The following is a 57,671-nucleotide window of genomic DNA, read 5'->3' on the forward strand; positions in this document are numbered from 1 at the left end:
TAATAGGCTGGGTAGATAGCTAGTACAAAAGATACTAAAACCAATAAAACATAGTCTTTTGAAATCAAGCCTAAGATCTGAAGAATCGTCGCTCCCAATACTTTTCTGATACTGATTTCTTTGGTTCGCTGGGCGATGGTGAATGAGGAAAGTCCAAACAATCCCAAGCACGAAATCAGGATTGCTAAACCACAGGCAAGCCCTAATACATTTCGGATTTTCAAGTCCTCCTCATAAAATCTCCCGATCTCATCATCCAAAAACTTAAAAGTCTGATTTTCGGACGCTATCACTTCCTTGTATACTTTTTCCAAGCCAAGTTTTGCTTCAGCCAGATTTATATTGTCTTGGAGCTTCACATTGATAGATCTAAAAACTTCAGGCTGGTATACCATTAAAATTGGCCTGATTTCCTCTCTCAAAGTTCGGGAATGGTAGTTTTTCACAACCCCGACAATTGTCTTTTCTTCTCCGGAAAACTTCATTTTTTGACCCACTAATTCTTCTGGTCTGTTAACAAAAACCTGCTTCATGAATACTTCATTAACAAGTACTTCATCCTCTCGGTTTTGGCTGGTTCTACCCGCCAAAAGTTCAAGTCCATTCACCTCCACGAAGGCTGAATCCATGTTTTTGATCTGAACAAAAAAGTCTAATTCTGCGGTATCCAGTTGATATTGAGCATCTGAAGTCCACAAACTGGTAGAAGAAACCAGATCCCCACTGAGACTCGCCCTTTTCACATAACTCAATTGATTTAACCGATCCCTCAAAAGTTCAAACTTATCCGAGTCTCCTCTATATGGAAGGGAGGAGTAAAGGATGGCCTTACTGTTAAATCCTAAGGGTTGGCTTGAGACATATTTCAGTTGATAGGAAATAACTGAAACAAGAATGATAAATGAGATGGAACTGGCAAACTGTAGGACAGTCAGGTTTTTTCGAAGGAAAACTCCCAATGAGAATTTATTGGATTGCTTCACCTCTCCTTTTAAAGCCCGTTGTGGTTGGTAGCTTACTAAAATAAGCGCAGGATAGATTCCGGAAAAAACTGTGAGGATAAAAGTAAAGCCAAAGGTGAATAGAACATTCTCCGTTGTCAAAAAGTCAAATACTATCCCTTTTGGCAAATAAGAATCAAAAGAAGCTATCAAAACCTCAACCAAAAGAAAAGATAGGATCGTGGCACTCAATACAATCAGATAGGTTTCTGTCAGAAATTGAAAAATCAGTTGGGATTTATTTCCACCCAAGGTTTTCCTGATCCCAACTTCCTTCGCCCGACCGATGGCTTGTGCTGTTTCTAGATTGACAAAATTCAGGCAAGCCAGAATCAAAATAATTATCCCAATTACCAAGAGCCCATTTAAGAAGGTCTTTGAAACAGAATTGTCGTCATAGGTTTGTCCAAAATGGACCGCACTCAATGGTTCTGCTTTGAAGGTTGTTTCAGCATCTTCTTGATCACTCAGGTTTTTGGAAACGATCTCAGCTAGGCCTTTATTGATACTGCTTTCCTCTATGCCATCAACAGTTCTAATATAAAGCTGGCTACTGGAATTGACATTATCCCAATTTTCAAAAGCATACCGATTCTTATTGGCAGAGACTGAAATCGTAGAAAATGAAATGAAGTCAGTAAAAATAAAATCAGTATTCTCAGTATAATCCTTCACTACTCCACTTACTTCAGTAAACATGGTATCTGTTTCGGTATAAAGAATTTCTTTTCCCAAGACCTCGTTCATTTCCAAGCCTGGAAAGTATTTCCTAGCGGAAGATTCTGTCAAAACAACTTTGTAAGGTTCCTGAAGGGAGGTAGTTGGATCTCCAGCAATCCATTCTCTTTTAAAAATCTCGAAAAAACCCGGAGTCGCCAGAATCACATTATTGGTTCTCCCAAAATCCTTTTCAGGGGACTGAACCACTACTTTTGCCTGATAAGTCGTGTAAAATCTTGCTTTTGCATCAACCCCAGAAATTTCTTGGTCAACCACCTCTCCCAAAGGGACAGGAGTTCCTGAGTTAGGATAAACTTCACCTCCACCAAAATCCGTCACAGTTGTCACTCGGTAGATATTTTCGGCTTTAGGGTGAAAATTATCAAAACTGTAAGAATACCAGAGTATGTTAAAAATCAACAGACAAATTGAAACGCCAATTGATAGACCCAAAACATGGATCAGGCTTCTCGTTTTGTTTTTGAAGATATTTCTAAAGGCGATTTTAAAGTAGTTTTTCAACATGGTTTTGTCTTTTATCCCTACTGAAGGAGGCTAAGGTTTTAGAAAATAGTAATCTTTTCATTCATCCTTCAGAACCTTTGCAGGATTCGTCTGTGAAGCATTGAAAGCATGCAACCCGACGATGGTCAAACAAACGATCAAAATAAATAAACCAGAGATGACAAAAAGGCCATAAGGCATATTAATCTTGAATGCATAAATACTGAGAAATTGATTGGCAAAGAACCATGCGATCCCAGAGGCAATTGCAAAAGCTATCCCGATCAATAAAACATATTCCCTGCTGATCAATACAAGCACTTGCGTGATAGTTGCACCTAAGACTTTTCGGATTCCGATTTCTTTAGTGCGCTGAGCAATAGTAAATGAAGACAGTCCGAAGAGCCCCAAACAAGAGATCAGAATAGCCAAAAAGGAAGAAAAACCCATCACATTTCTAAGCTTCTGATCATCTTCGTAAAACTTGGCAATTACTTCATCCAGGAACTTGAACTCAGAAGATTCCAATGGATACATTTCCTTATATAATTGATCCATTTTTTCTTTTGCCATCCTGATATCTGACCCCTTCTCTAGTTTCACACTGATCAATGAAGAATATTCCGGTTCGTAAACCATCAAAAGGGGCTTGATTTCTGATCTTAAACTCAGCGAATGAAAATCATTGGTCACTCCTTGAATAACCCGTGTGATACCATCATAGTAAAAACTTTGCCCAACAGCTTCTTCAGGATTAGCAAAACCATATTTTTTCACAAAAGCATTATTGACCAGCACTTGATCTGCTGTGTTGGAAATATTCTTCCCAGCAATGATTTTCACACCATTAACCGCCACAAAAGCAGAATCAATCAGTTTATTCTGAACCTCTAGGTTTTGAGTTGTGGAATCCACTGCAAGCTCCACCTCAACTGAAGAATAGCTATTGGATGACACTAAATCATCAGTGAAGGACACTCCTCTCACAAAAGACTCCTGACTTAATCGCTCTTTAAAAGTTTCAACTCGATTTAATTCATCTCTAAAGGGAGTAGAAACATACATCACGGCTTCCTTATCGAAACCCATTTCCTGTTGACTCATAAAGCGAAGCTGGCTATTCACCACCAAGACCATAATCACAAAAGCGATGGAACAAGTAAACTGGATTACAGTAAGATTTTTTCTCAAGAAAATTCCAAAAGAAAACTTACCAGTTTGGGTACGCTCTCCTTTTAAAGCTCGCTGCGGATCGTATTTCCCCAAAATCAAAGCAGGATAAATTCCAGCCAGGAAAGTCAATAAAATTGAGAATGCAAGTAAAAAACCCAGATTCACCCAGGAGAAATAATTGACCTGGAAACCTTCTGGCAAATAATCCTTTGACAATACTTTGAGGATTTCTACCAAACCAAAAGAGATGACAGTGGCCACTAGTACGATCACAAAGGTTTCCGAAAGGAACTGATTGGTCAATTGTGCTCTGTTTCCTCCCAAAGTCTTTCTGATCCCTACTTCTTTGGCTCGATTGATAGCATGCGCAGTTTCCAGATTGATGAAATTCAAGCAAGCCAAAACCAAAATAATTGCTCCCAAAATCATGAGTCCATTAAGAATCAATCGATTTGCTGGCTGGTTTAAATACAAGGCATCAGTAAAATGAACTTCAGAAATAGGTTGCATGGCATGGGTCCTTTCATCATCACCTTCCATTTCGATGTATTTAGAAACCATTGCAGGAAACTCACTTTCTAAGCTGGATGGATCAACATTCTCGGGAATTTTGACAAAAAGCTGCGAATTGGAAGTCACTGCATCCCAACTATCGATGTTGAATCTGGACTTATTTTTCATCGTCTCAATGGAACTCATAGAGACAAAGCTTCCGAACTCCAAGTCTGAGTTTTCTGGATATGTTTTTACAATTCCGGTAACGACTGCCGAAATGCTATCCTGATTGAAATAAACGATTTCTTGCCCGATGATCTCTTCCGGAGATAGGTCGGGGAAATAACTCTTTGCCGTTTCTTCTGACAACACCGTGGAATTAGGTTTGACCAGCGCCTGATCCTCCGATCCAATCACCCATTCTCTAGGGAATACTTTGAAAAAATCCTCAGAAGCCAGTAAAACTCCTTTTTGCCTGCCCAGATTGGTATCTCTTGATGGAATCCCGATTATAGTTTCACTCAGCGTATAGATGTGAGTGCTTTCTTCAATTCCTGAAATCTCTTCTTCAATTTGCTCACCCAAAGGAAATGGCACTCCAGGATTGGGGTAGATATTTCCTCTATAAATAGACTGTGTGGTCACTCTGAAAATCCTATCTCCATCTGGATGAAACTTATCAAAGCTATGCGCATGAAACACCACATTGAAAATCAAAAAACAGATAGAAATTCCTATTGAAAGACCCAAAACATGAATGGCTGTCCTAAACTTATTTCGAAGGATATTTCTCCAAGCTATTTTAAAGTAATTTTTTAACATGTTTCTCTGATTTGCCCCTTTGTCTTTTCTTTTTTTTCTAATTGGAAACTACTCGTCTTTCAACGTTTTCACTGGATTCATCTGTGTTGCCTTGAAAGCTTGAGCAGATACAATCATCAGGGTAAACACAATCCCTCCAATTGCCAAAAGCACGAAATTCATATAGGAAGGCCATTCTTTGATGGCAAATTGGGCCAACCAGCTTTGCATTAAATACAAACTCAGCGGTAAAGCGATCAGCACTCCTGCAACAGTAATCATAAGAAACTCCCGATTAAACATCCAGGAAATACTCAAACTGGAAGCGCCCAATACTTTTCTGATTCCGATTTCTTTGGTGCGACCGGCAATGCTCAAAGCTGCCATTGCAAACAATCCCATTGCTGCGATCAAAATGGCTATCCCGGCAGCTAAAAACACCATTTTACCCAAACGTTCATCCGCTTTGTATTGCTCCTCAACAGTTTGATCCAAGAAACTAAAACTGAATGCCTCCAATGGAAAAATACGCTCCCATTCACCTTCTAGCATCGATCTGAAAGCTTCGAAATCATTTCCTGTTCCTTTTACAAGCACTTTGGGATTAGTAGATGAACTGATGCTGAGCATATTGATCCCACTGAAGAAAGTAGCAGGATTTTTAACTAGCAGCACTGGTTCAATTTCTTTGTATAGTGAATTGTGATGAAAATCTTTCACAACGCCTACAATCTGATGTGGATCGAATTGAGTATTTGGCATCATTTCACCCAAAGGATCATTCCAGTCCATAGCTTTTGCAAAAGCCTCATTGATGATGAAAGCACTGCTGTCAGCTCCAGGATCTGGATTAAATGCTCTTCCTTCTACCATTTCCAATCCAAGGGTATTGATATAATCTCCTCCGACAAAATTTACTCTAAAATCGAACTGATCCCCATTCTCCAATGCAAAACCTGCGTCCCAAAATGCCTCATCTCCATAAGTAGAAACAGTAATACCCGCAGTTTGGACTTCGGATCTTCCAATTAAGGCTTGACGATATAATTCTGCCTGCTGGAAACCCAGTTGAATGGAGCTGACAAAACTTTTGGTAGGAACATACGGTACGTCAACCAAGACCACCATTTCCTGATCAAATCCCAAGTCATAATTCCGGATCGCATTCATCTGATTCACCATGATCAAAGTCGATGCGATAAGCAGGAATGAAATGAAAAACTGAAAAGCAACCAATCCTTTTCTAAGTGCTTGTTTTCCAAAATGCATGGAAAGGTTTCCTTTTAGCACTTTGATCGGTCTCAAGTTAGACATGAAAAATGCAGGGTAAGCACCTGCCATTGCAGTAATCAGCACAACCAATCCAAATAAAATCAAGATTTGAACTGGACCATAAACTAGCGTCAGTTCTTTCTCAAAGAGATTGTTAAAAGTAGGCACCAATAGCTCTGCCAATACCAACCCCAATACTAAAGCAGTCACAGTTGTCAGAAATGCTTCCGTCAAAAACTGAAATACCAATTGGCTAAAATCTGCCCCCATGGTTTTTCTTACCCCAACTTCTTTTGCCCTGGTAGTGGATCTTCCGATCGCCATCGTGGTGAAATTGATACAGGCTATCAAGAGAATGAGAAATGCAATCCCTGCCAATATCCACAACAACTTAGGGCGTGTAGTTTCAGCCATTCCGGAATTGGTATCATCCGTCAAATGAATTTCAGACATAGGCTGAAGGGTGAAATAGTAGGTCCCTTCTTCATAATCTTCTCCCAAAACCTTTTTCATCATGGCATCCACACCAGCTTCGATGGAGGCCTTGGAGCTTGCAGAATTCAGTTTTACATAGGCCTCACCATAGACATTGAACCAGTTATTTTGATTTTGCTCGGCAATGTTGAAATCCAGGTTTTGATCATTCATCAAGATCTCAAACTGAATACTGGAATTGGCTGGGACATTTTCAAGAAGACCAGTAACTCGGTACTCCTCATAGTTATCACCCATTTTCAAGCGGATTGATTTACCAATTGGATTGGCTTCACCAAAATATTTCTTGGCCACTTCTTCAGTGACCACAATCCCGAATTTGTCATTCAGCACTTGATTTTTATTTCCTTCGATCAAATCAAAATCGAAGATTTCCAGAAAGTCTGGACTCACCATCAACAATCTTTGGTTTTGAGTAGTTGACTCATCCAAATAGGCCTGGGCCGAGCTGGAAATCATCCGGGTTATGTTTTCAATCTGAGGAAACTCATTTTCAAAAGTTGGCGCCGTGATAATCGGTGTTGAAAAAGAAGAAAACTCCTCTCCCTCGTTGACCTCATGCCTTTTCAACCTAAAAATCCGTTCGCTGTCCTCATGAAAATCATCAAAGCTCGCCTCGAACTGAACAAAGAAAAATATCAAAATACTGACCCCGAGACCTAGCGTAAGCCCGATCAGGTTTATCCCCGTATGCAACTTGTTTTTCAGGAGATTGCGAAGAGCGATTTTAAAATAATTCTTAAACATTGTATTAATGGTTTATTTTTTTGAATCAGATTTTAAATCTCAAACTGGATTTCTTATTCATTTTTAATGGCATCTACTGGATTTGCCAATGCAGTTTTTAAAGACTGAATCGATACGGTAGAATATGCCAAAATCACAGAGATAGCAGCAGAAATAAGGAAGAACCAAATAGAAATCGGAACTTTAAAAGCAAACTGATCCAGCCATTCCTGCATGAGATAATAGCCCAAAGGCAAAGCAATCAGCAAGGAAACTCCAACGAGTATCAAAAATTCGGAAGTAAGCTTATTCACAATCGTCATAGCTGAGGCTCCAAGTACCCTTCGGATTCCAATCTCTTTTCTTCTGGATTCTGCGGTGAAAATCGACAATCCCAATAGCCCTAAGCAGGAAATCATCAATGTCAGGAAAGCAAATGATCCCAATAGTGTACTGGTTTGTGCCTGCTGTTTGTATTGCATGGCGATGTCATCATCGAGAAAATTGTAATCAAACGGCAATCCTTCATTGACAGCTTTCCAAGTGCCTTTTAACTGATCCAGAAGTTCTGGATTAATACCTTGGTCTGCTTTGATTAAGACATGTCTGGTTCCATCAAATGCTGCATTTTTCGCAGGTAAAAAGACTGTAGGCTGAATAGAATACCTCAAATCGCGCGTGTGATAGTCTTGGACCACACCCACAATATTTCCATTGTAGTTGGAGTATAGCTCGCCATTTTCTTCGGTAAAAACTCTCAAATCAGCTCCTAAAACATTGTCCAGATCTTTTTCCATCCATTCCACAGCAGCCTCATTGATGATCATGGCCACATTGTTCAGGTCAGGAAACCTTCCTCGCATTAATTTGGAAATGCCTCGATCTGCACTTTCATCAATGAACTCCCTACCTACCAATACCGGAACACCCAAAGTTTCAAAGAAACCTTCGTCCACATATTGCACATTGATTCCTTTTCTCACTCCTTCCTTGATTCCCGGATAATCTGCAGATGGATTCCAACCAGTATCCACTCCCGGTCTATCACTTGAAAAATGAACTGCCCCTACTCCCGGAATAGCTGAAAGCTCTTGTTTCAAAACATCTGCTTTTTCCTTTGCCAGCTCCCCCATTTTTACAGAAACTAATCCATCCGGATCAAATCCCATAGAGGCATTGGTCATAAACTGATGCTGGTAGAATGCGACTGAAGCACAGAAAACAAGAAGCGTGGATAATACAAATTGGAATACAACCAGAGATTTTCTCAAGACTGATTTCCCTTTGCTCAAAGGAGACTGTTTCAGGATCATTTCTGGCTTCAAACCAGAAAGGTAAAATGCTGGGAAAATACCTGCCAAAACCGATGAACTGATCCAAATTCCAATTAAAAGAAGTTGTAACTGACTATCTCCAATCAGGTCAATCTGGATTTTCAAGGAAATACTTGACTCGATCAGAGGGACAAAGACATAAACCAGAATGAGCCCCAAAATCATGGAAATAGCATTGATCAAAAAGGACTCAGCCAAAAACTGAGCAATCAATTGCGTTCTATGAGCACCATTCACCTTTCGAATTCCGATTTCCTTCATTCGTTTGATTGCTCGTGCAGTGGCAAGGTTGATAAAGTTGATGCAAGCCAAAACCAAGACGAAAATGCCAATGGAAAGGAAAATCCAAAGCGTCTGCTCAGACATTGTCGGAGTCAATTCCCCTTGAAAACCGGATTGGGTATGAACTTCAGTAATAGGCTGTAAAAAATGAACATAAGACTTCGCCTCCTCAGGATTTCTATAGTTCGGATTGATTTCAGGAATCTTTGCACTGATCGAAGAAGGATCCTGCTGTTGGTTTACCTTGACATAGGTATAAGTCTGAGGCCACCAAAAACTTCCAAAATCAGCCGTTAAAGGAAAGTCATTGAATGCTTTAAAGGAATTCATACTAGAAACAAGATCGAATTCCAAGTGAGTATTAGAAGGCATTTTCTTCAAAACTCCTCTTACTTCGAATGAAAAATCTCCGGTTGAGATCAAAACCTTTCCAATCGGATCCGCATCTCCAAAGTATTTTGTTGCTAGTTCTTCTGTGATTACCACCTGATAAGGATTTTCAAAAACTCCTTTCCAACTTCCTTTGCTCAGTTCAAATCCAAAAATTCTGTCGAAACCTTCGTCTGCAAAAATAAAGTGGTCTTCACGGAAGCGTTCGTCAGGAGCAATCCCATCTGGAGCATATAAATAAGAACTGATTTGAGTCAGGCTGACCACTTCATCAAGTTTTCCCTCAAATTCCTTTCGCAGCATTGGCGCCACGGCACCGCCTACCCAAGCCCAGGAATTAGTTTTTTGAACTTCTTGCACCACTCGAAAAACCTGCTCTGAATCAGGGTGAAAAGTATCATAGGATTTTTCGTGCTTGACAAAAGCCAATAAGATCAGGCAACAAGCCAAACCAACAGATAAGCCTAGCACATTGATTAGGGAAAATGATTTTTGCCTAACCAAATTTCTCCAGGCGATTTTAAAGTAGTTTTTTAACATAGAATTAAACCTTTAGCGTAAAGTCTTTCTTGTTTTCTTATTGGAAGAGCTTTTTCAATAGAAATTGAGTAGCTGCATGCCAAATCCTATTTCAGACTATTCTAGTTAATTCTACTTTTATGCCATGAAAAAACCTCCAAAACAGCTTGTAATGGAGGTTCTTGGAAATAATCTTAAAATAATGCGGACAAATTTGTTCGCTTGCGGACTATCTAATTGTATCGCATTAGATGAAATTTATTAGTTGAAAAACTCAAGGTTAATACTTCCCCCAGAGCTTTCCATATTCAAAACTGATCCTCCGCCATTTAATTTCCCTACGATCAGATCACGCTTGATCTCTCCACTGAAGTTTGGAAGCTTGGTATTGACTCTTCCACCTCTCAGATTTAAATCCAATCCCAATCCCTCTGGAATTCTAGCAGTAATGCTTCCACCGGAAGATCTGAAATTCAAATCCTGATCAACTCTCAATAAACTTGCACGGATAGATCCACCACTAGTACTGGCATTGATTCCTCCAGAAATATCATCAACGCTAACGCTTCCACCAGAAGTTCTCACACTTAGCATTCCTGTCATTCCATTGATTTTCACTGCTCCACCACTGGTTTCCACATCTACATCACCCATGAATTCTTCTAGAGAAAATGACCCCCCAGAACTACGGGTACTTACTTTACCTCCTGATTCTGCTATTCTGATACTGCCTCCTGAGGTGGCTACAGTTTGACTTCCCTGAACACCATAAATTGAAATTGAGCCTCCACTGGACTTAAACTCGGAAGAGATTTCTGTAGGTGCCATGATCTTAAAAGAAAGCTGTAAACGTTCCCCTCTCTTCCAGTTTGAATTGTTATTACTTTTTACTTTGACAGAAACCGTATTTCCACTTTGATCAATGGTGATATTATAATTCTCCAGTAATCTTTCCACTTCTGCATTGCCTGGGTTCATTTCTTCCCCATTCAATTTTACATACATTTCTACCTCTATTTCATTTCCATTTCCACCAGCGACAGAAACACTCGCTCCTGAGGTTTCCACATCCAGCATGGCATTAGAAGAGACTTGAAATTGCTTCTTCAAGTAAGGTTCCGCAGCAAATGACTCCAATGAAAAAATCATTAGGGTCAATAAAAATGCTGCTTTCAGATTCATTCCTATTTTCATGGTTTTTGATTAAAATTATTGATTGACACGTTTTCAAAGGATTACTCCTACTCTAATTAATTCTAATTTGATGCCAATCAAAATCCACTAAATCAAGCTCTAAAGCCATTTTTTGAAGAAACAGCTGGATTTTATTCGAACAGCATTGTCCGATTTTGGGCAAAATTATTTTCCAGTTTTCAGTGATCAGTACACAATAATCAGAAGCATAAAACCCATTTTACCATTTTAACTATTATTTAGCCTATTCATTTTTCAAACTCTCAATCGGGTTGATAACAGCTGCACGGTAGGCCTGCGAAAATATGATCCCAATACTGATCAAAAGGATTACAGCTACTCCAATTCCAATAGGTACCACTCCGATACTGACTCTGGATGCAAAAAACTCCAACCAGAAATTATTGATGAAATAAGCAGTAGGAACTGCCAGAAGAATAGCTACTCCGAGCAACTTCAAAAAGCCTTTGGAAAGCAAGAAGATAATCTGAGAAATACTTGAACCCAAGGTTTTTCGGATTCCAATCTCTTTGATTCTGGTTTGAGCCGTGTAAGTGGCCATACCCAACAATCCCAAACAGGAAACAAAGATTGCCAAGAAGGAAATCAAACCAATGACGGCCATCACATCTCCCAAAACCTGATGAATAAACAGAAGTTCCTGATCCAGATATTTGTATGAGAACTTAGAATCCGGATTTACTTCTTTCCAGGTTGACTCCAAAGAAGCGATTGTTTGGGCTTGATTCGCACCCGAAACTTTCACCAATGCAAATCCCAAGGCATCATTTCTATTTCTTAAAACCAAGCTTTGCATAGGCCTATCAGGAGATAGAAATTGGAAATCTTTTACGACACCGGCAATCTGAACATTTTTAAAATCTCCTCCATCTTCTAATGCCAATTGCTTCCCCACAGCTTCCTCACTGCTCCCCAGATTAAAACTATTGACAGCAGATTCATTGATTAAGATGAGATTATCACTTCCTTCTACAGGCAGATTTTTCCCGGAAACTAGCTCTAGATCCAAAACATCCACAACTCCACTGTTAACATCAAAAAAGTTGGTTTCCAAGCTATCCAATGGATAATCAGGATTGATCACTTCAGTGCCAAAATTCCATCCTCCAGCTGGGATAAGAGAAGATCCACCTACTGAAGAAACAGCTGGATTGGAATTCAATGCCTGCGCAAACCTTGCATAATTTTCAGGTTTGTAAAGTTTCACAGTCACCACATTTTCCTTATCAAATCCATAATCAAAATTCAAAATATGTTTTGCCTGGGATTGAATCAAAACCACAGAAATGATGAAAATAAGTGAGATGGAAAACTGAATCACTAGCAAAACATTTCTCAAACCCATGCTTTTGAAAAGTCGAACGCCGCTCAGTTTATTGAAAAGGTTGACTGGATTTAGTTTTGCAACATAAGTAGCTGGAAGCACTCCTGCTACTATCCCAACCAAAATGCTAAAGCCAATAAATACCAAAATCCCTGGTATACTTTGCTTTAAGGATATTTTGAGATATTGATTAAAAGTCAAACCGTCCATCCCGCTTTCCAGAATCTGAAGCATCAAAAAGGCAAAGAATAAAGAGCAAAGAGAAATGACTACCGCCTCCGTTATAAACTGGGCAAAAATCTGTCTTTTATTAGCTCCCGAAACTTTCCTGATTCCTACCTCTTTCACGCGGGTCAAAGCCCGGGCAACAGACATGTTGGTGTAATTCAAACATGCAGAAAACATCACGATCAGACACAGAATCGACAAAATCAACAAGACAACTTTTGGAATTGACACATGCGTCGTATTACCAATAAAACCAATTGGAGTAATCTCACTTAGAGCTACAGCCTTAAAAGAATGTTTGTTATCATACTTATCCCCATAAATTTCTTCCGAGATATTATCCAGATTTGCCTGTAAATCCTCTTTGCCATTCCCTTCTTTTAAAAGCACATAAGTATAATTTGACCAGACATTTTCCCAGTTATTTTCTGAGAATCTGAGCGCTCCTTCTGGAAGAGATTTCATCGTACTGAGAGAAGCAAATAATTTGAAAGGAAGATGGGTTTTTCCTGGTGTTGGATTCAAAACCCCTGTAATGGTAAAATACCCAAAATCAGTTTCTGTATTCCCTTCCTCAATATCCAAAGCCCGCATATCTTTATCATGGAAAGCAACCGTTTTACCTAGAGCTGATTCATCTTTGAAAAGGATTTCTGCCATATCGGATGAAATCACAAGTGAGTAAGGTTCTTCCAATGCTGTATTTGGATCTCCTTCCTTGAATGAAAAATCCAGAATTTTGAAAATGTTGGCATCAGCGAAATATCCTCCACCCGTTGCAAATTTCTCATCATAAATCACATCTCCTCCAATTTCACTATTCAGGGCAGCCGCTTCTTCAATGATAGGATAGTCACTTTTCAGTTTCTCTGCCAAAGGCAAAGCCGAACTGGCTGTTTCGCCATTGTTCTGCTGATATCTAGTAGTGTGAACCCGATAAATCCTATCCTTTTTACTGTGATAGGTATCGTAACTGTATTGATCCATCAGGATCATAATGATGAGGAGACAGACGGACATGCTGACAGCTAGTCCAAGGATATTGATGAAACTAAAGGACATGTTCCTTTTTAGGTTTCTCCAGGCGAGGATGATGTAATTTCTAAGCATATACTTTTAGATGAAAATGTGTGGAAAAAAGTTACAGACTCAAGTCCCTCCTTTTTCCACCTATTCAATCCCGTATTTTTATGCCATTTTGAAAAAATCTTTAAATCACTGTTTTTAAGCTATTTATTTAAAAATCCCTGCTCTTTTCCGAACAGCTATGTTCGGAATTGGGCAAGATTCTAGCTAAAAAAATCTTGTTCTTTATTCTGTATTTCTGTGGGGTGAAAAAATTAAATACAGACTAATTTTCCACCTTTAGATCAAACCCCAATCAACCGCTTTTTTGATCATTCCAACAGAGTTTTTTACATCCATCTTCACAAACAAATTTCGCTTGTGAGTAGCCACTGTATTGGTGCTTACGAATAGTGCATCTGCGATTTCCTGTGTGGTAAATTCTTGCGCGATTAATTTCACCACTTCAATTTCTCGCTTGGTGATTTTCGGAATTTCTCCTTCTCTGGGTTTTGGGTTATCATGGAGACTTTCAATCATTTTCTCGGTCAAATGTGCACTCAGAACTTTCTTTCCTTCAAAGGCATCTTTGATTCCTTGAATGAGATATTCTTTGGATGCATTTTTAAGCAAATAACCTGTAGCTCCTACTTTAAACAAAGAGGTTATAATACTTCCTTCGTCGTTGGTTGTCAGCATGATGACTCTGACATCCGGATGTGATTTATTTACATGCATGGTAGTTTCCAAGCCATCCATAACGGGCATTTGCAAATCGAGCAAAAGAACATCCACTGGTTCATTTTTCAGGAATTCCAGCACCTCTAATCCATTGTTTGCAGTTCCAACCACCTCTATGGATTTGTCTTTTGCAAAAATAGCCTTCAATCCATCCAACATGATTTGATGGTCATCAGCCAATAGAACTTTGATCTTTTCCATATACATTTCAATTACATGATTACCCTTCAGTTGTGGGATGAAGCGGTATATTGATAGTTACTAATGTTCCGACTCCCGGTCTACTATTTATATCATAAGTACCGCCAATAAATTCTGTTCTGAATGCAATACTTTTCAAACCCATTCCCTTTTCCGGATCAACACTTTTTGGATCAAAACCAACTCCATCATCTTCAATTGTCAAGTCAAACCATTCATCTGAATAGGTTATCTGAACAGAGACTTCCGAGGCATTGGCATATTTCACGATATTGTTCAAAGCCTCTTGGACGATCCTATAGAGCATGACATTCGTGTTGTCATCAAATGTTTTTTCAATACCATGCACATGGAATTCGGCATCAAATGCATGAGTCGCATCCATTTTCAGGACCAGATCCTCCAAGGCTTTTCTTAGCCCAAGCTTTTTCAATGCCTGAGGCATCATTTCATGGGCAATTTTTCTGACTTCAGTACAGGCCTCGTCGATCATTTGACTCGCCGAACCAAATAATTTCTTTGAATTATTGTCGTCAAAATTGATTTGAATACTTCCGAAATTCACCTTCAAAGTAGAAAGCAGATTTCCCAGCCCGTCATGAAGATCCCTTGCAATCCTAGACCTTTCCTTTTCTTGACCTTCCAGCATGGATCGCATGGATACAATCTGCTGCTCGCGATGAGCTTCATTGAGTTCAAGTTGTGCAGATTTGACTCGGTTCTGGTAATACAGAAACCCGATTATGGAAATCAGAAACAACCCTGCTAGAGATATTATTAATAGAGTCACTTGCACTTGCTTTTTTTGGTTTAATACTTCTTCTTCTAATAATCTGATAGTCAGTTGGTCTTTTTCAAATTTGACCTTTAAGTCTGCCATCGCTTCCAGACTACTCTCACTTAATTTATATTCTTCTAATATTTTCTTTTGTTCTAAAAGGAGTTCATATGCAGCTTCATAATTTCGATTCAATACAAATCTCCTTCTCTTTACATCCATGATAGATTCCTGGATGCCGATGCGATCTTTTATACCCTTGGTATTTTCTGCATTTTCAATGAGCTGAAGGGAACTTAGGAAACCATTTTTATTTAAAATTCCATGGATAACCAACGTATCATTTCCTTGCTCAGCTGCATCATACATCATTGAAGCAATGCTTAGCATGGACTCAACAACACCTATATTATTTGCTGATTTTCTATGTTCATACCCTTTTAAATAATTTTGAGTTGCCAGCACCAAATCACCTTTCATTCGGTAGCATTCACCCAAACCTTGATATAATCTCGCTATGTCTATGTGGGAAATGGGATTTTCATTGATTCTAAATTGAAGCGCTGTGGAGAATTTCTCGATAGCCTCACCAACATTCCCTCTGGTATATTCAGCGATAGCCCAATTATTTAATACTGCTGCTTTTCGTTCTTCATTTTCAATCTCAGAGTAATAATCATATGCTTTTTGGTATGACTCATTGGCATCATCCAAGGATCCATATTCCATCAAAATGGTGCCTTTCGTATCGAACACATAGCCTAAGCCGTAGTAATCGCCTATCGAAGTAAAGGTAGTCGCTGCACTATCCAAATAAGCTGACTTTTTGTCCATCTCATCCAAGCCATGACACCAGGCTAAGCGGTGATAGGCTTTTCCGATTAACCTTGGACTCTTAAGTTTCTTCGCCAATTCCAGCCCCTTTTGAGCATACATTTCCGACTCATTTCCTGCATAAAGAACATAGGCAATTCTCAGGTAGGTCTCAGTCTTTAAGGAATCCTCCGGCATCAATTCAACCAAATTTTTCAAGCTATCAAGCTCATTGGATTGAGCCATAGCAAGTTTACCGGTCAATAGAAGAATGAAAATAAAAAGCCTTTTTACCTGCATTTCAGGATTTTTTTAATTGGAAAAAAACTAAAACTCTATGCTTTCTCTCCACTTGGAAAGTGAATAGTCAACCTAGGAAAATCACTTGATCAAAGTTATCCAATTCTGATTTTCTCACAACACCCAAAAGAATGACTCTTTAGTATCACACAATTGTGTGAGAAAAGCTCTACTAGAAGGATGATTTTTAGAAATCATTGTATAGGGTGTCAAATAAAAAATGGAGGCCATCTACCTTTGGATCGTTCGTTAAGTCATTTTTTATCAACTACTTATATTTTACATCATGTCAAATAAAATCATTTATTCAGCAATCAATCGACAAGTTGATTTTAATCCAATGGGGCAAACGCTCCTGGATATATCGATTGCCAATAAGATACCTCATATGCATGAATGTGGTGGTCATGGTATCTGTACAACCTGTAGAGTACGAGTGTTGGATGGAATCCAAAATCTCAGTCCTAAAACTGAATATGAAAAATCAAGTTGCCATGCCCGCAAGTGGGATCCATCTATAAGACTAGCTTGTCAGGCTAGACCTAAAGGAGATGTTTCATTACAGCGACTGATTTGGTCCAGTGGAGAGGTCAACAACCTTCAAAAAGAACTGGTGCCTCAGGGAAGAGCTGAAGAGCGGCCAATTGCCATCCTATTTTGCGACTTGAGGAATTACACCCAGCTCTCCGAGAAAAATTTCAATTTCGATATCGCCTACATGTTAAATAAGTTCTATACCGCTTTGGGAGAACCAATTCTCATGAATAATGGGATTATCTATCAATATGCGGGAGATGAAATTGTTGGGGTTTTTGGGACAACCGGGGGAACAGCTGAGAAAAACTGTGAGGATGCCGTAAGAGCTGCTCTAGGAATGCAATACGCGCTGGATATTCTCAACAAATCCGAACTCAAGGATATTGAGGTCAAACTAAAATGCGGAATAGGGATCAATTTCGGAACAGCATTTTTGGGACTTTTGGGTCATCCTACTTTTAAGCAGTTCTCCGTGATCGGTGATCCAGTCAATGTGGCCAGTAGAATTCAAAACGAGACAAAAGCCACTCAAACGTCCATACTTATTTCTGACACTGTTTATGAAAACCTCAATCGTGAAGCTTTCGAAATCGGGCAGATTTTCAATAACAAAGTAGCAGGAAAAGAAGATCCTTTAAAGCTTTTAGAACTCATAGGATTCAAGGAAATGAATCTTCAGTTGGAGTTGCAATCCTCTCTAAACACCATGCTAGAAGATGAAGACCTATTTGCCACAATTTTTTATCAAAAAGTCTTCGAAATGGCACCAGGTGTCAGAGCACTTTTCAGGAATAACCTGACAGATCAAGGGAGGTTATTGACCCACATGTTGGGTGGAATCGTCTATTCACTTTCCAGACCGGAGCATTTGAAGAAAGGCCTTGAAAAACTGGGGCAAAGTCATGTCCATTATGGGGTCAAAGCGGAATATTATCCTGTCGTCAAAAAGGCCATGATCGAGACAATAGAAGAGGTCATGGGAGAAAACAAAACTTCCAGAACGATTGAGGCATGGAATACTGCGCTCGATTTCGTGATCGATACGATGAAATCACACGCTTATCCTTCGACTGGCAAAACAGCACACCAGGAAGAAGCACCCAAAATCATATCCAAGTAGGCTTAAAGCAATTTTTAATACCATCACTAGTAAAACTTATAATCATGTCAACAAAAGTTAAAGATTTAGAAAATTCTGTCATTGAAGCATTTGTTACTCAGATTAGAGGAAAGGTAATTTTTCCAAAAGATGAGGAATACGATCAGACAAGACAGGTTTTTAATGCGATGATAGACAAGCGACCAGGTATGTTTGTCATGTGCGTAGATATAGCAGATGTAATCTACGCTGTGAATTTTGGAAGGGAGAATAATCTCTTGGTAGCTGTCAGAGGAGGCGGTCACAATGGAGGCGGCTTAGGACTCTGTAATGATGGAATGGTCATAGACCTTTCAGGAATAAAATTCGTGCAGGTGGATGTCGAAACCCAAACTGTAAGAGTGGGTGGCGGTAATTTATGGGGAGAAGTGGATCATGCCACGCATCCTTTTGGATTAGCTGTACCAGCTGGAATTATTTCTACAACAGGAGTCGGCGGATTGACTCTTGGCGGTGGAGTCGGATATCTGTCCAGAAAATATGGCTTAACCATTGATAATCTTTTGGAAGCAGAAATAGTCTTGGCAGACGGTACTTTTGTAAAAGCCAATGCTGAGGAAAACACGAATCTTTTTTGGGCCATCCGTGGCGGAGGTGGAAATTTTGGGATTGTCACAGCTTTTAAATTCCAGGCCCATCCAGTCAAAAATGTAATTGGAGGCCCTTCACTTTGGCCTATTGAAAAAATAGAGGAAGTTATGGCTTGGTACCATGAATTCATCAACAATGCCTCTGATGATCTAAATGGATTTATTGCGACCATGGTGATCCCTGGACCTCCATTCCCAGAGGCCCTTCACAATAAAATGTTCTGCGGAATAGTTTGGTCATACCTTGGCGATCCTGCCAAACAGGAAGAGGTATTTAAGCCAATTCTCGCTATGGAACCGATTTTCCATCATGTAGGAGAAATGCCTTATCCATCACTGCAGACATTATTTGACGGAATGCTTCCTCCAGGTTTGCAATGGTATTGGAGAGGGGATTATTTCAAGGAACTGGGTCCAGAAGTAGGTGCAAAACATTTGGAGTTTGGATCTAAAATCCCCACTCCTCTTTCCCAAATGCATCTATACCCAATAAGTGGAGCGGCAAGCCGGGTAGCTCCTGACCAAACTCCTTGGGCTCATCGAGACGCCAAATATGCTGCTGTGTATGTGGGTGTGGATCCTGATCCTGCCAATGCGGACAAAATCACAAAATGGTGTAAGGAATATTGGGAAGCTTTGCATCCTTATTCCTCAGGGGGAGCCTATCTAAACTTCATTCAGGATGAAGGCCAGGAACGAATCAAAGCCAGTTACAAAGACAATTATGAAAGGCTGGCTAGAATAAAGCAGGTATATGATCCGACCAACTTCTTTAAAGTGAATCAGAATATCAAACCTGCAGCTGTAGCGGAGCCTATCAGTCACTGATATTAGACTCCTAAAAGCAAAAGCCCAATTCCGGAAATCTGGAATTGGGCTTTCTCATTTAAGCTTTGGATTTATTTAAAACTCTTATTCGCTTTTTAGTGTATTTGCCGGATTTGCCAAGGCGGCTTTTATAGCCTGAGAGCTCACGGTCAAAAGTGCTATCAAAAGCGTTATTATTCCAGTCAGTAAATAGATTTTCCAATCGATTGATGTTTTGTAGTCAAAGGTATCCAACCAGTCTTTCATAAAATACCAAGAAAGTGGAATCCCTATGATTACTGACAATAATACCAAACGGCTAAATTCGGTGGAAAGCAAAGTCACTAGATTGGAAACAGAAGCGCCTAATACTTTTCGTACCGATATCTCTTTTTTCCTTCTTTCAGCAATGAATGTTGCCAAACCAAACAAACCCATGCAGGATATTACTACAGCCAATCCAGAAAATAGAGAAGTTAGAGCTGCTGTTCTTTTCTGGGACTGAAACTTTTTCGCATTTACTTGATCCACAAACTGGTATTCAAAAGGAGATCCTGAATTGAACTTAGCGAATACTTTCTCCACGCTGGCTAATGAATTGACCATATTTTGGTTCTCACTCAGGCGGATATGGATGAAGTTTAGGTTTCTCTTTGGCCCCATTACAACGATTGGCTTCACTTCCGCAAAAGGTGATTCCATGATGAAATCCTTCACCACTCCAACTATAGCAAACTCCAGTTCATCATCTTTGATAACTTGACCAATCGGATCATCAAATCCCAGTATTTCAGCAGTCCTTTCATTAATGATTGCCGCCATACTATCACTTGCATAAGTGAATACGTCAATATCACGACCAGCTATCAGTTCCATTCCTGCAGTTTTGACTAAGTTGGCATCTGATCCCATCCTATACATAGTTGGTCTATAATCAGGATCTTTCCCTTGCCAATCCATCATATTGGTATCACTGTAAATCTCAGTTAAAGGGGAAAATGTATAAGTGACACTTTCCACTTCTGGAAGAGCCAACAATTCATTTCTCATCGCTTCCTTATTTTTTCGGATGGATTCAGTCACTTGATGAAAAATCAAATTATCCTCATTAATTCCCATATCCCGATTTTGGACATATTCTACTTGATCTCGGATGATCCAAACACTTGAAATCAATGCTACTACTACCGAAAATTGAAATACCACCAAGACTTCCCTTGGCTTGATACCAAAGCTTTTATTAACTCCCATTTTTGATCTAAAAATAGAAGTTGGGTTAAAGGAGCTCATCAAAAATGCAGGGTAGCTTCCAGCTAAAACCCCAACAAAAAGGATATAGACGAGAGATAAAATCCAGAAAAACGGTTGATAAAAAGGATTGGCTAACTCCTGCCCGATCAAATTAGTAAACCAAGGAAATGAAAGGGAAACAATAACCAAAGCCACCAGATAAGCACAGAGGGCAATCAGTATTGATTCAGACAAAAACTGACCGATCAACATTCCTTTTCCTGCTCCTGAAATTTTACGAATTCCTACTTCTTTGGAGCGTTTATCGCTTTGAGCAGTACTTAAGTTTACAAAATTGATCCCTGCAATGATCAACACAATGATTGATACAATCCCAAACATTCGAATCAACTCAATTTTCCCCCCTACTGACTCCCCATTTTCAAATTTGGAATAGAGATGCAAATCCTTGACAGGAAATAAAAAGTCAGAAATCTTATCCTCTAATCCTCCATACTTTATTGAAAAGTTGCTGTATTTTTTATTGAACAATTCGACATCTGATCCCTCAGTAAGCATTGCAAAAGTTCGCATGGAGTTATTTCCCCAATAATCATCCACCCATCCCATGGCTTCCAGCTTTTTGAAAGGAATAAATGCAGTAAAAGAAAACTCTGTATTCTGAGGCAGATCTTTGATCACAGCCTTTACTTCAAAATCCAATTGATCCTCCACTTTGACGGATTTCCCCAACGCGGAAGTTTCTCCAAAAAGCTTCTTTGCCACAGATTCCGTCAAAACTATATTATCTGGTCCAGTTAAAGCTTCCACCGGATCCCCTTCCAATACTTCAAAACTGAAAATTTCAAAAAATCCGGGATCAGTAAATGTCGGCAGCTCAGAGAATTTTTTATCCCCAACAGATAAAATCATGGGATCCCATTCAGTAATTCGGGCAGTTGACTCCACTTCAGGAAAATTCTCCTTTAAAGTAGGCCCATAAGGAGCAGGAGTATAATCCCAACTCACGGGTTCTCCTTCGATTTCGGTCGTTCTCCACACTGCAAAAATTCTATCAGAATTTTCATAGAATCTATCCACAGAAATCTCAAATTGAACCCAAATAAGAATCAAAATTGAGGCTGCAATCCCAATTCCTAAACCACCGATATTGATAAATGCATAGCCTTTACTTCGGGCAATGTTTCTCCAGGCAATTTTGAAATAGTTTTTGATCATATTTCAAAGTATTTGTTGAGACATTTCTGAGTTAAATAATGGACTTTCCCATTCGGTTGAAATCGATAGAGAAAATCACTTGAATTCATTTCCACTTTTGTGCCATTAAAAAAGTCTCCAAATTGGCTAAAAGACCAAGTTTCCAAAAGTTTAGAGCAAAAGCCCCGAACAAAAATGTTCGCCTACGGGCAAATTCATTTTCTAAGAACCCTTTCATTCTATACTTTTTGGAAATGCCCTATTTTACAGGAAAGCTCTACCATTCAAAACCCCAGCCTTTTCACTACCAATTCATCGAGTTCCTTGAAAAGTATTTTAGGATGCTTCGTCCTCCAAGAGATATCATTGAGTTTGCCTCCCATCACCAAGTACTGATCGATTCCAAACTTGCCCATTTCTGAGAGGACATGTTCTCTCGCATTCAAAATAGCAATCCAACCTTCCTCCAGTTCATCCTGCCATTCTTCATAATAATCCACTGAATCCAAATCAGAATGGAAATTGAAGACATTTTCGCAGATCAAGATGAATTTATTGATCCCCTCTCCGATCATTACCTCGATCACATCTCTTTTCAAGGTCATGATATCATTGTTTAGAAGGTCATTCCATTCACCCAAAAACTCAATAATTGCAAACCCTAGATTATAATCCGCAAAAAGCACCTTCAAATAGAGCGTCTCACTTCCAAAATTATCCCATTGAGGATGGATGAGGTAATTATAAATCTGGTCAGTAAAGTAAACTTCAGAGTTTTCATAGCCAAAAAATGGAGATCTCTGATCTTCAGCGGCGATGTATATATTCCTCCAATTGTAATTAGGTTCTAGGGTATGCATAAGTTGCTGTTCATTCTATTCGTATTGGAACAGAACAAAGGAAAGGGAGGATTCTTTCTTAAACAAAGGATCCTATTCAAATCCTTACCTTACCTGCATCCACTTTTTACTTTCCTTGCTCACAAAAGTAATCGGGACAAATTTGTCCGTAGGAGCCCCAATGTAATAGACAGTCCAGTTGGGATCATGATGGGAAAGCATATCCGAGATACAATCGGCTCGATGTCCTTGGGGATTGGCGCAGTCATCCCAATAAAACAATTCAACTTTGTAATGCAGGGATTTTACTTCATTGTTGATAATTACCTGTATTTCTATATCCTGTTTACCAGGAAATGTCGGGATAGGAATGGCGATATGGCTCATGGCTCAAAAGGTTTAAGTGTGTAATTATTGATGCATTTATTTTTAGGTTGTTTATTCTTACTAATTCTTTATTTAAAGCAGGTTCTGGTTTCAATATTTTTCAGACCAAATATTGATTCCTTAATCTATAACAAACTGACTCTAAACACTTTTCACTTCGTATTTTTCACTTTGCACTTCGTACTTTATTATTCATCTCTCAAGCTATTCACTGGATTCATTAGAGCGGCTTTCAGGGATTGTGTTCCCACAGTGAATAAGGCGATTACCATAGTCAGGATACCGGCTCCTACGAAGAACCACCACTCCAAATCAATTCTGAAAGCATAGTCACTGAGCCAATCGGAACTGATCCAAAAAGCAACTGGAGAGGCTACAACAAATGCCAATACAAGTAATAGCATGAATTCTTTGGAAAGCATCATAAGGATGGTAGGCGAACTCGCACCCAACACTTTTCTGACCCCGATTTCTTTTGTTCTTCTACCGGCACTATAAGCTGCCAATCCTACTAAGCCAAAGCATGCAATAACTATGGCTAAGATTGAAAAGCTCATGACAATCTTTCCTGCGATTTGGTCGGCTCTGTATTGCCTATCTAAGGCCTGATCCACAAAACTGAACTGAAATTCAGATTCCTGATCGTATTTTTTATATAATGATTCAATCGAGGTTAATGCTTCTTTCACTTGGTTTTCCCTTATCCTAACCAGTAAGTTGGATTTTGCATACTGAGGCCAATTTCTCAAAATCATTGGTCCAACCGGAACATTCATCGGTCTATAATTGAAATCCTTCACCACACCGATCACCGTTCCGGGTTGGTCCCAAAAAGAAAATTCTTTGCCCAATGCTTCTTCAGAAGTCCATCCTAATTCTTTAACCGCTGTTTCATTAAGTATAAATGATGCAGTGTCACTGGACATTTTAAAATCAAAATTTCTTCCGGAAACCAACTCCATTCCTGTCGTGGGCAGAAAATCCGGATCCACGTTCATATGGGCCCAAAGAATTTTGGTTTCCAAATCATTTCCTTCCCAATCGACATTATCAGAAGAAGTGGTAAGATTTATGAGGTTGCTGGAGGCTAGGGAAACTTGAGAAATACTGGCTTGTCCCAGCAGGTCGCTTTTATATAATTCTGATTTGTCTTGGACCCCTTTTTTCAAATAGACACTGACTAAATGAGATTTATCGAATCCTAATTCACGTTGCTGTAAAAAATCCAATTGCCTGTAAATGGTCACTGTACTCACCATCAAAACCATGGCAAAAGTAAACTGGACAACGATCAGAAACTTACCAAAACTCTGGTTTTTGGTGGCTGATCCTATTCCAACTGATTGGAACTTGGAGTTTTTAAATCTGGAAAGGAAAAATGCAGGATAGACACCAGCCAATAGGCTCAACAAAACAGTCCCGAGGAAAAGAATTAAGGGGAATGTTATTGTTTGAAATGGCAAAACCATTTCTTTCCCGGTAATCTCATTGAGTATAGGGAGAACTAGTTGAAATAGCACCAAGGCCAATAGTATCGCTACAAAACTCACAATAAAAGCTTCTGTCAGAAATTGATAAATCAATTGCCCTCGCATGGCCCCCATGATTTTGCGGACATTCACTTCCTTGGTCCGGTTGAAAGCACTGGCAGTAGAAAGGTTGATAAAATTGAAAATGGCAATCAACAAAACGATAATTCCTACGGAAACAAAAATCCGGATATAAGCCACATTTCCTGTTTTGCTCCAGTCTGTTTGGAAATCAAAGTCTGAATAAAGGTAAATATCAGAAAGGGGTTGAATTGCCAACTTGGTAGTTGTATCTGAAGAATATTCTTTAAAAATCGGTTCTATCTTGCTTTCAAATGCTTTTTCATCTGAGCGATCGTCCAACATCACATAAGTATGAAAATTATTGCTCCCCCAGTTGTAATTATACTTGCTCGACTCCTCCACTTTAAATGAAGTCAACACCTCAAATTGAATATGGGAATTTGCCGGAGGGTCTTGCACCACACCTGCAATTTGCAATTGCTTAGTATTATCAAAAGTGATTTGTTTTCCTATTAGGCTTTGGCTTGCCCAATCTGGACCGAAGAGCTTTGAGGCGAAACTTTCAGTAATCACCACATCACTTACATCATTCAAAGCAAAACTGCTGTTTCCCTGAACCATAGGAAAATCGAAAATATGAAAGAAGGAGTTTTCAGTAATCAGAATAGACTTTGATTCCAGACTTTGTTGTTCAGTTTTAACAATCACTGGTTGCCAGAATCTACCGATCCTCACGGTTTCTTTGACCTCTTCATAATTGGACTTTAGCACTGGAGCCAAAGGTCCCGGAGTAACAGCCACATGATAGATATCCCCGCCTTGGATTTGTTCCTCCACGATTCGGTAGATTTCCCCATTGTTTTTGTGAAACCGATCAAAGCTATATTCATCAAATACAAAGAATGAAATGGCAATACAGCAGACAAGGCCAATCGCCAATCCTCCTATTTTGATAAGGGAATTTGCTTTCTCTTTTAGGAGATTCCTAGTCGCTATTTTCAGATAGTTTTTCCACATAGTTTTAGAATTGGAAATTAAAAGATTGAAATAACTTGTCCGCCGTGGCGGATTGGAAAATTGGATACACGAAATTGGTTAAGGTTTAAGGCGTCACCCTGAGCGAAGTCGAAGGGTTGTAATGTTTATTCAAACTGAGCCTCTCTGATAGTCATCCTTAAAGAGGTTTCGCTTCTAGTTTCTTAAATCAATTTTTCTTTAAAACAGATTACCAAGTCTTCGTTTCTCCCCACTGCAAGAAGGTCCCAATCGTAAATCCGAAATCATAAATCCGAAATCGTTTTACTCACTCTTCAAACTCTTCACCGGATTCATCAAAGCAGCTTTGATAGCTTGGAAACTAATAGTTACCAAGGCTACAATCACAGCCAAGATACCGGATACCAAGAATACCCACCAATGCACTGGGACTTGATAAGCAAATCCTTCCAGCCACTTGTTCATCCCAAACCAAGCTACAGGCGTTGCCACTATTATTGCTACTAGAACCAGTTTCACAAAGTCTTTGGAAAGCAAACCCACAATGCTTCCTATATCTGCACCAAGCACTTTTCGGATTCCGATTTCCTTGGTTCTTTGCTCGGCTGTGTAGGTAGCCAATCCCAACAATCCCAGACAGGCAATCAAAATTGCCAATATTGAGAAGCTGGTAAAGATCTGTCTAAACCTGAAATCTGATTCGTATTGTCTATTGAAATCCTCATCCAAGAAACTGTAGATAAATGGTCTATGAGGTGCCAGTTGATTCCATACACTTTCTATTTCGGCCAAAGTTGCTGGTAAATCTTCTGTTGAAAGCTTCAAACTCATATACCGACTGGCATAGGCTTCAAATGGCAAAGTCAAAGGTTCAACAGTATTATGTAAGGAGATATAATTGAAATCCTTCACCACTCCGATGACTTCTCCTGCTCTTCCCCATTGATCGAATTTTTTACCAATAATATCCGCAGGATTGGCATAACCATATTGCCTTGCCGCAGCTTCATTCACGACCAATGCTGAAGTAGAATCTGAGGGGTAATCCCTGCTGTATGACCTTCCAGCAACCAATTCCAAATTGAAATGATCGATAAAATCCAAGCCAACCTGGAATATGGCCTGACCTTGTTGTATCATTTCACCTTCTGGGTTTTCAATGATGGTTCCTGCATTGGGAAAATGGCTACCCGGAACGCTTCTGGAAAAAGCAACCGAAGCAATATTTTGGTTTTTCTCTAATTCATTTTCCAAGGAAGAAGACACATTATTGACTTGCTCATCATAGTTGTAATCTATCACAAGCATTTGCTCCTTGTCGAAGCCCATATCCTTATCCAGCAAATGACTCATTTGGTTATAGACGATGATGGTACCTGCTATCAAAGCTATAGAAAGACTGAATTGGAAAATCACAAGCCCCTTGCGGAGATTGGCTCCCTTGGCATCCGATTTATTGATCCCTTTGAGAATGGAAACAGGTCTGAAACTGGATAATACCAAAGCAGGATAAGAACCAGCAAGCAATCCAACCAGTATCACGATCCCAAAGAAGAATGGAATGGTTTGCCAGTTCAGGACTCGATTGACCAATAGATCTTTCCCTGTCAAATCATTCATCCAAGGCAAAGCAAGAGAAACGAACAAGACAGCGAGCAAACCTGATAAAATTACGATGACGAGGGATTCACCAAGAAACTGGAAAATCAAACTGTTTTTATCAGCTCCGATAGACTTTCGGATTCCCACTTCCTTGGCACGCTCCATGGATCTAGCTGTAGACAGGTTCATGAAATTGATGATGGCAATCGCCAAAATGAAAAATCCTATGACCGAGAAAACATAAATATTAGAAAGGGACGCTGTATCTCCTGGTTGTCTCTGAACCTCTGATCTGAGGTAGACATCTTTAAGCGGTTCAATGCCAATTGTATAATTCGGTCCGTTTTCTTCACTCGCTCTTCGGGAGATAAATTCCGGAAGCTTTGCCTCAAAAGCCTGCTGGTCGAATTGATCATTCGCCAAGAAATAGGTGTATGTATCCACATAACCCCAGTTATCAAATACACTAGGTCTGGATTGATAGAATGTACTTAAGGAAAGCAGAGAATTAAACTTCAAATGTGAATTGGATGGCATATCCTTCATCACTCCGGTGACTGTGTAATCACCCGCATTTGCCCTTCCAGCAACATCAGATCCTTTCAGGGTTTTGCCTAATGCTTCCTCGTCTCCAAAATATTTTTTCGCTGTAGTCTCCGAAAGCACAACGCTAAAAGGTGCGACCAAGGCATTTTTGGGATCACCCTCGAGCAATTCATAAGAAAACACTTCGAAAAAAGTCGAATCCATGAAGACGATTCCATCTTCCTGCTGGATCTCATCTCCGGTTGAAAACAAGATATCTGCCCTGCCTGAAAACCTAACAACCTTTTCAACTTCCGGAAAATCCAACTCTAAAGCCGGACCAACCGGAGCATTTCCCCAAACCCAATAATTTTCACGAGAATTGCTCTCAGATTGCTCATCTTCTGCTGAATAATTGTGGACCACTCTGTAAATCCTATCTCCTTTTTCATTGAATTGGTCATAGGATAATTCATCCTGAACAAACATAAAAATAAGCACACAGCAGGCCATGCCGATACCCAAACCAACCATGTTGATAAAGGAATAGACCTTCTTTTTCAAAAGGTTTCTATAGGCGATTTTCAAATAGTTTTTCCACATGGTATGTATGGTTTTAAGGTTTAAAGTCTAGAAATCTGAATACCCTCCAAACTCATTGTTTTTTATTTTTTATTCGTAATATTTGGTACTTTGTACCTCGTACTTCGTACTTATTTATTCACTTTTTAGACTTTCCACAGGATTGACTTTAGCAGATTTGATGGCATGATAACTCACAGTAAACAAAGCCATAAGTGCAGCTAAGAATCCCGACAAAGCAAAGGACTGCCAACTGATATCTATCTTATAGTCATAGTCTTTCAGCCAATTCTCCATCATATAATAAGCGACAGGACAAGCGAGAACCATTGAGCCCAAAACGAGTAAGAGGAATTTTTTGGTGAGCATTCCGTAGATGCCTTCAAAAGAAGCCCCCATCACTTTTCGGATACTTACTTCTTTGCTTCGCTGCTCCACCAAAAAGGCAGAAAGTGCAAATAATCCCAGACAAGCGACTACGATGGCAAGTATAGCAAAGCTTGTAAGGATCAATTTCACCCTTCGTACATTGTCATACATCTGGGCAAAAGAATCATCCATAAAAGCGTATCGAAATGCCAGATTGGGTGCAAACTGATTCCATTTTCCCTCGACCGTCTCCAATAATCCTGGTATGTCTGCTGAATTTATTTTGACAGACATGATGGTATTGCTTTTTCCCATAAACAGAGCCAAAGGCTCAACTCGCTCCTTGAGGTTATCAAATCGAAAATCTTTTACCACTCCGATGATCTCACTCAAATCTCCATAGCGGGAAATCCTCTTTCCGATAGGATCGCTTAATCCAAGTTCTTTAGCCATTTCCTCATTAATAATGGTAGCCTTCTGATCTGAAGCTATGGTTTTATCGAAATTCCTTCCGGCAATCAATTCAATTCCCAATGTGGAAAGGTAATCTTCATCAACCACCCAAGCTTGTCCTGAAATTGTCTCGTCTATATTATCTCTACCTTCATTGACAAAGGAATTCCCATTCCTCTTGGTGTTTTCCAAAGGCAAATAATCACTGATGCTGACAGATTCTACTCCTTGCAATCGGGCCAATTCCTCCTTAAAGACTTCATCCTTCTCCCCTAACATATTGGTTCCGTAAAGTTGGATAACCTGTTCTTTCTCAAAGCCAACTTTCGCATTCAGAATAAAGGACATCTGCTCGTTGATAATGAGAGTGCCAATTATCAGGATGATAGAAACAGTAAACTGGAAGACCACCAAACTACTCTGCAACCCTCCGGATTTACTTCCAAGGCGCAATCTTCCTTTAAGTACCTGAATCGGTGAAAAGCCAGAGAGGTAGATTGCCGGGTAGGATCCAGCCAAGCCTCCCACAAAGAGTGCTGAAAGAAACAGAATCGGAATGAACAAGGGTTGATCCCAAGGCATTTCCAAAGCGATACCACTCATATCTTTGAATAAAGGCATGAGCAGTTCTGCCATGACCAATCCTATCCCAAATGCAATGACAGAAATCAGGATTGATTCGGCCAGGAACTGGAAAACCAAATTCGACCTACCTGAGCCAATCACCTTTCTCAAACCTACTTCCTTGGCGCGGTTAGCTGATCTTGCTGTTGATAAATTCACAAAATTGATAGAGGCAAGCACCAGAATAAAAAATGCAACTGTTCCAAAAATCCAGACAATCCTAATGTCATTTCGAATGTTGGACTCTCCATCGATAGAAGCTGAATAGAGTTGTATATCGGTCATTGCCTGAAGAAAAGTATCCGCCTTTTCTTCAATAGTTTCAGCCATTGCCAATCCTGCCGCGACCATAGCAGGTTTTAGGTATTTCGAAATTAATGTCTCGTTCAGTGTTTCGCTAAAAACTTCTACATTGACATCGGGACGTATCTTAAGGTATGTCTTGTAATTGCTTTGAATCCAACGGGTCTGCTCACCTTTACCAAACTCCACTTCCGATAGTGTCAGAAAATAGTCGTAATCCAAATGTGAATTACTCGGAAAATCGTCCATGACTCCTGAAATCGTCCGAGGGTCATCCCTTCTTCCATTCAGATAGATCACATGTCCAATTGGATTTTGGTCTTTAAAAAACTTTTTAGCTATAGACTCCGAAATCACCAAGGAATTGGGTTGAAGTAATGCGGTCTTACGATCACCATATACCATCGGAATGCTAAAAATATCCAGGATAGACTGGTCCGCATAGGCAAACTTTTCTTCATGATGTTGCATGGGATCATCATCAATCTGGATTTCATTAGTTCCAGCCCCATAGAATAAATCATTTTCCATGATCCTTCCTGCCATTTCTACTTCATCAAAATCAGCCGCAACGGTTCTAGCGGTATTTGCGGAAAAATGCACATCCTGCTGCTTTTCTGTCCCAAAATCATATTGGCGAACCAAGCGATAAATGTTTTCGGATTCAGGAACAAATTTGTCATAGCTGGTTTCATGAAGGATATAAACTGAAATCAAAATACAGGCAGAAATCCCAATGCTGAGACCAGCAATATTGATGAGTGAAAAACCTTTGGCTTTCAGGATATTTCTCCAGGCGATTTTTAGGTAGTTCTTAATCATATATTTCTAATTTTCTAAGCTTATTGGAATACCACCAAAGCTCTTTTTTCATTTCACTTTTCATACTTCCCCACTTCCTCTCTCGTATTTCTTACTTCGTCATTTATACTTCCCACTTCGTACTTCCTATTTCTTATTCGTCTTTAAGGCTCTTCACCGGATTTGCCTGAATACTTTTATAGGTCTGGAAGAAAATAGTCAGCACTGCCAGCCCTAAACAACTTCCAATTGCTAATGCAATCACCCAAACGCTGATACCAGTCTTATAGGCAAATTCCTCCAACCACTGATTCATAAAATAAACTGCAAGTGGAATGGCCAAAGCCACAGATATCAAAACCAAACGGAGGTAGGAAGCAGATAACATGACAAAGATTTCCGCCATAGAAGCGCCAAATACTTTTCGGATTCCAATTTCCTTGGTTCTCAAATGAGTGGTATAAGCGGTCAATCCAAATAGTCCCAAACAGGCTATCAAAATGGACATGAAAGTCAGTACTTTCAGAAGATCAGCCATTTTCATTTCGGATTGATAGACTCTAGCAAAATCCTGATCCATAAATGAATAATTCATAGGAACCCGTGGCTCGTAAGCTTCCCAACCTGCCTTCAATTCATTAATGGCAGATTCCGCCTGATTTCCCTGAACTCTCACAGTGATATAATCCCTCAAGTAATAATCATGCATGTATTCGATGACCAAGGGTTTGATCTCGTTTCTGTAGGTTTCGAAATTGAAATCCTTCACCAATCCAACCACTTCCAAAGAAGCTTCATCATCCTCTCCCTCATTTTTCACTAAAATCTGTCCAATTGGGTCCTCAGCAATTCCAAGGTATTCAGCAGCTTTTTCATTGATTATGATTTTTCCGACATCTGCTCCTGAAGTTTGTGCAAAGTTTCTTCCCTTCAATAATTCAAAATGATAAGTAGTCAGGTATTCTGCATCTGCTTCATACCAGTTCATCCCCTGATCTTCTTTGGAATTAATGGAGTTAAAAGAGCGCATTTGGTATTGACCGGTCATCGGAATTCCTGTGGAAAAGCTCATGGATTCGATTTGGCTGCTGGATGCAAATCGTCCTTTGAAATCTTCCCGCTGTGAATTCTGAATTTCTCCATCATTGTGGATGATGAGCAGTTGCTCTTTGTCAAAGCCTGGATTGGAATTTTGTATAAAACTCATCTGACGCTGCACCAAGAGGGTACAAATAATCAGGGTCAAAGAAGTAGCAAATTGAAAAACCACCAAGGCATTTCTGAAGGAATGGGCATTCTTTCCAACAGTCAATTGCTTCTTCATGATTAGCAAAGGCTTGAAGGAAGAAAGGTAAAATGCCGGATACGCGCCAGAGATAAGTGTCAATCCGATCAAGAGAATTGGAATCATACCCAATACCAATGGATTACTGAATAAATTAAACTGAATGTCTTTGCCGGAAATCTGATTGAAAAGTCCATTTGACAACTGTACTACAACCAGTGAAAGCGCTACAGAGATCAAAACCAAGATGAAAGCCTCTGTCAAAAACTGGTAGACCAATTGGGACTTTGCCGACCCCATTACTTTCCTCACTCCTACCTCCATGGACCGAAGTCCAGCTTTGGCAGTAGCCAAATTCATAAAATTGATACATGCCAAAAGCAACACAAAAACCGCTACCAAAGAGAAAATATACACATAGCTTTCATAGCTGTTGGCTTCCAATTCCCTTAGCAAATGAGATTTCAAATGGATATCCTGAATCGACATCAACTGAAGATTGTAATCTGAACCCTCACCCTCTTTCTCAATAGCCGGAAATGCATAATTCGAAACGATCTGATCTAATTTCGCCTTCACTGCTTCACTGCTACCATTTTCGATTTTCACATAGGTATTTAGGATAGGCCAAGTCCAGGAGTCCATCAAAAAGATCTCTTGATTCATCCATGGCTCATAAACCAGCATATCAAAATGTAAATGGGACTGGGCAGGGATATCCTTAATCACAGCTGCTATTTTACGGGGAGTGGGATCATTACTACCGATCAATAATGCCTTTCCAAGGACTTCCTGAGGAGGGATTTCTCCAAAATACTTCTTTGCCAGAGATTCTGTTATCGCAATAAAATTGGGTTGGGAAAGCGCCTTTTCTTTGCTTCCTGCCACTAAAGGCATATCAAAAACCTGAAAGAAATTTGGCTCAGCATAGAAAACATTCTCCTCACGGAATACCTGATCCATATTGGTTCCGGATCCTGGCTGAATTGTAAAGTCATTCCATTTCAAAATTCTCGTCACCGCATTTACTTCCGGAATATCGGAGGCAATTCTTGGCCCCAAAGCCGGAGGGGCTGTAGCATAGCTTGCTGTTTTAAAATCTCCCCAATGGGAACTCACCCTATAAATAGATGAGGATTCAGAGAGATATTGATCATAACTGAGTTCATCCTGAATAAAAAGTGTGATCATCAAAAAACCACTGATCCCAAGAGTCAAACCAAAAATATTCAGTCCAGTATACAGTCTGTTTTTCTTAAGTACTCTCCAGGCAATCTTTAGGTAGTTTTTTAGCATAATCAATCTAGAATTTAATAGGCCGGGCATAATAGAGCCCATTGTCTCTCTTTCTACATTTCCAGTTTTGTGCCATAGAAAAAAGCCCAAAACAGCGTTGTTTTGGGCTTTTTATCTAATGTTTCATAAGTCAAGCGAACAATTTCGTCCGCTCGTGGTCAAATCCAAAAAATCACTATTCATCTGATAAACTGTCCACTGGATTAGCCAAAGCGGATTTGATTGCTTTGGATCCTACCGTCAAACCGGTGATCAGTAAAGAACAAATCATAACGATAACAAAGAGTCCTGTCGAAAATGGGATTTTGAAGGCAAAATTCTCAAGCCATCTTTCCATCATCCAGTAAGCAATCGGAACAGCTATAAAGAAGGCCAATAAAACCATAAGGAAATACTCTCTTGAAAGCATAAAAGTAATTTGGGAAACAGAGGCTCCAAGCACTTTGCGAATTCCGATTTCCTTTACTTTTTGACTAATCATAAATGAGACAAGTCCATAGAGTCCGATGCAGGAAATCAGGATAGAGATCCCAGCGAAAATCTTGAATACCAAAGCTAATTTTTGTTCGCTTTCATAGAATTTCTGAATAGATTCATCTAGGAAATACCCATGATAAATCTGCTCAGGATAGACCTTATCAAAGGCTTCCTCCACTTTGGCTACGTTTTCCAAAGAAGCATTTTGATCCAATTTCAAACCAACCACACGATAAAATTCCTTCTTTGGAGCTATCACCAATTGCTTGATTTCGTCTCGCAAAGAATTAACAGTAAAATCTTTGATTACGCCCGTTACAGTCGCCCATTCTCTCATCATCCCCAATCTAAACTGCTTTCCTATCGCATCATTAGGGTCTTCGATTAATAGCCTTTTAACCATGGTTTCATTGATTACCACCTCTTTGATGGTATCACTTTGTTGGTAAGGACCACCTGCGACAAACTCTATATCATAGGTCTCGAAATACTTTTCATCTCCAAACTTTGCATAGGCAGGAAATGGAACATCTTCTTTCTTCCCGTCAAAATAAAAGTTGAACAAGCTATTATTGTCAGAAGCGGGTACATCGGAAGCCAAGCTTGCGGTGACTACGCTTGGATTTCCCTGTAATTCCTGCTTGAAATATTCTATTCGGCGCTCATCTTCTGTGTCAAAGGGAACCTCCACAAAATACACATGCTCTTTAGTGAATCCCAGATCTGCATCTTGGACCATATTCATCTGCTGAATGGCAATGATCGTACTGATCATCAAGATCTGCGCAATGGCAAACTGCACTACCACCAATGCCTTTCTTACAGATATTCCACCCACATGATTTTGCTGGAACTTACTTTTCAAAGCGTGAATAGGCTTGAACTTAGAGATTACCAAGGCTGGATAGAAGCCTGAAAGTAGGGTCAAAGTCAAAACCAAAATGCCAACAAATGCCAAAATAATCGGTTGGAAGAAATCCATCTTTTCCGGGACATCCGCTATCAAACTCAGGAATGGAAGCAGAAAAGTAGCTGCCAGCATCCCGATCAATGCTGCGATCAAAACAGATAGAAAAGTCTCTCCGAATGATTGAAAAATGATCTGGGTTTTAGTACTTCCCATCACTTTCCTAACACCGATTTCTTTCCCTTTTCCAATGGCTCTGGAAGTTGCCAAATTCACAAAATTAATGGAAGCCATAACTAGGATAAACAATCCGATGATCGCCAAAGTATTGACGGTAGTTAGTCGAGTCACACTACCACTGATGCTCCCATAAACCTGGTCAAAGTGAATATCTTTATATGGTTGTAGGATCAAAGCCTTCTCTGAATTCCCTCTACCCTCAAAATTCTTTTTGGTAAAACCATCCAAAGCTGATTGGGCACTAGCTAAATCGGCATTTTCTGCCAAGCTCACATAAAGTTGATTGTCACTTCCCAAACTTCCCCAAGACTCTAAATCATGATCATAAATCTCTGGATTAGATCGTATGGTCTGGTAGGAAACCAGCATATCAAAAAACATATTGCTGTTATCCGGGATGTCTTCGACAATCCCTCCTACTGTTAAATTCAAACCACTGGAAAAATCTAAAGTTTTGTTTTCAGCCAATTCCCAGCTACCAAAAAACTTGGCTGCGGTGGTCTTTGTCAGAATAATTTTATTGGGTTCTGAGAGGCTCTGGATATCACCGGAAGCAAATTCCAGATCAAAAAGATCAGCAAAATCAGGTGTGGTATAAAAAGTATAGTCGATTTCATACTTGTCCGGAATCCCTGCTTTCGCAGCATCCTTGTAAATATTCACTTGTGTGTTGTAAGCAGATTTGACAGGCACTACTTCCTCAAAAGGCAAGTTATCTGCGGCAATCGCATCGGGAACAGGGTTGTTTACTCCGGGATTGTAATCGAATCCATCTGGGTATTTGTCTTTGGAAACGATCCTGTAAATCTCATTGTAATGGCTTTGAAATTTATCAAAGCTCATTTCATACTGGATGATGACAAAAAGTAAAAGAGAGGCGGTAATCCCTATGGCTAATCCAAAAATATTAATGGCACCAGCCCATTTGCTCCGGACCAGATTTCTCCAAGCAACTTTCAAATAATTTGTAAACATGTTGGCAATTGTTTCGGTAGTACTAAATCTCAAAACTTAAAATCCCTGCTATCTATTCCACATTAATGCCAAAGGAAAAAAGCACAAAACGACTCAAATAGCCGCTTTTAGGGATTTTCAAGTAAAAAGTAACGGACAATTTTGTTCGCTAGTGGGCGATTTCTGTTTCAGTAGGCAGTCGCAGGAAGCAGTTGCAGTAGACAGTGTCAGTAGGCAGAACTATTAGCTTTCAGCCTGAGCACTTGAGAAACGAGAGTCTCGAAATCGAAGGTATTGAACAAATTGCCTCCCAGTAATAAATCGCTTTTTTGCGCGTCATTGCGAGGGAGGAACGACCGAAGCAATCCCGATGGAATGGACGAGATTGCCACGTCGTCGTACCTCCTCCTCACAATGACGGTCCGAAGGAAAATTTATCTTTCGAGATGGTTCCGTTTTTGAATGTCATTTCGAGCATGCAATCTCGTACTTCGTAAATCGTATTTCCTAAATCTTCCTTCAAAAATCAATGCTACTCCATCACTTTCGATCTCTGAAAACTAAACAGAAGATAAAAGAGCGAGGGAAGGATAAACAGACTCCCAATTAACAGAGCCCAAGCTAGTGTTTCTATGGGTTTTCCGATTGCTGCGGAATTAAAAACAGAAAGATTTTCGCCAGACTGGGTGATGATGATATCTGGAAAATAATGGTAGCCGAAAGCAATCAAAATAGCACTCACGACAAATCCACTAAGCGCTCTGCTCAACTTCCTGTTTCCTTTTTCAACTTGAAACCAAAGAAAAACCAAAGCAAGTGTCGCCAGCAAAAGTATGGAAAGCGTCAAGGGTTCTTGTATCAATAGGCTGACCAAAGCAATACCTTCCAATTCCGCCGCCAAAAAGACCAATCCTCCCGCCAAAACAGTTGCCACCATAAATATCCGAGATCGCTTTATTAGAAATGATTTCAACTCTTTTTCCTTCGTTTCTCCAACCAGAAAAACAGCAGCAAGAAACCCACAGATAGCCACTGTAAACAGTCCAATGGAAAGGCTAAAGAAATTGAACCAAGGATGGATAAAGGAATCGTAAAAGTTAGCTGCATCAGGATTGATGTTACCACTAACTGTAGCTCCGAAAATCAAACCCAGGAACAACGGAGTTACAAAACTTGAATAGGTAAAAATCAAATTATAAATCCGCTGCATATCATCTTTGACAGCATCGTAATGCCTAAAAACAAAGGCGGTTCCCCTTCCAATAATACCAATTAACAGCATTACCAAAGGAATATGCAAATGCACGGAAAGCATGGTATAAATAGCCGGAAAGCCCACAAATAGAATCACAATCGTAATAATCAGCCACATGTGATTGGCCTCCCAAATCGGCCCGATTGTCTGATAAGTTACAGCTCTGACTCGATCCCGAATTTTAGCCGGTGTAGTCATTTCCACGATCCCTGCACCAAAATCAGCTCCTCCCATCAGGACGTACAACGAGATTGACAAACCCAGAAAAACAATGACCACGTATAGCATGTGCTAGAATTTAATTGTTGGCAATAAATGGTTTAGGACTCTCTGTATTGGCTTCTTTCAAGGATTCCGGAACAGCTTTGATCTGTCTTATCAATAGGAAAGTCACCACCAGAGCAAGTGAGATGTAGATCGCTGAAAACAGATAAAAAGAATATACGATGCCAGGGATTGGAGTCACTGCATCCTCCGTTCTCAATATTTCATTAATAATCCAAGGCTGTCTTCCCACTTCCGTAACAGTCCAGCCTGCTTCAACCGCTATAAAACCGAGGGGAGTTGCCAAGGCAAAAAGCCAAAGAAACCAATTCGCTTTCAACCATTCCTTCTTTTTCCAATTGGAAAGGAAAAAGAGCAAAGCCAAGCCCATCATTACCATTCCTAAGCCAACCATTATTTGAAAGGCAAAATGGGTTACCATCACGGGAGGATGATTTTCCTCGGGAAACTGATCCAAACCAATTACCTCAGATTCAAAGTCTCCATGCGCCAAAAAGCTCAAGGCTCCCGGAATTTTCAGAGCATAATTAACTTCCTTCGCCTCCTCATCAGGAATCCCACCGATGATCAATGAAGCGCCTTTTTCAGTTTCAAAATGAGCTTCCATTGCTGCCAGTTTTGCAGGTTGACGTACCGCAATATCTTTCGCAGAAATATCCCCAGAAATAGGCTGAAGCAATGCTGCAACTCCACCAAAAACCAAAGCAATGCGAAAGGCCTTCCGATGAAATTCGATGTTTTTCTTTTTCAACATCATGTAGGCATGGATGCCCGCTACCGCAAATCCTGTTGCCGTAAATGCCGCCAATGTCATATGCAAAGCCTGAGAAAACCAAGCATCATTAAACAAAGCCTGAATCGGATCAATATTGAGATATTCTCCATTCACATACTCAAAACCGGAAGGGCTATTCATCCAGCCATTTGCAGCTACCACCAATATTCCAGATGCCAAACCACTGATTCCTACCACCACTCCGGTAAACCAATGAAACCATGGCTTGAATTTTCCCCAGCCATATAGAAAGAACCCCAAGGCTATCGCTTCTATAAAAAACGCCGTTCCCTCTAAAGAAAACGGCATTCCAAAGATCGGTCCGGCATGAAGCATAAACTTTGGCCACAACAGTCCCAGTTCGAAGGAAAGCATGGTTCCTGATACAGCACCTGTTACAAAAAAGATTGCAACTCCCTTACTCCAGGCTTTGGTTAGATCTTTATAAAGGGGATTTCCTGTTTTCAGGTATTTATAATGGGAAGTGGCCATAAAAAAGGGCATCACCATTCCTATACAGGCAAAAATAATGTGAAACCCCAGTGAAAGTGCCATTTGGGAGCGGGCAGCGAAAAGGTCCTCCATTTGACTTCTGTAGTTTAAGGCCGGCTATTCAAACCAACCAAGTACTTAAAACTTCTTACCTGACTGACGCACAAATTCAGAGATTAGTTCAGCTTTTTCAAACTATTTTTTATTCCTTTTTTCAGTAATAGGATCAAAGCCCAAACCCTGCGAAAGCTCGGTAAAACTAAGCGATCAAAATGAAAGGATTCGTGTTTTTTAGCACAATATCAGAGGCTTAGAGAAGTGATTTTTAACAAAATTCTGTAGCTTAAAGACAAAAAACCACTTTTATGTACGTCAAACGGTATTACAGTTTTTGGATGACAGTTCGCTGGTCCAAATTTTCTTTGATTTATGGCATACTCTACTCCTTTGTCATCATTGTTCTCTACGAAATCACCTCCATCCCTTTCTCTCTTCCATGGCAACCAATCTCTGTGATTGGTGTTGCTGTAGCCTTCTTTCTGGGATTCAAAAACAACAGTTCTTATGACCGAACCTGGGAAGCAAGAAAAATCTGGGGAGCCATCGTTAATGAAAGCAGAACCTTTGCTACTGGAATCCTAAGTTTACCAAACTCTAACTTGCCTTTTGAGAGTAAAAAGAAGATAGTCTACAGACATTTGGCTTGGCTTATGGCTTTGAAGCATGTCATGCGCCAAGAAAAAACTTGGGAACATAATCTCCCAGTGAACAAGCTGAATTTCATTCCCGGTTTTATCAAGGAGTATTACGATGGCATCTACGCTGAAATCGAAAGATATCTTTCTGAAGAAGAATTGACCGAACTCAAAACCCACTCCAATATCCCATCTCATATTCTTAAGAATCAAAGTAATGAGATCTCTAAATTAAAAGAGGAAGGCTTCATGAGTGACTATATTCATGTCAGACTTCATAGCCTTATCGGAAATCTATATACGCATCAGGGAATGTCCGAGCGGATCAAAAACTTCCCATTCCCTAGGCAATATGCTTCCACAGGACTTTGGATTACTTATATTTTCTGTGCTATGATCCCTTTTGGCTTGTTAGATATTTTTGAACAATCCAGAGCCTTGCATTATTGGTTGACCATTCCTTTCTCAGCCATTATTATCTGGGTTTTCTTCTTGGTAGATCGAATTGGTGACTATTCGGAAAACCCATTTGAAGGCGGATACAATGATGTTCCTATTTCTTCTGTAGCCAGAGCAATTGAGATTGATCTCCTGGAAATGGTCAATGATGAAAACATTCCTGCTCCTTACAAAACTGAAAATGGTTTCTTGATGTAAGTAGGCTAAAACAAAAAAAGACCACTAGTCGCCTAGCGGTCTTTTTTTGTTAGTGGTTTATTTTAATTATCTCTTTCGGATACTGCTAGATCCTGAAACTTTGATATCCCCCATTCTTGGAGATCCTGAGTAAACAACATCTCCCGAACCTGAAGATCTTACAGAAATTTCTCCCAAATCACCTACAAAAGTATCTCCGGATCCTGATTTAGAAACTTCCAATTCTTCGATAGAAAGGTCTTCAGCTACGAAATCACCTGAACCTGATTGGCTGATTTCTGCCTCACCAACAGATCCACTTTGGATTTTGATTTTCGCAGAACCAGAAATAGATGCATCCAATTCATCTGCTCTTAGATTTTTCATATAGACATCACCTGATCCCGACAATCCTATGTAAAAGTCTTCCGCTATCACATCAGATTCAACATGCATTTCACCTGAACCAGAACATTTCAAACCTTCCAAATCTGTATAAGTCACATAAAACTTAACTGATACATTTCTATAATTACCATTCACCAAGCCTAGTTTAAGGACATCTCCGTCGATCTCGGTTTTCACCTTATCCAGATCAACTCCTTTGGCCTCAATTCTGATTTCTTCTGTATTTCCTTCTGTCAAGATCACTTCCCAACTGCCACCTGAATGTACTTTGGTGAAATGACCTGGTTTTCTTGTTTCTGTCTGTTGTGCTTGTGCGCATGAAACCATCACGAATGCCGAAATGGCCAATGCTGCTAGTTTTGAATAGATTTTCATTGTATTGAAATTAAATATTGGAAAATTTTAAAATTGAATATTCTCTGAACTTCACTTACCCTTTCAGATGATGTTTCTGGAGAAAAGGTTGCATGAAAATATTTTTTACTCTCATTTCTTTAACCTCCACTCTAACTTTGTACTTTATACTTTTTACTTCGGACAATCCTTTTCCTTCTTCCCACCTCGTATTTCTTCCCTCGTATTTCGTATTTCCCTAATCACTCGCTTTTAATACTTTTCACCGGATCAGCCCAAGCTGCTTTCAATGATTGAGACATAACAGTGATTCCGGCTATGAAACCAGCAATCAATCCAGCCCAAAGGAAGACAGTCCAGCCTATTCCGATTTTGTAGGCAAAGTCTTCCAGCCAACTGTCCATTCCAAACCAAGAGATCGGAACAGCGATCACAAAGCCTATCAAAACGAGTTTCATAAAGTCTTTACCAAGCAGGATCAGTATGTTATTCGTTTCGGCTCCCATTACTTTTCGGATTCCGATTTCACGGGTACGCTGTGCAGTAGCAAAGGTGGTCAAGCCCAATAACCCAAGCACAGAGATCAAAACTGCCAAAGCTGAGAAGAATGTGAAAATCGTTTTCACACGTTGCTCAGCTTCGTATTGCCTGTTAAATCCTTCATCTACGAATATGGGTTCGAAAGGAAATCCTGGATTTAAATCCGCCCATTCTGTTTTCAAATATGCCAAAGTCTGATCCTTGGAGGCGGCATCCATCTTGATACTCACTTGATTGGAGCGATCCTGAGTGATCATAAATACTATCGGCACAATGGGCTGATGCAAAGATTCGAAGTGAAAGTTTTTCATCACTCCCACAACAAAGCCATTTCTACCTCCATAATTAAATTTCTTTCCTACAGCTTCCTCTGGTGTGGCCCAACCGATATCTCTGATGGCAACCTCATTCAGCAGAAATGCCTCCGAAGAATCACTGGCCATCTGAAAATCAAAATCCCTTCCTGCCACGATCGGAATCCCATAGGTTTTCACAAATTCATGCCCCACATGGATATCAGCAATTCTCACATCCAATTGTGACATTTCACCATTGACTTCAGCAGTTCCATCTTGGGAATCCAACAACCTGCCTGAAGGAACTCTGCTTGAAATGGTCACGCCGTTTATTCCCGGTTGATTGAGCAAGCGATCCTTAATGATCTGGTAGTTTTCAACGATTTTTGGACTGGCAGGCAAAACCACAATATCCTCTTTTTGGAAACCCAAATCTTTGGATTGCATAAAGTCCAATTGTCTTACTACGACAATTACTGCGACAATCAAAATAACCGAAATCGCAAATTGGCCAACAACTAAAATTGATCTAAAATTCTCATGTCCCTTGCCTGCTTTGAAGGTTCCTTTTAAAACTTTGGAAGGTGAAAAACCAGATAGGAACAAAGCCGGATAGCTTCCTGCCAATAAGCCAACTCCAATTGCCAATCCTATCAGTCCCAATAAATACTCTGGATTTTGGATAAAGTTGAGACTTAATTGTTTTTGGGTAAAGTCTGAAAAAACCGGAAGGAAAATCCATACCATCAGCACCGCAATCAGCAATGAGATAAAGGTCATCACAAATGATTCACCCATAAACTGGTTGACAAGCTTACTTCTATCTGCTCCCATTACTTTTCTCAAGCCAACTTCCATGGATCTCAAAGAGGATCTGGCTGTTGACAAGTTCATGAAATTAATACAGGCAATCAGCAGAATAAACAAGGCTACCGCAAAGTAAACATAGACGTAATCAATGTTTCCATTAGCTTCAATTTCAGAATCCAGATTGGAATACAAATGGATATCTTCAATAGGCCAGAATTGGAGTGAGGTGACTTTTGACATGGGAACACCTGCTTGCGCTTCTCCCATATTTCGATCAATCAGAGCAGGCAATTGCGCCTCTAGTGCTTTATAATCATATCCTTCTTTCAGCAGAACATAAGTTGAAAAATTATTTCCCCCAAAGTTCTTCATAAATGCTTCCAAGCCTCCATAAAACTGAATTACCGGATTCATGGTAGCAATGAAATCAGGATGCATGTGGCTATTGTCAGGAATATCTTCAAAAACTCCACGAACCTGAAAAGTCAAAGTCAAGCCTTGAATTTCACCGATCAATTCCTGTCCTACAGCTGGAGCATTGCCAAAATATTTTTTAGCCATTTCCTCAGATATCAATACTCCATCCCCGGATTCCAGTCCAGCCTTAGGATCTCCTTCAATCATCTTCCAGGAAAAAACATCAAAGACCTCAGGATCCGCAAAGAAAAAGTCATCCTCCATAAAGGCATTTTCGCCATTTCGAATCAACAAACCATTATTGGTAAGTCTGACAACTTCCTCTACCTGATCTCCAAAATCGGATTTAATCAATGGCCCAAAAGGAGCCGCCACATGCCCCAGATGCAAACTGACTTCTCCATCTGCATTGTACCAGCTACGGGAAACTCTAAAAATCCTATCCGAATTAGCATGGTAGGTATCATAACTCAGCTCATGCTGTACAAATAAAAAGATCAGGATACTTACCGCCATCCCGATCGACAATCCAAGAATATTTATAAAGACGTAAAGCGGATTCTTCTTGGCATTCCTGAATACAATTTTGAAATAATTCTTAAACATGGGCTGGTGGATTAAGGGCGTGAAAAAAGAAAAGTTTCCGGTTCAGATAGGATCTCCAAACTCGGAAACGATTTTTAAGCTTTTACTTTCTTATAATTCTTCCAGATCCTGAGCTGGCAATAGATTGATGCTCAGGGTCTCCTTTGATGTAGACATTTCCCGAACCGGAAGAAGCTACTTTCAAGTCACCCTCTACTCCAATTGAAGTAGAACCAGAACCTGATTTACCGATTTTGACATCGCCAGCCATCAAATCCAAGGCATCAAAAGCACCGGATCCAGATTGACCAATATTTGCAGTTTCGCAAGAACCTCCCTCAATGATAACTCTTCCAGAGCCACTCATTCCCACGCTTAGTGTGCGGGTGTCAACATCCTGCATCTTGATATTTCCACTTCCTGAACTCCCGATAGAAAATGTGCGGGAAGAAACATCCGAAGTCACATCAATATTTCCAGAACCACCTAGACCAATTGCCTCAAGTTCACGGACTGTAACATAGGCTGTGAAATTCACATTGTTATGTCTTCCTTTCTCCAATTTGATTTCAAGCTTTCCGTCTTCCACTTCAGTAATAACTTTATTCAAATCAAATCCTTTGGACACCAATTTCACTTCGTCTTTATCTCCCAAAGAGATAATTACATCCCAAGAACCCGAAGAATTGACTCTTGTAAAATCACCTGGAGTTCTTACTTCTGTCTGTGCCTGAGCAGTTGTCCCCATCAAAAAAAGCAGGAATACAAATGCGTAAATAGTTGATACTTTCATTTTTAAATAGATTAGTTGGTACTTAAATGATCCAGAGACTGTGCCAAGCAACAAAAAACCCTTTCAGAGGCCTGAAAGGGTCATTTGAAGATTAAACTTGTCCGCACAGATCGGATTTTGACCGAATGCGAACAAAGAAACTCCTAGTGTTTATTCGCTTTTTAAACTTTTGACTGGATTCACAATAGCCGCACTGATCGCCTGATAACTCACTGTCAATAAAGCAATTACTAAAGTCAGGACTCCTGCTATCAAAAACACATAGATTCCCAGATCTATTTTGAAGGCAAAAGATTCCAACCAGCTATCCATCGCAAACCATGCAATAGGTACAGCAAATAGGAATGCTATTGCAACTAGCTTCGCAAAATTAAGAGAGAGCAAAACCACAATACTTCCCACTGAAGCACCTAATACTTTTCTCACTCCGATTTCTTTGGTGCGTAGGAAAGCCGTGTAAGCTGCCAATCCAAACAAGCCAATACATGCAATCAGGATCGCAAGGATTGAAAAGACACCCAGAATTTTGCTGGAAGTTTGCTCGTTTTTATAAAGCTCGGCTAAGCTGCTGTCCAGAAAATAATAGGAAATCGGGAGCCCATCGGCTTGCTCTGACCATTTTTGTTCTACTAATTCCAACAATTCGCTTTGTCGGTTTGCCTCAAATCGTATTGCGAGGAAATTGGTAAATCCAGCTGGGTTCTTGGTATTAAAAATTGCCAGTGGAGTGACTTTGGTATGCAGGGACTCAAAATTAAAATCCTCCACTACGCCTACTACAGTCAGTTCTGAGGTAACATTTTCCCCATTGATATTATTTGTAGTATTTAGATGCTGACCTATTGGATCCTCATCTCCAAAAAAGACTTTTACGGCAGCTTCATTTAAAATCAAGGAAAGTGAATCATTGAAGTTTTCGTCAAAAACTCTTCCCAGTTTTGGCTCTAAACCGATAGTAGAGAACAAATCAGCCTCGGCAGAAAAACCTTTTGTCGTTAACACATCTCCACCGCCTGGTTTGGTAAACTGCACACCAAATGTACCCTGTCCTGGCATGGTACTGGTTTTCCCTGCTGAAATCACCCCAGGCATATTTTCAATCTCCTGTTTCAGAGAATTATTATTAGGTTGACCTCCGAATCTTCTTAAAACAAGTACATTTTCCTTGTTAAAGCCCAAACTCGTAGACTGGATGAAATTGATCTGATCATTGATTATCAGAGTTCCGGAAATTAGCACGATCGCGATTCCGAACTGAAAAACCACCAAACCGTTTCTCAGCCAATTCCCTTTGCTGGTTTTCAATTTACCTTTAAGGATGCTGATTGTGTTAAACTTGGAAATATGAAATGCCGGATAATAACCTGCCAGCAAACCTACCACCACTCCGAAAAGCAACAAAAGTGGGAATACCGATAGCATGGCTTTCCAATCAAACACCAAGGATTTTTGAGCCAAATTGTTAAAGAAAGGAACCGCAAAACTTACCAAAACAATTCCAATCAGTAAGCTGAACATGGTCAAAAGAACAGCTTCCATCAGGAACTGGGTGATAATTTGTTTTCTATCCGAACCCATGGCCTTTCTCACTCCCACTTCTTTGGCTCGATCAGCAGATCTTGCCGTGGCAAGATTGATAAAATTGATACAGGCTAAAACCAGAATAAATACTGCGATTGAAATGAAAATATAGACATAGAGGTAATTGCCATTTGCCTTAAACTCCCCTTCCAGATTGGAATGCAAATGGATGTCGGCTACAGGCTGCAAAAAATAATTGTATCCATTTCCCGCTGCAGTATAATCGGCATAGCTTATCCCCAGATTTCTCTCTATTTGGCCGGAGGCATATTTTGTCACCAAAGCAGGAATTTCATTTTCAACTTCCTCTGGAGCCACTGATGGATCAATTTTCAAGTAGGTATGTGCAGCAAAAGAGGTGTAATTTTCCTGTTCAAGAAAGGGGAAAGAAGTATTGGAAACCAGGTAATCCAGCTTCATATGGGAGTTTTCAGGGATATCTTCCATCACTCCCGTGATCTCATATTCAGCCTCTCCCTGCTTGAGGGTTTTGCCCATGGGAGATTGACCATTGAAGATTTTTTGTGCAGCCTCCTCCGAAATAACTACTGTATTCGGCTCTGCCAAAGCTGTTTCTTTATTGCCTTGAATTAATACAAAGTCAAAAACATTGAAAAAATTAGAATCTACTGCCGCCAAAAAATCCACTTCATAAGAGGTTTCCTCATAGCTGATGATATTTCCTCTACCAAAATAAAAAATCCGCGTGGCTTCCTCCACTCCTTTGATCTCCTCTTGCATCACTTCGGCAAAGCTTGGAGGTATGATGGAATAAAAATTCACATGATCCGGATAAATCCGCTCCAAGGCTACCCGGTGAATCTGCTCATGATTGGGAATGAATTTGTCATACGAAAGTTCATCCTTAACATGGAGCATGATTAGCATGCAGCATAAAAAACCCAAGGTCAATCCCAGCACATTAATGATGGAATAGACCTTGTTTTTCTGGAGATTTCTGAGGGCAATCTTGAGGTAATTTTTAAACATAGCGCTGGGGTTTGGGGCTGTTAACTTCTCAAAACTATACTTATTTCATTCTCTGGCTATTTATTGGCCGACGTGGCAATCTAAGAATTATTAGAACTTATTATCACGAGATTGCTTCGCTCCTTCCTCGCTCGCAACGACGATCCAAAATTCATTTTTCGATCGTCATTGCGAGGAGGCTTTTTAGCCGACGTGGCAATCTAGAAATCTTTAGCACTAACTAGTTCGAGATTGCTTCGCCACTCTCAAAGAGGATCCAAAATTCATTTTTCGAACGTCATTGCGAGCCTGTCTGCCGATAGGCAGGGAGGCCCAAAGGCCAACGTGGCAATCTAGAAATCTTTTGCACTAACTAGTTCGAGATTGCTTCGCCTCGTTCCTCGTCTCGCCCGCCTCCCGGAGGGCAGGCAATGACGGCCTAAATCTTATATCATACATCCTAAATCATAAATCCTACATCCCTCATCATTCGTCTTTGATAGAATCCACCGGATTAGACCAAGCAGCTTTCAAAGCTTGAGATCCAACCGTCAAAATCGCTATCAACAAGGTCAACCCACCTGCTACCAAAAAGGAAAGAACAGATAATCCGGCTTTGTACGGAAACTCCTCTTGCCAGCTTCGCATCGCATACCAAGCCAGAGGAAATGCAAATACCATTGCGATTCCAACCATGATAATAAAATCCTTACTGACCAAGCTTAAGAGATTACCACTACTGGCACCGAGAACTTTTCTGATTCCAATCTCTTTGGCTCTTTGCTGAACTGTGTAGGCTGCCAAACCAAATAAACCCAAGCAGGAAATCAGAATCGCCAGAATACCTGCGATAGTGAAAGCCTTGCTCAATTGCTGTTCTGATTGGTATTGGGAAGCAAATTTCTCATCCATGAAAAAGTAAGTAAATGGATTGCCAGGGAAGATTTCCTCATAAATGGATTGGATAGAAGCCAGATTATCCGCCATTTGATTGGGATCCACTACCAAAGAAAAGAAACCATCCGCCTGAGAAGGAAGGAAAATCATCGGAGAGATTTTTTCACGCAAGGACAAATGATGATAATCCTTGACCACTCCTATCACTTCGTATGGATCTCCCCAAAGGATGTTTTTACCAATGGCATCTGCAGGACTTTCGAAGCCTAATTCTCGCACCGAACTCTCATTTAAAATAAGCTTTTTGGCAGCACCCCAACCTTGCTCTGCATCTGCTTGGCTAAAATTCCTTCCAGCCACCAATTCAATTTCATAGGTTGGAATAAACTGATCGTCCATGATCATCATGGCGTAGTTTTTCTCCTTGTCTTCCGGTCTTGGAACCATCGGGGTGATCCCACCAGCGGTAAAATTATAGCTGATCCCAGGAAGCGCATTGGAAGCTCCCAATCCTTTGACAAAAGTCTGAGAAAGCAGACTCTGCTTAAAGTTTGCCATTTTGTTTTTCTTGTTTTCCCCTACATCATCAGGTCCCTCCACAATGATCTTCTGATCCAGATTCATTCCAAGATTCTTGCTTTGCATAAAGTTCAACTGATCCCGAATCACCAAGGTGCAAACAATAATCCCAATGGAAATCACAAACTGAAATACCACCAAGCTCTTTTTCAGGATTTCGCTACTTGGAGCTTGGAATCTCAACTCAGATTTATGATCAAATTTGCCCGACAGGGCCACCACATAAAATCCGGAAATCAAAGCACAGATACCGATCACGCCTACAAGCAAGATCCAGAAAACCGGTGTCTGGAAAGCTCCCATCCAAATTGATTTCCCAATAATTGACTCTGCGAGATTCTGTCCCAGATACACCAAAGAAATACCGATCACCGTAGCAAAAACCATCAAAAGAATGGTTTCCACCATAAACTGCTCTGCTAATTGCCAACTTTTCGCACCCAGCACTTTACGCATTTTGATCTCTTTGATGCGGGTCAAAATACTAGCTGAGGATAGATTCAGGTAATTCACATAGGCAATTCCCAAAATCAAGAAAGCCATGATGGCAAAAACCAAAATGGTGGCTAGACTGCCGTAGGAAGGCAAGGAATCAGAAATACTGGAACCCAAGTGCATTTCTGTGAGCGGCTGGAGCGTGATAGTGACTTCCTCTGAACCCGGATTTTTTCGAATGAAATCAGTGATCTGCTGGGATAAATCCTTCGCATCTACCCCTGATTTACTTAAAGCAAAAAGATTCACAAATCCAGAGTCCACCCCATTCGGATCAGCCCAATCATTTCCTCCTCGGTTTTCTGGGTTTTCCAGCGTATGAATGGAAATAAAGATATTGGCAGCCAAATCAGATCTGGCAGGTATTTCGGCAAGTACGCCTGTTACCGTAAAATCATGCTTTCCGAACTGATTGCTCAGGCTAAAGGATTTACCCAAGGCATCTTCTTCTCCAAAGTATTTTTTGGCAAGTTCTTCCGTGATGACGGCAGTTTGCGAAGCACTTAAATCTGCGGTGCCTCGTAAAATCGGAAATGAAAAATCCTCAAAAAAGCGTCCTTCCACGAAGCTGACTTGATTTTCCTTGAAGGCCAAATCCGTTCCCGGAATCGCGATCAATCCACCACCGATAAACTCAGCCAATCGATCCACAGCCTCAACATCCGCAAACTGATCTTTGAGAATAGTTGCATAACCGGGAGGCAAATAGACATTAGGATCTTGATTTCCGTCCGTTACCACCACTCGATAGAGACGGTCTTTGTTGGCGTGAAAATCATTGTAAGTCCACTCTGTTGCCAAAAAGGCGAACAAAGTCAAAAAGGTGACCAGTCCTAAAACCAATCCTATGACATTGACGAAACTGAAAAGTCTCCTTTTCCGAAGACTACGAAATGCAATTTTGAGGTAGTTTTTCCACATACAAGATTCAATTTGGCTGATGAAGCTAAAAAAATGCAGAAATGGATTTTCCGGTACCAAAAGGCACAGAACATTCTCAAATCCGAACCTTAGAAATCCACTTTCATGCCATCCAAAAACCGTCAAATCAATGCTTTAGGGCAGTTTAAGCTGAAATTGCTTCAAAACTATCGGACAAAATTGTTCGCCTGCGGTCGAAGATACTCGAATGTCATTGCGAGTCTGTCTGCCGATAGGCAGGGAGGCACATAGGCCGACGTGGCAATCTAGAATTCATTAGCACTATCTTTTGACGAGATTGCTTCGCTCCTTCGTCACTCGCAATGACGATCCAAAACCTGATGCTCGAACGTCATTGCGAGCCTGTCTGCCGATAGGCAGGGAGGCTATTTAGCCGACGTGGCAATCTAGATTTCATTAGCACTTTCTTTTGACGAGATTGCTTCGCTCCTTCGTCACTCGCAATGACGATCCAAAACCTGATGCTCGAACGTCATTGCGAGCCTGTCTGCCGATAGGCAGGGAGGTTATTTAGCCGACGTGGCAATCTAGATTTCATTAGCACTTTCTTTTGACAAGATTGCTTTGCCTCGTTCTTCGTCTCGCCTGCCTCCCGGAGGGCAGGCAATGACGGTCCAAAAAGCCAGACCGAGGTGAGGCCGAAAAAATACCTTTAAGGATACAGCAAATACTTCAACCGCATTTCCTTATAAGCAGAAAGCTCCGGCTCCCAACCAGCCCTAATCGTCTCCATAGGTACATTATCGATAATCTGCTGTCTGAAATCCCCTCTCCCGATTTGGATTTCGATATTGTTCATCTGGTTGCTCAAACTTGAATCAAAAAACTTTTCCTTTTCAGGACTGGCCTGATAGAGTTCGCGGATCCACTCAAAATTGATTTGACCTCTTTTTCGTAATTGCTCGGTATCATAATCACGCAAATCAATCCCATAACAAACCTGATCCATAAATAATGGGGTTTCGGCCATTCCCTTAATGCCTGTTGGGGTGAAACTGAACTCATAAATCCCCTTATAAGCTGGACTTCCAAGAACAGTGAAAGGAAAATAGGTGCCACGACCCAAATTGATATAAGTGCCTTCAAACATGCATAAACTAGGGTAAAGCAAAACCGATTGTGGCGTATTCAAATTCGGTGAAGGAGCAACAGGCAAGACATAAGACATTTCATGGGTATAATTGGCAACCGGGATCACAATAATATCCGCTTGGACTTGATTAGTCAGCCAACCTTCACCATTTGCCATCTTGGCAAACTCCCCAACTGTCAGCCCATGCGCCATTGGGATTGGGAACATGCCGATTCCGGATTTGTACTTCATATCCAACACAGGACCATCGATCAGATAGCCATTTGGATTGGGCCTATCCAAAATCAACAAAGGTTTGTTGTTTTCCTCACAAGCCTCCATCAGGCGAGCCAGAGCATTGATATTGGTATAAAAACGAACGCCAACATCCTGCAAGTCATAGATCAACACATCCACATCAGCTAAATCCTCTTGGCTGGGTTTGTTTTTCTTGCCATAAAGGGAAATTATCGGGATGCCCGTTTGCTCGTCGACTTCATCTGAGACTTTGGCGCCTGCACTGGCATTTCCCCTGAAACCATGCTCCGGACCGAAAACTTTGACAATGTTCACTCCCAGTTTTTGGAGGCTATCCACCAGATGCGTTTTGCCGATGATAGAGGTTTGATTTGCCAGTACGGCAACTCTTTTCCCTTCAAGTAGTGGCAGATACAAATCCGTTTGCTCCGCTCCTGTTTTGATTTCCTGCTTTGGTTCTTCAACTTGGTTGGCAGGAAGTTTAGTGGTGCAAAAACAAAGGAGAATACTCAGGGCAAAAAGTGAAAGGTATTTCATGGAATGCTAGGGGTATTTTTACGATTTTGAAAAATACGTCTTTGTTAGGAACTAGGCAATTTGGATTTGATAGGGAGGGATTTTTGAAGGTCATTGTGAGCCTGTCTGCCGATATGCAGGGAAGCTTTTTTGCCTACTTGGCAATCTAGAATTCATTAGCACTTTCTTTAACGAGATTGCTTCGCTCCTTCGTCACTCGCAATGACGATCCAAAACCTGATGATCGAACGTCATTGCGAGGAGGCTATTTAGCCGACGTGGCAATCTAGAAATTATTAGCACTTAACCTTAACGAGATTGCTTCGCTCCTTCGTCACTCGCAATGACGATCCAAAAGCCGAGCCGCGGTCTGTGAGACACAGACCGAGGTGATATACTCAGACCGAGGTTGAGGTTCCATCTTGCTGGCTTAACGGTTCTGTCTCCGAAAGAAAATCCTGGGCCAGCGCTGAGGAATTCTAATCCATTTTTTACCCAGGGTTAAAACCCTGGGCTATTAAGCTTTGACCCCGCTGGGGTCTGGAATTACTCAGTCGAGGACATTTACATTTCGATCTTAGATTAGATTCCATCTTGCTGGCTTAACGGTTCTGTCTGTGAGATATAGACCGAAATTAGGAGATTGCTTCGCCTCGTTCCTCGTCTCGCAATGACGGTCCAAAACCTGATGATCGAACGTCATTGCGAGCCTGTCTGCCGATAGGCAGGGAGGCTATTTAGCCGACGTGGCAATCTAGAAATTATTAACACTTAACCTTAACGAGATTGCTTCGCTCCTTCGTCACTCGCAATGACGATCCAAAAACTGATACTCAAACGTCATTTCGAGGAGGCTTTTTTGCCGACGTGGCAATCTAGAATTCATTAGCGCTTTCTTTTGACGAGATTGTTTCGCTCCTTCGTCACTCGCAATGACGATCCAAAACCTGATGCTCGAACGTCATTGCGAGCCTGTCTGCCGATAGGCAGGGAGGCTATTTAGCCGACGTGGCAATCTAGAAATTATTAACCTTAACGAGATTGCTTCGCTCCTTCGTCACTCGCCCGCCTCCCGGAGGGCAGGCAATGACGGTACAAAATAGATACTTGTCAGTCCGAGCGGAGTCGAGGACCCTTCGACTCCGCTCAGGGCGGCAATTACCTACATCATAAATCTAATATCTTAAATCCTACCCCCCCTATTCGCTTTTAATCGCCTTCACAGGATTCGAATGGGCAGCTTTTAGGGATTGGAAAGTCACCGTGATCAGCGCAACTCCCATAATCGTAATTGCTGCCAAAGGTATAAACCACCATTCGAAGTTGATCTTGTACTGGTAGCCATCTAGCCAGTCTTGCATCAGCCAGAAGGCAACTCCCGAACCGATCAAAATAGATAGGAAAACAATCAGGATAAACTCTCGATTGATCACCTGAAGGATAGAAAAAGTAGAAGCTCCCAAGACTTTGCGGATGCCGATTTCCTTGGTCTTTTGCTCGGCGATATGTGCCGATAATCCCAAGAGTCCCAAACAGGAAATAATGATCGTCAGAATGCTGAAATATTGCGCCAGATCCCGCAATCTCACATCTTCCTGATACAAGCGGGCATAGTTTTCATCCATAAAGCTATACTCGAAAGGAAACTCTGGATTCAAGTTTGCAGCTGTCTTTTCCATAAAAGCAATCGTCTCCTGAATATTCTCTGTATTGACTTTCACATAGCCTTGCCAGGTATTTCCAGGATCAAGAATCAAGATAGCAGGAGCCACATTTTGACGGAAGCTTTCGAAATGAAAATCCTTCACCACTCCCGTAATCGCACGTTCACCTTCCCACATTCTGAAAAACTCCGAACCTTCATGGTCCTTTTGCATCAGGTCGTATGCTGTCTGATTTAAAATTGCACCTGCAGTGGAATCTGCGCCATTCAATCGGTCAAAATCCCTTCCCTTCACCAATTCCAAACCTGCTGTTTTCAAGAAATCATAATCCACACGGATGATTTCAAAAAGCGCTGCATTTTCCGGGTCTTTTCCTTCCCAGGAAACCCCACCCGTATTGGAGTTTCTGCCGAGGAAGCCAAAGGAAGAGCGACTCACCGACTCAATATTTTCATTTTTCTCCAATTCGGTTTTGAACACATCAAAGCTTTCCAGCGTCTTTCCTTCCAATGGAATCTGGATCAGTTGATCTTTAGAATAACCCAAATCCTGATTCATAGCATAATTGATCTGCTGATATACCACCAGAGTAGAAACAATCAGTATTGTGGCGAGAATAAACTGAAATAAAACCAGACCTTTTCGGGCCATAACCACGCCCTTGCCGGATTTGGTGAAGGAACGGAAGACCGAAACAACTTTGGTAGCGGAAAGATAAAATGCCGGATAACTGCCTGCCACGATCCCAGTGAAAAGGATAATCGCCATCAGCTGCAACCAGAAAAACAAGGATCCATAAGGAACAGACATGACTTTGCCGGTCAGGCTATTGAAAATCGGCAGGGAAGCCTGTACCAAAAGCACTGCAAGAATCCCGGAAAAGAAGGTGATCAGCAAAGACTCACTCAGAAACTGGTAGACCAAAGTCTGTTTGTTGGCGCCGGCAACTTTTCTCACACCCACCTCTTTGGCGCGCTTCTGAGACTTGGCCGTGCTCAGGTTCATAAAATTGATGCAGGCAATTATCAAAACGAACAATCCGATCATCGCAAAAAGCTTCACGTTTTTGATTCTACCTTCTACAGGCTGACCGCCTTTCCACTGCCCATGCAGGTACAAATCCGCCAAAGGATAAGCAAAAAGGCGAACATTGGAATCCTCATTTCGCTCTTTGATATAATTCTCTATTCCAGCTGAGAAAGCTGCTCCGTCCGCACCTTCCCGAAGTCGGATGATAGTGCGCGGACCATTACTTCCCCAATCTTGCAGCCATTCGTTTTCGGCAAAAAACTTTGAATAGGGAAGCAGAAAATCAAACTTAATAGAGGAACTGGCAGGAAAATCCTTCACCACTCCCTGCACAATAAAGTTTTCAGATTCCGTCCCTCCTTTGATCTCCACATCTTCGCCAACCACGTCTGTTCTACCGAAAAGCGAAATCGCCCCACTTTCAGACAAGACAACATGGTTATTGGCCGTCAACATGCTATTCAAATCCCCTTCGATAACACCGTAATCATAGATTTTCAAAAAGTCAGGCATAGCAAATAAACCTTCCAGTTTGATGCTCTTGTCCTTTTGCACAAAGAGAAATTTCTCCATCCAGGTATAGGTGGAGGCAAGTTCCACCTCAGCCAAGTTTTCCTTCATGCTTTCTGCCAACATGCCCGGAGTGGATGAAAAAGTGAAAATATCGGCACCGTAGCTTTGATGTTCCATCATCTGATAGACCCGCTCCACCTGAGGAACGTCCTTGTTGACGGAAAGCTCCGAATTGACCCAGAGACCGATCAGGATCGCGGCCCAAAGGCCAAGGGAAAGTCCGAAAAGATTGATAAAAAAAGTGAGTTTATGCTTGGCAAAACCCCGCATGGCAATTTTAAAATAGTTTTTGATCATGGCTAGCAGATTGGAATGTGGAATAAGGGATTTTAGATATCAGATTTTAGATTTTAGATTTTAGATTTTTCACTTCTCATTTCGTCCCTCGTAATTTATTGGTCCCTCGTACTTTTAAAAGATGCAGTTAACAGCCAAAGAGTTGCATGGGCTATGCCAAATGCCAAAAAAAGTGCTGATAGCCAGCAAAGGCATGATTGGTAGAAGGACTTTTGTCCGCCTTACTTCGATTTTGCTCGCTTGCGGACGAAGAAGACTTGGTCGATGGACTACGGTCGACATTTAATCGCCATTGCGAGGAGGCTTTTTAGCCGACGTGGCAATCTAGAAATAATTAGCACTTAACTTTTACGAGATTGCTTCGCTCCTTCGTCACTCGCCCGCCTCCCGGAGTGCAGGCAATGACGGTCCAAAAAGCTCCAAGCTTGAGGCTTTTTGGTTCGCGATTGCAGCAAATTGCTTCGATCGAGGACCTTTTCGCTGCATGCTTGAAGTATTTTGCTCCAAGTACCCACCTCATTGCTCCTCGTTTGCACCTTTTTGCTCCATGATTGCAGCTATTTGCTCCATGATTGCGCCTTTTTGCTGCACGTTTGGACCTTTTTGCTCCGTGCATGCACCTTTTTGCTCCGCGCTTGCACCTTTTTACCCCCCCCCTTGAGCTTCGAAAAGCAAAAGGAATATTTTAATCCTAAAGCTTACTATCACTAAAAACACTTGCAGAACTAAAATTATGGAGCTATTTTCAGCAGCTTTTTAGAGGAGATAAACGGCAATTTTTTGAGATATAAAAAGTCGAGAAGGAGCATCTATAAATAAGATGGGCGCCATGTAAAAATACCACAGAATGAAAGAAAAAAAATTTGTACAAGGGACATTATTCGAGGACGACTATTTAGTTCGGACGTTAGGAAGTCTAGGAACTCAACCTGATATTGCTTTGACGGAATTAGTTGCGAATGCATGGGACGCAGGAGCAACACAAGTGGATATTTTTATTCCTGAAGAAAAAGGTCAAAAACTGACAATACAAGATAATGGAACGGGACTGACTAAAGAAGAATTTTATAATCGATGGATGAAATTGAGCTACAACAGGCTCAAGCACCAAGGAAAAATGGTTGAATTTCCAAAAGGCATTGACTTAAAGAGATATGCTTACGGCCGCAACGGTGTTGGCAGACATGGTTTGTTATGCTTTAACAGTGAATATCAAGTTATCACTAACAAAAACGGAACTGAATCTACATTTACTCTTACAACCAAGAATGAAAATCAACCTTTCATTATAAAAGATGAGTCCTTTAATAAGTCTAAACAAATTGGCACCCGACTAGAGGTAATAGTTGAAAAAAATCTTCCTAATCCAACTACCATACTTGAAGTAATATCTGCAAGGTTTTTACATGATCCCAAATTTTTAGTTTCAATTAACAGGCAAACGATTCAATTGGAAGAACATAAAGGTTTATTAGAGTCCACTACTGTTAAAGTAGGCGACATAACACTTCAAGTAAATCTCATTGATTCTAAAAAATCTAGGAAATCTACGCTCTATCAAGGAATAGCAATTTGGCAAGGTGGAAGACTTGTAGGCGAACCCTCATGGATTCTTGGAAATATTATGGTTTTAGATGGTAGGTCAAAAGAGGCAAAAAGATATTCCGTAGTAGTTGAATCTACAGACCTCGCGGACTTCATTAAAGAAGATTGGACAGGTTTCAAGAAAGATGAGAGGCTTGATATAATTTACCAAGCAATAAATGAAGAAGTCCAAAATATATTCTCCATAATTGCCAAAGACAATATCGAGGAAACAACTAAGCACATTAGAGGTCAATTTAAGAAAGAATATAACGACTTAAGTCCTTTAGGTAAATATGAATTTAACGAAGCAATTCACCATATTTCAACTACAAATCCTACCGCACGAGACGAATCAATCTCATTGGCATTAGAAACAGTGATTAAGTTAGAAAAAACACGAAGTGGTAGTGAACTCCTTCAAAAACTTTCAAATCTATCCCATGAAGATATTGAAGGCTTAAACAAACTGTTAGATAATTGGAGCGTTAAAGATGCCCTGACAGTTCTTGATGAAATTGACAAGCGAATTTCAGTAATTGAAGCAATTAGAAAATTATCTTCTGATTCCAATGTTGATGAATTACACGTTTTGCACCCACTTATCGCAAATGCAAGATGGATTTTTGGTCCTGAATATGATTCTCCTGAATATTCGTCCAATAGCCAACTTCAAACAACAGTTGAGAAGGTATTTGGAAAAAAGATTGACAAAAACGTTTTCAACAACTATAAAAAACGTCCAGATATTGTGGTTATGGGA

31 protein-coding genes (2 of these 31 cut by a window edge) are annotated in these 57,671 nt (G+C 40.5%); 5 read left to right on the top strand and 26 right to left on the bottom strand.

The window, feature by feature from the left end; genetic code table 11:
• The 8 genes from J0A69_RS17910 to J0A69_RS17945 form a co-directional block, all read right to left on the bottom strand.
• Positions 1-2,246, bottom strand: partial view of an ABC transporter permease gene (locus tag J0A69_RS17910; protein ID WP_206587995.1) — the 5' portion only. The gene continues 166 nt to the left of window position 1, outside the view; only the first 2,246 of its 2,412 coding nucleotides appear in the window; it begins with the start codon at positions 2,244-2,246; its stop codon lies beyond the left edge, outside the window.
• Positions 2,247-2,303: 57 nt separating this feature from the next.
• Complete coding sequence (locus J0A69_RS17915) at positions 2,304-4,715, bottom strand: ABC transporter permease (protein ID WP_206587996.1); 2,412 nt, start codon at positions 4,713-4,715, stop codon at positions 2,304-2,306.
• A 48-nt stretch (positions 4,716-4,763) separates the two neighbouring features.
• A complete protein-coding gene (locus tag J0A69_RS17920; protein ID WP_206587997.1) occupies positions 4,764-7,208 on the bottom strand; it encodes an ABC transporter permease in 2,445 nt (814 codons plus the stop codon).
• 53 nt (positions 7,209-7,261) lie between these two features.
• A complete protein-coding gene (locus J0A69_RS17925; protein WP_206587998.1) occupies positions 7,262-9,733 on the bottom strand; it encodes an ABC transporter permease in 2,472 nt (823 codons plus the stop codon).
• A gap of 240 nt (positions 9,734-9,973) precedes the next feature.
• The gene (locus tag J0A69_RS17930) at positions 9,974-10,906 is read right to left on the bottom strand and encodes a DUF4097 family beta strand repeat-containing protein (protein WP_206587999.1); all 933 of its coding nucleotides are present in this window, start codon (positions 10,904-10,906) and stop codon (positions 9,974-9,976) included.
• Positions 10,907-11,150: 244 nt separating this feature from the next.
• Positions 11,151-13,589, bottom strand: a complete 2,439-nt coding sequence (locus J0A69_RS17935; protein WP_206588000.1) for an ABC transporter permease — start codon at positions 13,587-13,589, stop codon at positions 11,151-11,153.
• A gap of 255 nt (positions 13,590-13,844) precedes the next feature.
• Complete coding sequence (locus J0A69_RS17940; RefSeq protein WP_206588001.1) at positions 13,845-14,486, bottom strand: response regulator; 642 nt, start codon at positions 14,484-14,486, stop codon at positions 13,845-13,847.
• Between the two features lie 19 nt (positions 14,487-14,505).
• Entirely contained in the window at positions 14,506-16,377 is a 1,872-nt protein-coding gene (locus tag J0A69_RS17945) for an ATP-binding protein (protein WP_206588002.1), read from the bottom strand.
• A 286-nt stretch (positions 16,378-16,663) separates the two neighbouring features.
• Here J0A69_RS17945 and J0A69_RS17950 point away from each other — a divergent pair, with 286 nt between their 5' ends.
• Positions 16,664-18,034, top strand: coding sequence for an adenylate/guanylate cyclase domain-containing protein (locus J0A69_RS17950; protein ID WP_206588003.1), 1,371 nt, complete (start codon positions 16,664-16,666; stop codon positions 18,032-18,034).
• Positions 18,035-18,078: 44 nt separating this feature from the next.
• The gene (locus tag J0A69_RS17955; protein WP_206588004.1) at positions 18,079-19,491 is read left to right on the top strand and encodes an FAD-binding oxidoreductase; all 1,413 of its coding nucleotides are present in this window, start codon (positions 18,079-18,081) and stop codon (positions 19,489-19,491) included.
• Between the two features lie 84 nt (positions 19,492-19,575).
• Here J0A69_RS17955 and J0A69_RS17960 read toward each other — a convergent pair whose 3' ends face one another.
• From J0A69_RS17960 to J0A69_RS18005, 10 genes are all read right to left on the bottom strand, one after another.
• The gene (locus J0A69_RS17960; RefSeq protein ID WP_206588005.1) at positions 19,576-21,939 is read right to left on the bottom strand and encodes an ABC transporter permease; all 2,364 of its coding nucleotides are present in this window, start codon (positions 21,937-21,939) and stop codon (positions 19,576-19,578) included.
• 263 nt (positions 21,940-22,202) lie between these two features.
• A complete protein-coding gene (locus J0A69_RS17965) occupies positions 22,203-22,778 on the bottom strand; it encodes a hypothetical protein (RefSeq protein WP_206588006.1) in 576 nt (191 codons plus the stop codon).
• Positions 22,779-22,862: 84 nt separating this feature from the next.
• On the bottom strand, positions 22,863-23,144 hold the full coding sequence (locus J0A69_RS17970; protein ID WP_206588007.1) for a hypothetical protein: 282 nt from the start codon (positions 23,142-23,144) through the stop codon (positions 22,863-22,865).
• Positions 23,145-23,332: 188 nt separating this feature from the next.
• Complete coding sequence (locus tag J0A69_RS17975; protein ID WP_206588008.1) at positions 23,333-25,714, bottom strand: ABC transporter permease; 2,382 nt, start codon at positions 25,712-25,714, stop codon at positions 23,333-23,335.
• A gap of 282 nt (positions 25,715-25,996) precedes the next feature.
• On the bottom strand, positions 25,997-28,423 hold the full coding sequence (locus J0A69_RS17980) for an ABC transporter permease (protein ID WP_206588009.1): 2,427 nt from the start codon (positions 28,421-28,423) through the stop codon (positions 25,997-25,999).
• 114 nt (positions 28,424-28,537) lie between these two features.
• Positions 28,538-30,973, bottom strand: a complete 2,436-nt coding sequence (locus tag J0A69_RS17985; RefSeq protein ID WP_206588010.1) for an ABC transporter permease — start codon at positions 30,971-30,973, stop codon at positions 28,538-28,540.
• A 133-nt stretch (positions 30,974-31,106) separates the two neighbouring features.
• Positions 31,107-33,533, bottom strand: coding sequence for an ABC transporter permease (locus J0A69_RS17990; RefSeq protein ID WP_206588011.1), 2,427 nt, complete (start codon positions 33,531-33,533; stop codon positions 31,107-31,109).
• Between the two features lie 175 nt (positions 33,534-33,708).
• Positions 33,709-36,132: an ABC transporter permease gene (locus J0A69_RS17995; RefSeq protein WP_206588012.1), complete on the bottom strand. Its 2,424-nt coding sequence runs from the start codon at positions 36,130-36,132 to the stop codon at positions 33,709-33,711.
• Positions 36,133-36,643: 511 nt separating this feature from the next.
• Entirely contained in the window at positions 36,644-37,654 is a 1,011-nt protein-coding gene (locus J0A69_RS18000; RefSeq protein ID WP_206588013.1) for a cytochrome d ubiquinol oxidase subunit II, read from the bottom strand.
• Positions 37,655-37,664: 10 nt separating this feature from the next.
• The gene (locus J0A69_RS18005) at positions 37,665-39,011 is read right to left on the bottom strand and encodes a cytochrome ubiquinol oxidase subunit I (RefSeq protein ID WP_206588014.1); all 1,347 of its coding nucleotides are present in this window, start codon (positions 39,009-39,011) and stop codon (positions 37,665-37,667) included.
• 272 nt (positions 39,012-39,283) lie between these two features.
• On the opposite strand from J0A69_RS18005, the gene J0A69_RS18010 reads away from it, so the two are divergent.
• Positions 39,284-40,270 (top strand): bestrophin family protein, encoded by a 987-nt coding sequence (locus J0A69_RS18010; RefSeq protein ID WP_206588015.1) that lies wholly within the window; start codon positions 39,284-39,286, stop codon positions 40,268-40,270.
• A 66-nt stretch (positions 40,271-40,336) separates the two neighbouring features.
• On the opposite strand, the gene J0A69_RS18015 is transcribed toward J0A69_RS18010, so the two are convergent.
• The 7 genes from J0A69_RS18015 to J0A69_RS18045 form a co-directional block, all read right to left on the bottom strand.
• The gene (locus J0A69_RS18015) at positions 40,337-41,032 is read right to left on the bottom strand and encodes a head GIN domain-containing protein (RefSeq protein ID WP_206588016.1); all 696 of its coding nucleotides are present in this window, start codon (positions 41,030-41,032) and stop codon (positions 40,337-40,339) included.
• 221 nt (positions 41,033-41,253) lie between these two features.
• Positions 41,254-43,680 (bottom strand): ABC transporter permease, encoded by a 2,427-nt coding sequence (locus tag J0A69_RS18020; RefSeq protein WP_206588017.1) that lies wholly within the window; start codon positions 43,678-43,680, stop codon positions 41,254-41,256.
• An 82-nt stretch (positions 43,681-43,762) separates the two neighbouring features.
• Positions 43,763-44,452 (bottom strand): head GIN domain-containing protein, encoded by a 690-nt coding sequence (locus tag J0A69_RS18025; protein WP_206588018.1) that lies wholly within the window; start codon positions 44,450-44,452, stop codon positions 43,763-43,765.
• A gap of 150 nt (positions 44,453-44,602) precedes the next feature.
• Positions 44,603-47,023, bottom strand: coding sequence for an ABC transporter permease (locus J0A69_RS18030; protein WP_206588019.1), 2,421 nt, complete (start codon positions 47,021-47,023; stop codon positions 44,603-44,605).
• Positions 47,024-47,488: 465 nt separating this feature from the next.
• Entirely contained in the window at positions 47,489-49,894 is a 2,406-nt protein-coding gene (locus J0A69_RS18035) for an ABC transporter permease (protein ID WP_206588020.1), read from the bottom strand.
• Between the two features lie 673 nt (positions 49,895-50,567).
• Positions 50,568-51,782 (bottom strand): exo-beta-N-acetylmuramidase NamZ family protein, encoded by a 1,215-nt coding sequence (locus J0A69_RS18040; RefSeq protein WP_206588021.1) that lies wholly within the window; start codon positions 51,780-51,782, stop codon positions 50,568-50,570.
• A 1,178-nt stretch (positions 51,783-52,960) separates the two neighbouring features.
• The gene (locus J0A69_RS18045; protein WP_206588022.1) at positions 52,961-55,324 is read right to left on the bottom strand and encodes an ABC transporter permease; all 2,364 of its coding nucleotides are present in this window, start codon (positions 55,322-55,324) and stop codon (positions 52,961-52,963) included.
• 121 nt (positions 55,325-55,445) lie between these two features.
• On the opposite strand from J0A69_RS18045, the gene J0A69_RS18050 reads away from it, so the two are divergent.
• Positions 55,446-55,610, top strand: a complete 165-nt coding sequence (locus J0A69_RS18050) for a hypothetical protein (protein ID WP_206588023.1) — start codon at positions 55,446-55,448, stop codon at positions 55,608-55,610.
• 48 nt (positions 55,611-55,658) lie between these two features.
• On the opposite strand, the gene J0A69_RS18055 is transcribed toward J0A69_RS18050, so the two are convergent.
• Positions 55,659-55,844 carry a hypothetical protein gene (locus J0A69_RS18055; protein WP_206588024.1) on the bottom strand — a complete coding sequence of 62 codons (186 nt, stop codon included), beginning with the start codon at positions 55,842-55,844 and terminating at the stop codon, positions 55,659-55,661.
• A 327-nt stretch (positions 55,845-56,171) separates the two neighbouring features.
• On the opposite strand from J0A69_RS18055, the gene J0A69_RS18060 reads away from it, so the two are divergent.
• A protein-coding gene (locus tag J0A69_RS18060; protein ID WP_206588025.1) for an ATP-binding protein crosses the window boundary here: on the top strand, positions 56,172-57,671 show its 5' portion. Its footprint extends 414 nt past the window's final position; 1,500 of the gene's 1,914 nt are visible here — the first part of the coding sequence; the start codon lies at positions 56,172-56,174; its stop codon lies beyond the right edge, outside the window.

This window comes from Algoriphagus pacificus (assembly GCF_017254845.1).
Classification (GTDB): domain Bacteria; phylum Bacteroidota; class Bacteroidia; order Cytophagales; family Cyclobacteriaceae; genus Algoriphagus; species Algoriphagus pacificus.

Excerpts from the sequence above, each read along its gene's own strand:
- J0A69_RS17915 (WP_206587996.1), bottom strand. The coding sequence starts at position 4,715 with ATGTTAAAAAATTACTTTAAAATAGCTTGGAGAAATATCCTTCGAAAT.
- J0A69_RS17920 (WP_206587997.1), bottom strand. The coding sequence starts at position 7,208 with ATGTTTAAGAATTATTTTAAAATCGCTCTTCGCAATCTCCTGAAAAAC.
- J0A69_RS17925 (WP_206587998.1), bottom strand. The coding sequence starts at position 9,733 with ATGTTAAAAAACTACTTTAAAATCGCCTGGAGAAATTTGGTTAGGCAA.
- J0A69_RS17930 (WP_206587999.1), bottom strand. The coding sequence starts at position 10,906 with ATGAAAATAGGAATGAATCTGAAAGCAGCATTTTTATTGACCCTAATG.
- J0A69_RS17935 (WP_206588000.1), bottom strand. The coding sequence starts at position 13,589 with ATGCTTAGAAATTACATCATCCTCGCCTGGAGAAACCTAAAAAGGAAC.
- J0A69_RS17940 (WP_206588001.1), bottom strand. The coding sequence starts at position 14,486 with ATGGAAAAGATCAAAGTTCTATTGGCTGATGACCATCAAATCATGTTG.
- J0A69_RS17945 (WP_206588002.1), bottom strand. The coding sequence starts at position 16,377 with ATGCAGGTAAAAAGGCTTTTTATTTTCATTCTTCTATTGACCGGTAAA.
- J0A69_RS17950 (WP_206588003.1), top strand. The coding sequence starts at position 16,664 with ATGTCAAATAAAATCATTTATTCAGCAATCAATCGACAAGTTGATTTT.
- J0A69_RS17955 (WP_206588004.1), top strand. The coding sequence starts at position 18,079 with ATGTCAACAAAAGTTAAAGATTTAGAAAATTCTGTCATTGAAGCATTT.
- J0A69_RS17960 (WP_206588005.1), bottom strand. The coding sequence starts at position 21,939 with ATGATCAAAAACTATTTCAAAATTGCCTGGAGAAACATTGCCCGAAGT.
- J0A69_RS17965 (WP_206588006.1), bottom strand. The coding sequence starts at position 22,778 with ATGCATACCCTAGAACCTAATTACAATTGGAGGAATATATACATCGCC.
- J0A69_RS17970 (WP_206588007.1), bottom strand. The coding sequence starts at position 23,144 with ATGAGCCATATCGCCATTCCTATCCCGACATTTCCTGGTAAACAGGAT.
- J0A69_RS17975 (WP_206588008.1), bottom strand. The coding sequence starts at position 25,714 with ATGTGGAAAAACTATCTGAAAATAGCGACTAGGAATCTCCTAAAAGAG.
- J0A69_RS17980 (WP_206588009.1), bottom strand. The coding sequence starts at position 28,423 with ATGTGGAAAAACTATTTGAAAATCGCCTATAGAAACCTTTTGAAAAAG.
- J0A69_RS17985 (WP_206588010.1), bottom strand. The coding sequence starts at position 30,973 with ATGATTAAGAACTACCTAAAAATCGCCTGGAGAAATATCCTGAAAGCC.
- J0A69_RS17990 (WP_206588011.1), bottom strand. The coding sequence starts at position 33,533 with ATGCTAAAAAACTACCTAAAGATTGCCTGGAGAGTACTTAAGAAAAAC.
- J0A69_RS17995 (WP_206588012.1), bottom strand. The coding sequence starts at position 36,132 with ATGTTTACAAATTATTTGAAAGTTGCTTGGAGAAATCTGGTCCGGAGC.
- J0A69_RS18000 (WP_206588013.1), bottom strand. The coding sequence starts at position 37,654 with ATGCTATACGTGGTCATTGTTTTTCTGGGTTTGTCAATCTCGTTGTAC.
- J0A69_RS18005 (WP_206588014.1), bottom strand. The coding sequence starts at position 39,011 with ATGGAGGACCTTTTCGCTGCCCGCTCCCAAATGGCACTTTCACTGGGG.
- J0A69_RS18010 (WP_206588015.1), top strand. The coding sequence starts at position 39,284 with ATGTACGTCAAACGGTATTACAGTTTTTGGATGACAGTTCGCTGGTCC.
- J0A69_RS18015 (WP_206588016.1), bottom strand. The coding sequence starts at position 41,032 with ATGAAAATCTATTCAAAACTAGCAGCATTGGCCATTTCGGCATTCGTG.
- J0A69_RS18020 (WP_206588017.1), bottom strand. The coding sequence starts at position 43,680 with ATGTTTAAGAATTATTTCAAAATTGTATTCAGGAATGCCAAGAAGAAT.
- J0A69_RS18025 (WP_206588018.1), bottom strand. The coding sequence starts at position 44,452 with ATGAAAGTATCAACTATTTACGCATTTGTATTCCTGCTTTTTTTGATG.
- J0A69_RS18030 (WP_206588019.1), bottom strand. The coding sequence starts at position 47,023 with ATGTTTAAAAATTACCTCAAGATTGCCCTCAGAAATCTCCAGAAAAAC.
- J0A69_RS18035 (WP_206588020.1), bottom strand. The coding sequence starts at position 49,894 with ATGTGGAAAAACTACCTCAAAATTGCATTTCGTAGTCTTCGGAAAAGG.
- J0A69_RS18040 (WP_206588021.1), bottom strand. The coding sequence starts at position 51,782 with ATGAAATACCTTTCACTTTTTGCCCTGAGTATTCTCCTTTGTTTTTGC.
- J0A69_RS18045 (WP_206588022.1), bottom strand. The coding sequence starts at position 55,324 with ATGATCAAAAACTATTTTAAAATTGCCATGCGGGGTTTTGCCAAGCAT.
- J0A69_RS18050 (WP_206588023.1), top strand. The coding sequence starts at position 55,446 with ATGCAGTTAACAGCCAAAGAGTTGCATGGGCTATGCCAAATGCCAAAA.
- J0A69_RS18055 (WP_206588024.1), bottom strand. The coding sequence starts at position 55,844 with ATGAGGTGGGTACTTGGAGCAAAATACTTCAAGCATGCAGCGAAAAGG.